The following is a 57,671-nucleotide window of genomic DNA, read 5'->3' as shown; positions in this document are numbered from 1 at the left end:
CGAGTATTGCTGCCCTGTGCGAGGCGGCAACGAACATGAACAAGATGATTGTGTACTCGTCATTGAGCTACTCCAACGTGAATAGATAGTGGTTAGGTAAATGAGTGAAATAAGTTCACCGACCAGTGTAGCGGCTTTTTTGCTGCCACGGGTGTTGGAAGTGTCAGCTAAGCTAAGTGATGTTGTTCAACGCAGGGAAGGAACCCCATTTCTTATGGCCAAACGCATTGTGCTTGCCGATCCGCGTGGTTTTTGCGCTGGTGTTGACCGGGCCATCGTTACCGTGCAAACCATTTTGAAAACCGCCACCACACCTCGTGAACCAGGCTTGCCACCCGTGTATGTGCGCCGTCAGATCGTGCACAACAAGCATGTGGTCCAGGAACTAACCGACCAAGGCGCCGTGTTCGTTGAAGAACTCGACGAGATTCCCGATCAGGCCGCACAAGCCGGCATTCCAATCGTGTTCTCAGCCCATGGCGTATCTCCCGATGTGCAACGCGTGGCCAAAGAACGTGGACTGATGATTGTGGACGCCACCTGCCCGCTCGTAGGCAAAGTGCATCGTGAAGTACAACGCTACGTGGGTCAAGGCTATGAGATTGTCTACATTGGCCACCAAGGCCATGATGAAGCCGTGGGCGTGGTAGGGGAGAGTCCCGAACACGTGCATCTGATTGAACGGGCCGGCGATGTGCAAAGCCTCGACTTTGACGAATCCACAAAGCTCGTGCTGCTCACGCAAACCACGCTCAGCGTGGACGAAACAGCCGACACGATCGCGGCACTCAAAGAACGGTTCCCATGGATCGAAATGCCGCCCAGCTCCGACATCTGCTATGCCACATCGAACCGCCAGGCAGCAGTCAAACTCGTAGCCGAACACGCCGACGCCGTCATCATTGTGGGTTCAGCCAACTCCTCAAACTCGGTGCGACTCATGGAAGTTGCGGCCGAAGCATTGGGCGACGCCACACGTGCCCATCGCGTGGACGATGCGAGCGAATTGGACGACACATGGTTCGACGGCCTGCAATCCGTGGGCGTCTCGTCAGGCGCATCCGTGCCCGACACGCTCGTGCAAGGCGTGATCGACCATCTGCAAGCACTGGGTTTCACTGATCTGGAAAGTGTGCAAGCCGTCAACGAAGACATGCATTTCGTACTGCCCGCACCCGTGCGCGCCATGGCGCGGTAAACCATCCAACAGCCATATCCCACTCGCTGGCGACATTGGAAACCAGCTGAGCGACGAACCATGCAACCATGCGACCTATGATGGGTCGCATGGCAAAGAAGAAACATGTGAAAGGCGCAGGCTCCACACCGGCCACCGTGCAACTCGAACACGCCGGCGTGCCGTTCACCTGCTACGAATACGAGCACTCCAACGACGACATGGACGACGGCTACGGCATTGAAGCCGCACGCAAACTCGGCTTTGACGAAGCGCAAGTATTCAAAACATTGATGGCCGACACGGGCTCGCGCCGCGTGGTTGGCGTCGTGCCCGTCAGCGGCCATATGGACTTGAAAGCGCTGGCCGCCGCCGTTGGCGACAAAAAAGCCGCAATGGCCGACCCCAAAGTCGCCATGCGCGAAAGCGGATACGTCGTGGGCGGTATTTCCCCATTCGGCCAAAAAACGCATCACGCCACCGTGCTCGACGACAGCGCGCTCGCCTTCGACCAGATACTCGTCTCCGGCGGCAAACGCGGGTTCTCCGTGGGTGTCAATCCCCACGACCTGCTGGCTGTGTTGGATGCGACGGCGGCGCCCATAGCGACGTGGTGACCGGAGGCTACGGCACCCTCAGCACCGCAAACAGAAATAAGAAACATCCCGCTGCCAACAGTGCGTTGACAGCGGGATGTTTGTTGCAGTACTGGCCGAAACGACCGCCCGGCACCACCGCTTAGTGCGACGTTACCGGTTCACTGGAGTCCGAAAACCTGCTGAAGGCTCACTCGGAAATCTCAGCGAAGTAGAGCAGCGTACGGATCATGTTCGAGGTGAAGCCGTACTCGTTGTCGTAGAACGACACGGTGCGGGCCAGCGTCACGCCGTCCACTTCGTTCACGTCGGTCTGCGTAGGATCGAACACGCCACCGTGGGTGTCACCCAGGATGTCGGAGGAGACAATGGCGTCCTCGTTGTAGCCGTAGAACTCGCAGTTCTCGAAGGCTTCCTTGAACGCAGCGTTGATCTCGTCAACCGTAGCGTTCTTCTCGAGCACGGTCGTCAGCTCGGTGACCGAGCCATCCGGCACCTGGATACGCTGAGCGTGGCCCTGCAGCTTGCCGTTCACGGAAGGAACGACCTTGCCGATAGCCTTGGCAGCGCCCGTGGAGTGAGCGATCGTGTTGATGGCGGCGGCGCGCAGATCGCGGCCCGTCTTCGTGCCGCGAGGGCCGTCGAGCAGCATCTGGGTGCCCGTGTACGCGTGAATCGTCGTCATGAAGCCGGCCTTGATGCCCCACTTCTCGTCGAGCAGCTTGACCATGGCGGCCATCGAGTTCGTGGTGCAGGAACCAGCGGACACGATCACGTCATCAGCCTTGAGGATATCCTCGTTGACACCGAACACGACGGTCGGCGTGGTCTCGTCCTTGGCAGGAGCGGAGATCAGGACCTTCTTGGCGCCAGCGTTGATGTGGGCCTGCGACTTCTCAGCCGAGGTGTAGAAGCCCGTGCACTCGAGCACATACTCGACACCGTCGTTCTTGACCCACGGAATGTCGTTGGCATCCTTCTCGGCGTAAACCTTGTATTCCTTGCCATCAACGATGATGGAATCCTCGGTGGCCTTCACGTCGACCGGCGTGCCATCGTCGTGACGGAACACACCGTGCGTGCTGTCGTACTTGAGCAGGTAAGCCAGCGTGGCGGGTGTGGTCAAATCGTTGATAGCTGCGACTTCGATGCCAGCAGCCTCACCACCGCGAGCCTGCAGCTCGAAGATGCGGCGGAACGCCAGACGACCGATACGACCAAAGCCGTTGATACCAATCTTCACTGTCATGTAGTTTCTCCCTTGGGGATAAGCTCCCGCACTCTTTCACCCCCGTATTTGCATGCGTGGGGCATAGTCGTGCGGAAACCATGGTTAACCAACGAGTCTTACAGTAGTGGGTTTGTTTGACTATTGGCAACGTGCCGCGCGTGCCATCGGTGCCGTTCATCCGGTGGCGTGAGCCTTGAACGGGACCATGGCGCCAATGCAATCATTTGCATCAGCCAAATGCGTCCGCTGTATCAGCGTGCAGACACGCGCAACGCCGACGTCACCTCGAAACTCAACTCACCCAAGTCGCCCGTAAACTCGCGGTACAGCTCACGTTGTGGCGTGGCGGCTCCGAGCGGATAGGTCACAATCAGCGTGCCGTCATGCACGTCAATGGCCGCGGCCTGACCGTCCACAAACTCGTTGCTCAGCCCGTTCACGTTCGTATTGTGCATCGTCGCGTCGTCCAGCCCGTACTTCAGTCCCGTCTCGTTGATGCCACGCGCTACATCGGAATGCGCGAACACCGACACGTACGGCGCTTCACCGCGACCCTCGGGCGCGTGCCAGGGGGAGAACTTCAGCATGCCGTCACAGATCGCCGTCACCATCTGCCCGTCGCCATGCAGTATCGCGGCACCCCCGTGTTCCGCCACGAGCGCCACGGTCTGCAACGCCGAAATCGTGTGGTCGATTCGGCCTCCCAACGCCCCGTAAATATGGAACGTGCGCAAGCCTTGCGACCACGCGAACTTCAAGGCGGAGAGCAAGTCGGGATCATCTTTTTCCGGAGGCAACACGACCATGTGCGTGGTGTCGGCCAGCGCTCGCGCCGTAGAGGAGTCGCGGTCGCCGACGCAATAGTCGGGTTCGAGCCCGAAACCGCGTGCATGGTCGAGTCCGCCATCGGCCGCAATCAGCACGTCGCCTTCGTGCCGCACAATCGGTTCCGCGTAATACTCGCCGGCCGCCATGATCACTGCCGTATGCGCTGTCTGTTCCACCGTCATCCCCTTGCGTTGCGCTTGTTTGGCTTTCACTATATATATTGATTTTTGCCATGCCCGCCTGGCGTTCCAGTAGCCGAAGTCCCCGCGATGCATGATGCCCATTACAATCAGCCGTATGGAACCCATGCAATTGCCCACATCAATACCGCAAGGCGCCCGGGTGGTGGTGCGTACGGCACTCGGAGTGGACCCTGGTGACGGCCGTATGAAATACCGCGATGTGGTGGGCCATGTGCGCTCATGGGACGGCTCAACGTTGGAAATCACGCGTGATGCGGCGGCCAACGGTTCCAGACCTGAACAGCAGGTCAGCATCGCAGCTGAAACGATTGTGCGACTCAAACCCGTACCAGAACGACCCAAGCGCTGATTGACGCTCGTGGATGGTGTGGTGAGCCGACGACTATCGCGACACGCTGGTCCAGGGCTGTGGTATTATACATGAGGCTTGAGAAATCAAGAAAGCGGGAAACCCACCTGGAGGCCCTTTATGGTCTCGGGTCCAAGGCAAGAGCCTGGCATGCGGTTGCATGCCGTCGGCGCGCATAGCGGCCGGCAACGTGATGATTGACAAGGGTCAGCATCCATACGACTTCAACGCCGCATCATCGTGTGGCGTCTTACTGTCGCGCTCATGTTTGGGACCAATGAGACTTGGTAAGACTTCAGCCGCAAGGTTTTCCGGCTTATAGCACATGTATGAGGATTGGAGTCATCATTAGCGACGAACCACGCATTAACGACGAGATTCGCGTCTCTCAGGTACGCCTTATCGGACCGAATGGCGAACAGGTGGGAGTCATCGCGACTTCCGTCGCTTTGAACCTGGCAAAGGAAGCGAACCTCGATCTCGTCGAGGTGGCTCCGCATGCGAAGCCTCCGGTTGCCAAGCTCATCGACTACGGCAAGTTCAAGTACAACGAGAAAATCAAGCAGCGCGAAGCGCGCCGCAACCAGAGCACGGCCGAGATCAAGGAAATCCGTTTCCGTCTCAAGATTGACGACCATGACTTTGAAGTCAAGAAAGGTCACGTTGAGCGCTTCCTCAATGGCGGCGACAAGGTCAAGGTCACGATCATGCTGCGCGGTCGCGAGCAGTCGCGTCCGATTGGCGGTGTTGAACTGTTGCAGCGTTTGGCTGATGAGGTCTCGGAAGTCGGCACGATTGAGTCCGCGCCGAAGCAGGAAGGCCGCAACATCATCATGACGCTTGCGCCCAAGGGCAAGAAGGTGCACACGCAATCCGAGCAGCGTCGTCGTGGCGCTGAATCGCGCGCCGAACGCCAGGCCCGCCAAGCCGCACGTCTTGCGGCCAAGCAGGAGGCCAAGGCCCAGGCTGTTGCGCAAGCCAAAGAAACCGTCGCTTCCGAGGACTGACGGCACACACAGACTTCAGCAATGAAGGAACACTTCCTTACAACGAAGGAACACACAAGGAGGGCAGCAATGCCGAAGATGAAAACCAATTCCGCAGCACGCAAGCGTGTCCGCGTCACCGGTTCGGGCAAGGTCGTGCACAACGGCAGCGCCATGCGCCACAACCTCGAGCACAAGTCGGCTCGTAAGCGTCGCGCCCTGAAGGCCAACAAGACGCTTTCCACGCCTCAGGCCAAGAAGATGAAGGGCCTGCTCGGCAAGTGAGCCATAAGGCGCACCGGGCAAGCAGATAGACGTTATTAAGAAAGAGGATTATCAATGGCACGTGTCAAGCGTTCAGTGAATGCCAAGAAGAAGCGTCGCGTTGTTCTCGAACGCGCGAAGGGTTACCGCGGTCAGCGTTCCCGCCTGTACCGCAAGGCCAAGGAACAGCTGCTGCACTCCTTTAACTACAACTTCCGCGACCGCAAGGCCCGCAAGGGCGATTTCCGCAAGCTGTGGATCCAGCGTATCAACGCTGCTGTCCGCGCTGAGGGCATCACGTACAACCGCTTCATCCAGGGTCTGCGCCTGGCTGGCATCGAACTTGATCGCCGCGCTCTGGCCGAGCTGGCCGTGTCGGATGCCGACACGTTCAAGGCCATCGTGGAGCAGGCCAAGGCCGCTCTGCCTGAAGACGTCAACGCTCCGGTGAACGCCTGATCGTCTGCAGTGGTTCCACGTTGCGATGTGGCCATGACACAGCAAGTGTCATGGCCACATCGTTGTAATGGAGCCAAAACGGCTACGCATGGTGGCGATGTGAGGCAATGCAATGCCAGGGCCTCATCATCAGAAATATCAAGAAGATGAATCTGACCATAACGGCAGCGGCAGTGACACGGGTGCGCACAGGAAGGGGGAGTGATGGCGAATGCTGATTGGGCCCGCAAGTTCCTCACGTCGATGGACGTGGAGCGCGGACTGTCCCGGGCGACGTTGGACGCGTACCGCACGGACTTGGAACAGTATCTGACGTTCCTTGACGCGCGCGGACTGAACGAACCCACCCGCATCCGCACGGAAGACGTGGAACAGTTTGTGCAGCATCTCGATGCGCAAGGTTTGCAACCGGCCAGCATCGCGCGAAGGCTCGCGTGCGTGCGCATGTTCCACCGGTTCCTGCTGCAGGAACGCGCCGTGGCCGTGGATGTGACGGCCACGATGCACGCGCCGAAAACCGGCGAGCATCTGCCCGATGTGCTTTCAGTGGACGACGTGTTCCAGTTGCTTGACACGGCCCAACAGATGGCCTCGACAGGTGACGTGGTGGCCACGCGCGACTGGGCGTTGCTCGAAATGCTTTACGCTACGGGAGCGCGCGTGTCGGAAGCCGTGGGGCTCAATCTCGACGATATTGACGAAACCGACCGGGTGATGCGCCTGACAGGCAAAGGTTCCAAACAACGGCTCGTACCGTTCGGCAGCACAGCGGCCCAAGCGCTGCAGCAATATCTGGACGCAAGCCGGCCTGTATTGGAAGCCAAGGCCAAAGGCGAGCGTGAACTGCGTGCCGTGTGGTTGAACAAACGCGGCAAGCGCCTTTCACGGCAGTCGGCGTGGGAAGTGCTGCAAACGGCTGCGGGACGGGCCAAACTCACGCGACCGATCCACCCGCATACGTTGCGCCATTCATTTGCCACGCATCTGATCCAGGGCGGCGCCGACGTGCGTAGCGTGCAGGAACTGTTGGGCCACGCGAGTGTGCAAACCACGCAAATCTACACGCATGTGAGCCCTGATTCGTTGATTGAAGCGTATGCCATGGCGCATCCGCGAGCCCGATGAACGTACCATGTGCACAGCAGGGGAGCGTGGCGGCAACGTGGCGCAAGTATGACGGCAGCATGGCATCAATGCCCCCCCGTTGCTGTGCGGACGGTGATTCGTCTACCATGAGATTATGCTGATTGACCAGAACCGAAACTCGAACTGATAGAGTAAACAGTATGCCTACGGATATGCTCGGACGGGAATACCAAACATTCCCTGCACCCATGCCCTTGCAACAGCATGGGCCCGCCAAAGTTATTGCCATGTGCAACCAAAAGGGTGGTGTAGGCAAAACCACAAGTTCAATCAACATTGCCGGAGCGCTCACGCAATACGGGCGCAAGGTGCTCATTGTCGACTTCGATCCGCAGGGCGCGGCCACGGTGGGGCTTGGCATCAACGCGAACGCTGTGGAAAATACCGTGTATACGGCGCTGTTCAACCCGCGTATGGATGTGCACGAGGTCATTCAGCATACCGATTATGACGGCCTTGACGTGATGCCGGCCAACATTGATTTGTCGGCGGCTGAAGTGCAGCTCGTGACCGAAGTGGCGCGCGAACAGGTGCTGGCCAGTGTGCTGCGCCAGGTCAAGAACGAATATGACGTGATTATCATTGACTGCCAGCCGTCGTTGGGCTTGTTGACCGTGAACGCGTTGACGGCGGCCGATGGCGTGATCATTCCCGTGGCGGCCGAGTTTTTCGCGCTGCGCGGCGTGGCGTTGCTGATGCAATCGATTGAAAAAGTACAGATGCGCATCAACCCGTCGCTTGAGGTGTATGGCGTGCTTGTGACGATGTATACGCGCACGTTGCATTGCGATGAAGTGTTGCAACGCATTTATGAAGCGTTCCACGACAACGTGTTCCATTCGGTGATTTCACGTTCGATCAAATTGCCCGACGCGAATGTGGCGGCCGCTCCGATCACGATTTATGCGCCGAACCACAAGACGGCCAAGGAATATCGCGAAGTGGCGCGTGAACTCGTCGCCAAAGGGGTTGTGGCCTGAGCTGGCTGCAGCCTGCCGAGACGGACCTAGCCTGTTGAACAGCTCGTGATCTGCTGCGTTGGTGGCTGCCTGCTGAGCTGGTCGTCCCCTGTTTCAATATGTGGGCTCCGGTCATGAACACCCCCGTCAGTGTTCGTAATCTGTTGGGGATAGAGAGAATCAACCCCCAGGAGTCCTTATGTCTTCCGTGACTTCCGAGCGTTCTTTCGTGCCGGTATCGCAACCTTCCGAACCGGACATGACTGGCGCTGGCGCCCCTCAGGGCAATATGACGCGCAATCAGCGTCTTGACAATCTGACCATCAACAAAGCGCACCGTCGTCTGCTGACGGCTTCGGGCATCGGCTGGGCGTTCGACGCGATGGACGTGGGTCTCGTGTCGTTCGTCGTGACGGCAATCGCCGCAGATCCCGCGTTCAACCTCAACGCCACGCAAAAATCGTGGGTGCTGTCGATCGGTTTCATCGGCATGGCCATCGGCGCGGCGCTCGGCGGCTATTTGGCCGACCGTTTCGGCCGCAAAACGATTTTCACGGCCACGCTGATCGTGTTCGGCATCGCCAACGGCGCGATGGCGTTCTCCTGGACGCTGGCCGCGCTGCTCGTCGCCCGCTTCGTGATCGGTTTGGGTTTGGGCGCCGAACTGCCTGTGGCATCCACATTGGTTTCCGAATTCTCACCGACCAAACAGCGCGGCCGCATGACCGTACTGCTTGAATCGTTCTGGGCCGTCGGCTGGATTGTGGCCGCATTGATCGGCTATCTGGTGATTCCCGCTTCAGGGGACTGGGGTTGGCGTTGGGCGCTGCTGATTGGCGCGTTGCCGTTGCTCTACGCGATTGTGGTGCGCCGTTCGCTGCCTGAATCCGTGCGGTTCCTTGAATCCCAAGGCCGTGAGATTGAAGCCGAACAGGCCGTGCGCTATTTTGAGCAGGCTGGAGCGGTTGCCGCGGGTACCAAGCGTACCGGTTTCGGCTTGCGGGCCAAGTCAGGTGCTGCCGCTGTCAAGACGGTGAAGACGAAGTCCGCCATGCGCACGCGCGACCTGTTCAGCCGCCGTTTCCTGCCGATCACGTTGGCCATTTGGGCCACGTGGTTCTTTGTGAACTTCTCGTATTACGGCGCGTTCACGTGGATGCCGAGCCTGTTGGCTGATCAGTTTGGTTCGTTGACCAAGTCGTTCGGCTACACGCTCGTCATCGCCGTGGCCCAGCTGCCCGGCTACTTCCTGGCCGCGTGGCTTGTGGAACGTTGGGGCCGTCGCCGTACGCTCGCGGTGTTCCTGGCCGTGTCTGCCGTCGCCGCGTTCCTGTTCTCGCAGTCGGTCACCGTGTGGCAGGTGATCACGTTCGGCATGCTGCTGTCGGCGTCGAACTTGGGCGCGTGGGGCGTCATGTATGCCGTGACTCCCGAGATTTATCCGACGCGTCTGCGTGGTGCCGCTGCGGGTGCCGCCGCGGCGTGCGGCCGTGTGGCGGCTATCATCGCGCCGCTGCTCGTGCCGTGGTTCCTCACGCTTTCGGGCGGCAACAAGTCCGTGGCATTCATCGTGTTCGCCGCCGCGTTCGTGCTGGCTTGCGTTGCCGCGCTGTTCCTGCCTGAGAAGATGGGTGAGACGCTCGAGGACTGACGTTCTTGGAGCCACGCGTTTTCCATTATTTTCTATTTCCGCTGCCCGGTGATGCCGTTGAACCGGCAACGTCGGGCAGCGCGCGTACCATGGTGAACGTTTGCGCTTGAAAACAGCGCCTGCAATCCTTAACGCATCATGTTTGTGCCCAACTGCACGCATGCGCGCCATCATCCGATTACCGGAACAACGCAAGGAAACAAAGAGAGGCTTTCAATGGCTGTACGCGGTGATATCCGTAATGTTGCAATCGTGGCCCACGTCGATCATGGCAAGACCACGCTCGTCAACGCCATGCTCCAGCAGTCCAACGTGTTCAACGAACGCGAAGAGGTGCCGGACCGCGTCATGGATTCCAATGATCTGGAACGCGAGAAGGGCATCACGATTCTCGCCAAGAACACGGCCGTGCAGTACACTGGCCCGCTGGCTGAGAAGTATGGCCATCCTGAAGGCATCACGATCAACGTCATTGACACGCCAGGCCACGCCGATTTCGGTGGCGAAGTGGAACGCGGCATCTCGATGGTTGACGGCGTCGTGCTGCTCGTTGACGCTTCCGAAGGCCCGCTGCCACAGACGCGTTTTGTGCTGCGCAAGGCGCTCGAAGCCAAGTTGCCCGTGATCCTGTGCGTGAACAAGGTCGACCGCCCCGACGCGCGTATTGAAGAAGTCGTTGGTGAAGCCTCCGATTTGCTGCTCGGTCTGGCCCAAGACGTGATTGAGGAAGGCATTGACCTTGACCTCGACTCGCTACTCGACCTGCCCGTAATCTATTGCGCGGCCAAGGCCGGCTATGCTTCGGCAGACCAGCCGGAGAATGGCGGATTGCCGAACAATGAGGATCTGGAACCGTTGTTCGAATCGATCATTACGAACATTCCGGCTCCTGAATATGAAGAGGGCGCCCCATTGCAGGCCCATGTGGCCAACATCGACTCCTCGGACTTCCTGGGACGTCTTGGTCTCGTGCGCATTTACAACGGCATGCTCGAAAAGGGCAAGACGTATGGCCTGTCCCGTGTGGACGGTTCGATTGAGAACTTCCGCGTTTCCGAGCTGCTGCGCACGCAGGGCCTCGAGCGCCAGCCCGTGGAATCAGCCGGTCCTGGCGACATTGTCGCCGTGGCTGGTGTCAACGACATCATGATTGGTGAAACGATTGTCGATCCGAACGATCCCCAGCCGCTGCCGTTGATCCATGTGGACGACCCGGCCATTTCGATGACGTTCGGCACGAACGATTCGCCGTTGGCCGGCACGGAGGGCAAGGACCACAAGCTCACCGCCCGCATGATCAAGGACCGTCTTGACCGCGAACTCATCGGCAACGTGTCGATCAAGGTCATCCCGACAGACCGTCCTGACGCATGGGAAGTGCAGGGTCGTGGCGAACTGGCACTGGCCGTGTTGGCCGAGCAGATGCGTCGTGAAGGCTACGAGCTGACTGTGGGTCGCCCGCAGGTGGTCACGAAGACGATTGATGGCGAACTGTGTGAACCTATGGAATCCACAACGATTGACGTGCCTGAAGAGTACATGGGCACCGTCACGCAGCTCATGGCTGACCGCAAGGGCCGTATGGAATCGATGTCGAACCATGGTTCGGGCTGGATTCGTTTGCAGTTCACGGTGCCAAGCCGTGGTCTGATCGGTTTCCGCACAGCACTGCTGTCGGCAACGCGTGGCACCGGTATTGCCGCTTCGATTTCTGCCGGATACGCTCCGTGGGCGGGCCAGATTGTGACGCGCCAGAACGGTTCGATGGTTTCCGACCGTCAGGGCACGGCTACGCCGTACGCCATGCAGCGCTTGCAGGCTCGTGGCAACTTCTTCGTTGAGCCGCAGTCGCAGGTCTACGAAGGCCAGGTCGTTGGCATCAACAACAAGCCCGACGAGCTCGACGTGAACATCACGCAGGCCAAGCACATGACGAACATGCGTTCCGCCACAGCCGACGTGCTCGAAACGCTGACGCCTCCGATCAAGATGAGCCTTGAAGAGTCGCTTGACTTCGCCAACGAAGACGAGTGCGTTGAGGTCACGCCGGAGTCGATTCGCGTGCGCAAGATCATCCTCAACCGTGAGGATTGGTACAAGTGGCGCGCCAAGCAGCGTCGCGCCAACAACGCAGCCGCCAATAAGTGAGCGTGATGCGCCCAGATGTGCAACGTCCGGGCGCGTGAACCAAATCTGACCGACCGCCAGTGGATCATACGATTCGCTGGCGGTTTCGTTATGGTGGCGCCATGCCGATTGGGACGGCATACGCTTGACCAGTCCTGCACGTTCGCTGCCGGAAGCCCTGGCAATGCGCTGTTGGGGGTCAAGCGTTAGACTGATGGACATGACTGGCCAAACACACCATGCTTTCCCTGCGCCCTGGTCCCATCGCATTGGAATCTGGGGCGGCATGCTTATCACTGTGGCGTCCGCCATTGCCACGGGCATCATTGGCACATTGACGCATCGCATTGGTGCCACACAGAATTTGCCGATTGGTTTGGTGCTTGGATTCGTGCTCGTCGGCATGTCGGCATGGTGTGCACGTTCGCGCGGAGGCATCACGGGACTGGCTGTGCATCTGATTTTCAGCTCGGCCATTGTGGGGTTCATGGCCGTGTACGGTCCTGGTGGCGATGTGCTGATTCCAATGGCCATTTCAGGCGCAACATTGCCGTTTTTGTCACGCAATTGCGGCATGATCTGGTTTTTTGGCGTGGTCGTGATGCAAATCGTCATGGCGTTGTTGCCTGCCCGATGGTTCTTCATTCCCAATGGTGACGCTGGCGCGGATGATGGCAATGAAGCACGAGCTGCACACTTCTCGCATGTGACGAAAACGTCGGGCCAAGGATTCGCCGCATACCATGTGCCGCACCGGCCGCGCCGGCAATGATGCATGCAGAATGAACCAGGAGCGTTGCCTATGACGACATTGTATTATTTGGGCCCTGAAGGAACCTTCACACATCAAGCCGCATTGACGGCGGCCCATCGGCTGAACGCAATGCTGCCTGATGATGTGATGCAATTGCAACCATGTGACGAGGTCACACAGATTGCCGACCATGTTGAGCATGGGGATGGTTGGGGAGTCATCGCCTGGGAAAACAATGTGGAAGGCTATGTGGTACCCAATCTGGATTTGCTGATTGACGCGAAGAACATGGCCGGATTCGCACGCATTGGCATTGACATTGCATTCGACGCGTTCGTGACCGAAGACACCTGGCTCCAGGCGCGACGCCAAGAAGTCGACGTGGTGGAACTATGCCATGATATTCGCGCACACAGCCACGGATTGGCCCAGTGCCGCCAATTCATAGCGCGTCATGGTTTGCATGCCGTACCGGCCAGCTCGAATGCGGCCGCCTGCCGAGACCTGGCATTCGGCAGTGTTGCATTGGGCCCGTCGTTGTGCGGCGAACTGTATGGATTGCATCGCATCGGTACAGCGGTGCAGGATTACCGTGAAGGATGCACCGAATTCCTCGTCACAGCGCCACGCGGCGAGGTGCAACGGATATTGAACGGTTTGAGCCACGACAAGCAACGCCAATTCGAATCAATCGTCACGTTTATCCCGCTCGTCACTGGCCCCGGCGTGCTGGCCAATTTGCTTGATGTGCTGCGCGATGCAGGATTGAACATGACCAGTTTCATATCAAGACCCATCAAAGGCCATCAAGGCACCTACAGTTTCATCGCCACATTGGACGCTGCCCCATGGCAGGCGAATTTCCATGCGGCGTTGGACGAGATCCTTGAACATGGGGATTGGGTACGTACTCTGGCCGTGTATCCACATGTGGATCGTCCGACACCCCCCGTTGCACAATGGATGCTGCCACAGGGAGGTGCGCGGTATGATGCCACACAGAACACGAATGCCGCACAGGAATTGTTATGGTGATCGACCATATGACCATGGACGCTTGGTCCAACAGCTGGGAAAGGAGATGATGCCATGACTCACGAAACAGTGGAAGCATGGACGCACGATATGCGGTCAATGGCCCAGGAAGGAGTGGAAGCTCCGCAACGCGTGGGCATTGTGGGTTTGGGCCTGATTGGCGGATCGTTGGCATTGCGTCTCAAATCCTCAGGATGCCAAGTGTTGGCATGGAACCATCGGCAGCATCCATATGCGCATGCGCGCGCGATGGGCATTGAATGCTTCGACAATTTGACTGACTTGGCCGCCGCACGTCCTGATGTGCTCGTGCTGTGCAATCCGCTGGCTGCCATGCCGGCAGTGCTCGAACAGTTGAAACCGGCTCTCGATACGCAGCATACGACGCTGACTGATGTGGGGTCGGTCAAAGGCATTGTGCGCCAGCAAGTCAAACGCGTAGGACTTGATGATTGCTACGTGGGGGCACACCCGATGTGTGGCAATGAACTGTCGGGGTGGCAAGCGGCTGATGAACATTTGTTCCATGACGCGCTATGGGCCATGACATTCTGCGAACATACGGATTACCGGCGCGTGATGGCCGTGGCCGGCATGATCACACGCCAATGCCGCAACCGGCTGATCATTCTTGATGACCAGACCCATGACCGTGCGGCCGCGTTGATTAGCCACATGCCCCATGTAGTGGCCACATCGTTCATCAACATGCTTACCGACAATGCTGATCGCAATATCGCGATGGCGCTGAGTGCAGGCTCTTGGCGTGACATGACGCGTGTGGCATTGACCGATCCCGACCGTACCAAAGCCATGGTGGAAGAAAACGGTGGGGAAGTGGCGCAACTGCTGCGCTCACTGTCTGCACGCATTCTGGCCGTGGCTGATGAACTGGACGCCGAGCAGGCCGGTGGCGCCGAGGCTGCACAAGCCGACCAGCGACTTGACGCGTTCTTCGCCAAAGGTGATGACTACCGTCGGCGCAAAGCCATGATGAAACGGCAAAAAGAACCAGGCGAACAGACGGAAGTGCTGTTCAACACATTGCATGTCAACCCCGACCACTGGCGTGAGGATTTCCTTGCATCAGCCAAACGTGGCGAACATATTGTACGCTTCACGGCTCCATTCCGCGCAATCATTGAGGATGGTCCATCGGTCAAATAGCATCGGCCGCGCTGGGTGACGGCGTGACGCGATGGATGCAAGTGCGGAAATACAACAAACAACAAGAAGACCCCTCTCGCAAACGGGAGGGGTCTTCTGCTTGCTATCTACCTGCAGGTCACTCGCTGCTGACGGCGTCGAGCACGGGCTTCTTGAGCGCTCGGTTCGCTGGGAACACGCTGGCCAGTAAGCCCACGAAGATCGAGACCACAAGGAACCCCACAATCTGGTCCCACGGAATCGACAGCTTAGTCAAACCGTTGTCGGAGAAGACGGCGCGTACGACGACGCCTGCTCCCACACCCACGATGATGCCGAGGATCGTGCCGAACACCGACATGATGACCGACTCAATGCCGAGCATGCCGCGGATCTGCGCACGTGACGTGCCGATGGCACGTAGCAGGCCGATTTCCTTCGTGCGTTCTGACACGTTGAGCGCCAACGTGTTGACGATACCGAAAATCGCGATGATGATCGAGAGCGCGAGCAGCGCGTAGAGGATCGCCATGACTTGGTCGACCATCGAGCTCAACGAGGACTTGAATTCGTCACGGTTGAGCACGCCCACTGTGTAGTAGGGCTTGACAGTCTTCTTGAGGTCGTTTTGCAAACGCTTGAGATCAACGCCGGGCTTGGCCTGCACATAAGCCTGGTTGACCATACGCATGTTTTCTGGCACGAGCTCGTCGGCGAGAGTCTCGTTGATCATGACCTCGTCATTGAACAGCGAATCGTCAGCGATCGCGCCGATGCGGATATCTTTGGTGACCACTTCCTTCTTCGTCTTGACGAGCTTGGCGGGATCAACGTTCTGAGCGTCCTCGATGGCCTTGTGGGCCTCCTCGATCTTGGACTGAGCGCCCGCGGCATCACCCGTAGCGGCCAGCTGCTGGGCTTCAGCCTGCAGTTTGCCGGCCTGCGCCTCAATCCCGGCCTGATAATCGGCCTGGGCCTTGGCTGTGGCTTCCTCGTCAACAACGACGTTCTCGGCCTTGAACTTGAGTGTGTCGCCAACTTTCCAGCCGTTTTCGTCGGCAACCAGATCACCGACCATGGCTTCGCCATCCTTGAGGGCCTGGACTTTGGCATTACCGACGGGATAGATCGATTCAACGAGCGAATAGTCCGAAGCGAACGGCATCGTGTCCCCGCCGTTAATCGAAACACCCAGCAGCATCGTGATCGGGGCGAGACTTTTCACCTCGTCATTCTGCTTGATTTCATCCAGGGCCTTCGTGGGAATCGGGTTCGTCATCGAAGCGCTCATGAGCACGAAATCGGCGTTCAGGCCATCGTCAACAATGTCATGCACAGACGTCTTGACCGAACTGGCCACAACACCCAGGCAGCTGACAATGGCGATGCCGACGAACAATGCGGCCGCAGTGTTGGCCGTACGGCGCTTAGCACGTGCGATATTGCGCGTGGCCAAGCGGCCCGTGACGGGGAACACATGGTCGGGAATCCAACCAAGCACTTTGCCAGCCGGACCAACCAGGGCAGGACCGAGCACGATGACGCCGATAACGAGCAGGCCGGCGCCAATGCCGAGCAGCCATTCGGGCGACCAGTTGTTGATGGCGCTCCACGGCGTGGGCTTGTCGCCGCCGTCACTGAGCACATAGGCCAAAACCCACAGCAGGCAGCCGAACACGACCATGACGAAACCGATCCAACCGCGGCGGCGCACCGGCTTCTCCGGGTTGACGGTCTCGTTCATCGCCTGAATTGGAGGAGCGATCGCGGCCGTACGGGCCGGCAACGAGGCACCGATAATCGTTACGACAATACCGACGATAATGCCGACCAGCACGTCGGACCAGCTTGGAGCCGGCGAACCGGTCAACGGCATGCCCATCTGGCCCATGCCCTTGCCAATCAGTTCAAGCATCCCCCAGCCGAGCAGCACACCAAGCACGGAACCCACAATGCCGAGCACAATGGCTTCCACAATCACGGTTAGGAACACTTGGGCCGGGGAAGCACCGATTGAACGCAGCAACGCGTAGCCGCGCATCGATTCGCGCACAATCATCGTGAACGTGTTCGCGATGATGAACGAACCGACAAACAGTGCGATGATCGCGAAAATCATGATCAACGGCTGGATGAAGCCCAACTGGTCCTGCGTGGACTGCGTTTCCTCATCGCGCACGGAATCGCCAGTAATGGCCACGAGATGGTCGGACTTGGGCAGTTCAGCATTGATGCGGTCGGCCAGCTCCTGCTGCGCTTTGGCATCAAGTGGCGTGTTCAGGTCACCATAGACTTCAAACCCTGAAGTCTGGTCAATCGGTTCGCCCGCAAGCTCACGGTAATGCGTGACGAGCGACGGCTTCAACCCGACAATGATCGCACCCAACTGAGAATTCGGCGTGCTGATTGTGCCAACGACTTTCATGTCGCGCGGACCGTCGGGGAATACGATCTTCGTGGTGTCGCCAACCTTGAGTTTGGACTGCTCAGCCGCACCGGAATGCAACACAATCTCGTCATCAGCTTCAGGCCAATGGCCGTCGGTCAGCGTAGCGCCACGCCATGAGCCCTTTTCCAAAGCCACAGCTAACGTGGGCGGTCCCACCGTGGTGACCGCGTTACCATCGGCACCCACGAGCACGATGTTCGACAACGAATGCGTGTCCGACACATTCTTGACGCCATCAATCTTGCGCACGTCGTCCATGAGGTCCACATTGATGTCCTCATAATCAGCGTGGCCGACCTTTGTGCCTTCCTTATGGTCTTTCTTGACGACGTCGCCGCGGATGTACACGTCGGCGTCGGAATTCGTGGCCATCATCTGGCTGACCTGGTCGTTGAGCATGGCACGGAAACAGAACGATCCCACAACGAACGCCACGCCCAACGCGATGGCGATAATCGACATGATGAATCTGCGGAAATGGACTTTGGCGTCCCTCAAACCAATGCGGATCATGCGCGGGCCTCACCTTCAGCGTTGGCGGAACCCGCCGTGCGTGCCGCGCGGCGTGCGGCATCCTGCACCTCGGCATACTCGGCCAATGCGGCACCGTCAGCGCCGTTGGGGCCCACGGCCAATTCTTCAGCCACGGTTTCGTCATGATGATCGGCGAATACCTCAAGGATTTCGTCGTAAGTCGGGTGATCCATATCGTTTGTGATTGAACCGTCAGCCAACACGAGCACACGGTCGGCGAAACTCGCCGCACGCGGATCATGCGTGACCATGACGATGGACTGGCCGTATTCACGCACCGACTGCTGCAGGAACGTCAGCACTTCACGGCTTGAACGCGAATCGAGATTGCCTGTGGGCTCATCGGCGAAAATGACGCTGGGCTGTTCCATCATCGCGCGGGCGCAGGCCACACGCTGCTGCTGGCCGCCAGACAGCTGGCTTGGACGGTGATCGAGGCGGTTCGCCAAACCGACGACGTCGACAACCTTGTTGAACCAGTCCATGTCGACCGGACGCTTCGCGATCTGCAACGGCAGCAGGATGTTTTCCTTGGCCGTCAGCGTGGGGACCAGGTTGAACGACTGGAAAATGAAGCCGATTTCCTTACGGCGCAGTTTCGTCAGTTCGCGCTGGTTCATTGAGGACACTTCAAGGCCTTCCACGAGCACGGTGCCGCTGGTCGGCACGTCAAGGCCGGCCATGCAGTGCATGAGCGTCGACTTGCCTGACCCCGAAGGGCCCATGATGGCCGTGAGCTGGCCTCGCATGAATTCGACGTTGATGTGGTTGAGTGCCACCACTTCGTTGTCCTCGGAGCCGTAATGCTTATACAGGTCAATGGCGCGAGCCACCACGGGATCAGTGGTATTGCGCCCATCCATGCTGGCGTGTGGCGAGTGGTGGTTGGCTGAACGAGCCATGATTCCTCTTTTCTTTCGATACCAATGTTTCGCGTCCGCATCGTGTGCAGGGGGTTGCTGCGCTGTGATGGTGCTCCATCAGAACTCCACGTGAGTACTTCATGAGCACTTCGTGAGCAGCTCATGAGGAGCTGGGCAGGGCAGTTCATTGCTGTGCACGGGGGCTGCGACCATGTTCAGCTTATAAAACGGGTATGCCGGCATTATGCCGACTCTCAGGAGCCGGACGTAAATGGGGGAAGTCGTGACAAAGTTCAGGGGTAGCCCCTAGGGGGTGTGTGACAGATGTCATGGTGCTCACGGATACGTCGTGCAGACTGCATCGTGCATGATGGGGCGACGACAATGGGGAGGTGATAGCTGCATGAACAGCGGTAGCACATCGGGGACGCGTATTTACAATGGGCGCATGAGTCGCCTGAATGATGACACCGTATGGTTTGCGCCAATGGTGGAGGAGTATGCGCGGTATTTGCGTGCCAACATGGGGTTGAGCGAGAACACGGTGCGCGCATACGCCAAAGACGCGGTACGGTGCTGTACGGCGTTGCATGCCATGGGTATCAGCGGATTCGAGCAAGTCACGACGGACGCCTTGCGTGATTGGATGGCCCAAGAAGCACAAATCACTTCTCGTACGTCGTTGGCGCGGCGCACAGTGGCTGTGCGACGATTCTTTGGATGGATGGCTGAGCATGGTAAAACCGCAACAGACCCGGCGGCCGCGCTGCATATTCCCAAAGCCGCACATTATTTGCCGGACGTGCTCAACGAGCAACAGGCGCAAACATTGATGGAACAAGTCGATGATGAGGCCGGTGCGCGTGGAGCAGTGGCACAGCCCCAAGCAGACGGTGAGCAGCACGATGGCAAAGCACAAACCCCCCAGCAGCATGCGCTCGCCCAACGTGATTGCGCAATGGTGGAACTGCTGTATGCCACAGGCATTCGCGTGGCTGAATTGACGGGGCTCAATATGGCTGATGTCCATGCCGACAATCGCACAATTCGTGTGACGGGCAAAGGCAATAAGCAACGTGTGGTGCCGTATGGTATTCCGGCGCAGCGGGCGCTTGACGCATGGATGGAGCACGGTCGTGCCGTGTTGGCTGCGGTGAGCAGTGGTGACGCATTGTTTTTGGGTAGTCGTGGTGGTCGCATTGACCAGCGTATTGTGCGCGAAGTCGTGCATCGTGAGGCTCAGCGTGCGGGTGTGCCCGACATTTCGCCGCATGCGTTGCGCCATAGTGCCGCAACGCATTTGCTCGATGGCGGTGCGGATTTGCGTGAAGTGCAGGAAATGTTGGGGCATAGCAGTTTGCGTACGACGCAGCGTTACACGCATGTGTCTATCGAACAGCTCAAAGCGCGCTATGCGCAAGCGTTTCCGCGGGCTTAACTGGACAACGGTGTTGGCGCTGTGCGCATCCACCCGTGAAGTCATATGGACGATACATGAGAGAGTACGATTGGTCATCAAGACCGCTGAAGGGAAGTTCATGGCCAAGTCCGGCAATGAACACGTACTGTGCGCCATCATGCTTGGGGGTTTTGACACGCCAACGTTGTGGGCGAAAACTCTTGACATGCGGCACAATGGTGGTCACGCGACCACGGCATGCTTTGCACCATGCTGTGTGCGCATCACTCGATGTGCATGCGGCAGGGGAAAAGTTGATGCTGTGGCCATCGATTAGACAGGAGACAATATGAAGAAGAAGGCAATCGCGCTTACAGCGATCGCATGCTCATTGGGCATGATGCTTTCGGGCTGCGGCGGTTCGGGAGACTCGAGCTCTTCGAACGCTTCGAGCAGCATCATCACGGCTTACAACTCCGAGCCGCAGAATGCGCTGATTCCTGGTGATACCAATGAGACGGGTGGCGGCCGCGTCGGTCAGATGCTGTTCTCCAACCTCGTGTCGTTCAATGCCAAGGGTGATGCGGAGATGGAAGTCGCCGAGTCGATTACTCCAAACGATGACGCTTCGCAATACACGGTCAAGATCAAGGATGGCTGGAAGTTCACTGATGGCACGCCTGTGACGGCCGAGTCGTTCACGAAGGCTTGGAGCTACGTGTCCAACGCCAAGAACGCCCAGAAGTGCTCGTCGTTCTTCTCGATGATCAAGGGTTATGACGAGCTGCAGGACGCCGACAACCTCAAGGGCGACGAGCAGCTTTCGGGCCTGACCGTCAAGGACGACAAGACGTTCACGGTTGACTTGAACACGCCTGATTCGGTGTTCCCGATCAAGGCCGGCTACTTGGCATTCGCTCCGCTGCCGGAATCCTTCTACAAGGATCCGAAGGCCTTCGGCGAGAAGCCGGTCGGCAACGGCATGTACAAGCTCGACAAGTGGGATCACAACTCGCAGATCGCGCTCGTGAAGAACGATGATTACAAGGGCGTTCAACAAGTCAAGAACGATGGCGTGACGTTCAAGATCTACACCTCGGTGGATTCGGCGTTTGCCGACGTGCAGTCGGGCAACCTTGATGTGATGGATACGGTGCCTGCATCGGCCACGAAGACGTTCGAGAAGGATGATTCCATCGAGTCCTATAACAAGGCCGGCTCCGTCATCCAGACGTTTACGATTCCTGCAGAACTCGATCACTGGAAGACGAACACTGAGGAAGGCCAGCTGCGCCGCCAGGCCCTGTCGATGGCTATCGACCGTCAGTCGATTGTCGACAAGGTGCTCAACGGTGTCGGTACGGTGGCTACTGACTTTAGCTCGCCTGTGGTGCCGGGCTACTCGAAGGACCTCGATCACTCCGACAACCTTCAGTACAACCCTGATAAGGCCAAGGAACTGTGGAAGAAGGCCAACGCCATCTCGAGTTACGACGGCAACCTCACGTTCTCGTTCAACGCTGATGGCAGCGCACAGCCCGTGTATGAAGCTATTGTCAACTCGGTGAACAACGTGCTTGGTAGCGAAGGCCTCAAGGCCACCACGAACCCGATGCCAACGCTCCAGGAGTTCCGCAACGCGATTTCCGACCGTCAGATGACCGGTGCATTCCGTACCGGTTGGCAGCCGGATTATCCGTCGATTGAAAACTACCTCTACCAGCTCTACGATTCTGCAGCGGCTGACGGCAAGGGCTCGAACGATGGCGATTACAAGAACGCCGACGTGGACAAGCTGTTCACCGAAGCCATGGCTTGCACGAACAGCGATGAGCAGATCAAGCTCTATCAGGATGCCGAAGTGATTCTGCTCCAGCAGCTTCCTGCCATCCCGCTGTACTACAGCAACGCTGATGGTGTGGCAGCCAAGGGCGTGCAGGGCTTCGCAATGGATTGGCAGAACCAGCCGATTTACAACGAAATAACGAAGAGCTGATGACTCGACCACCATCACCACCGCGCTTGCGCCAATACATGGGTAATGCACGGGGGTGAGGCGAGAGGGGCCGCAAGGCCCCTCTTTTTGTTCGCATATGGTGACGGAACGGGGGTGTTTTTCCATGCTTGCGGTAGTCTATAGAGGAATTGAGAGACCGGCAGCGCCTTCTAAGGTTCTGGCAATGCGAACTTGTCAGCCGGTCCAGGCATAAGGAGCTATCGATGGGAAAATATCTTCTGCGACGTATTCTGCAGATGATCCCCGTGGTTCTCGGCACGACATTGTTGGTGTATGCGCTTGTATTCGCACTTCCGGGCGACCCGGTCAAGGCGATGTTCGGAGACAAGCCCGTCAATGAAGCGGTCGCAGCCCAGATCCGCGCAGAATATAATCTCGACAAGCCGTTCTTCATTCAGTATCTGCTGTTCTTGAAGAACGCCCTCTCGCTCAATTTCGGCCAGACCTTCTCCGGTCAGCCCGTTATTGAAGAGATCGGACGCGCGTTCCCGGTTACCATCAGGCTCGCGCTGATGGCCTTCGTGTTCGAGGCCCTTTTCGGCGTGGTCTTCGGCGTCATCTCCGGTCTGAAAAAAGGCAAGTGGTATGACTCGGTCATCCTCATTGTCTCACTGCTGCTCATTTCAGTGCCAACCTTCGTCACGGGTTTCGTGGGCCAGTATGTCTTTGGTGTCAAGCTGCGTTGGCTGCCCGTGACTGCCGGTTCGAATCCGGGGTTCTTTGAGCTGTTGATGCCGGCAATGGTGCTTGGCTCAGTTTCGATGGCATACATCATCCGTTTGGCACGTTCCGAAGTCTCATCGAATGTGGCACTTGACTACGTGCGTACCGCGCGTGCCAAGGGCATGTCGAACACGTCGGTGACGTTCCGCCATATTTTGCGCAACTCGATGATTCCTGTGGTGACCTATTTGGGCCAGGACCTTGGTGCGTTGATGGGTGGCGCCATGATTACCGAACAAATCTTCAACATTCATGGCATCGGCTACCTCACCTACCAGAGCATCCTCAAGGGTGAGGCGAACATGGTCGTGTCCATCGTCACGTTGCTCACACTCGTCTTCGTGATCTGCAACCTGCTCGTCGATATGCTGTACGCGGCTCTTGATCCGCGCATCCGCTACGCGTGATGAGGGAGAATGCTTATGTCTGCTGTTGACAAACTTAAACCAGTTGAAACCCTGCCAGGGCAGGAACGTTATGTGGCGCCACTCGAAGAGACGCCGCTGCGCGACATTGACACGCTCGACGACTCGTCGCCGGCCACCAGCATGTGGGCGGACGCATGGCGAACACTGCGCAAGAACCCGTTGTTCATCATTTCGGGTATCCTGATCATCTTCATTGTGTTTGTGGCGTTGTTCCCTTCGGTATTCACGAAGGAAAACCCCAACTATTGCACATTGGAGCGTTCGCTTGAAGGCAGCATGCCAGGCCATCCGTTCGGCTTCAACATGCAGGGCTGCGATGTGTATGCACGCGTGATTTATGGCACACGCACCTCGATTTCGGTCGGCATCCTGACCACGATCATTGTGGTGGCCATTGGTGCACTCGTTGGCGCCATCGCCGGTTTCTTTGGCGGTTGGGTCGATGCGGTGCTGAGCCGTATCGTCGATATCTTCATGGCCATCCCGATGCTGCTCGGTGCCATCGTCGTGCTGCAGATGTTCCGTTCCACGGGATCGATCTGGAAGGTCGTGCTCGTGTTGGCCTTGTTCGGCTGGGTATCGGTCGCACGTATTGCGCGTGGCGCCGTGCTGTCGTCAAAGAACCTCGAGTTCAACACGGCTTCCACGGCATTGGGTTCCACACCTATGCGCAACCTGTTCCGCCATATCATCCCGAACTCGCTGGCCCCGATTATTGTGATCGCCACAACCTCGTTGGGCTCATACATCGTGTCCGAAGCGACGTTGAGCTTCCTGGGCATCGGTTTGCCCACGACCACGGTCAGCTGGGGCGGTGACATTTCGAGCGCGCAGACGATTTTGCGCACGGACCCCATGGTGTTGTTCTATCCTTCCGCGGCTCTTGCCATCACCGTATTGGCATTCATCATGCTTGGTGACGCTGTGAAGGATGCACTTGATCCGAAGAGCCGTACGGCGTGAGTGTGGAGGAAGTGAACACCGTGACTGAAGCAACCAAGAATACTGCGAATACTGCGGCCACCGCGTCCAATGTGGAGGCGGCAGCTCAATCCCAAGCCTCCCCAGCGTCCAACGCGACCACCGCAACGAATGCCACTCTGCAGCCGCTGCTCGAAGTCAAGGACCTGCAGGTTGACTTTACGGCTGATGACGGCCATGCTGTGCACGCTGTGCGTGACTCGTCTTTCAGCGTGTATCCGGGCCAGTGGGTCGCCATTGTAGGTGAGTCAGGTTCAGGCAAGTCGACGTCGGCTATGGCTGTGCTGGGTCTGCTGCCCGGCACCGGCCATGTGGTTGGCGGATCGATCAAGCTCAATGGCCAGGAGATTGCCCATTACACACCCAAGGAATTCGTGCCGTTGCGCGGCTCGAAGATGGGTTTGGTGCCACAGGACCCCATGTCCAACCTCAATCCTGTGTGGCGCATTGGTACGCAGGTCAAAGAGGCGTTGGTCGCCAACAACATGGACATCGCCCATGAGAAGCGTTCGAGCCTGTCCAAAGCATTGGCCAGCGCCGATGTCAAGATCAACAATGAAGGTGATGAGACATTCCTCGGCTCCGACAAGCTTGCCCAACTGCTCGAAGAGGCCGAGAAAGCGCTCATTGAAGTCGGCGTGGAAGGTGATAAGCTCGGCCGGCGCATGGCGTACTTCAAGGACGAGTGGGTCCCAGGTTCGGAAACGCGTTGGCGTGTGGCCGATGACCTGATTAAGTCTGGCGTTGAAGACGACAAGGCTTGGTATATCGCCAAGAAATATGTGACTGGCTCCACCATGGACGACCGTATCGCAGGTTTGCTTGACGAAGCCGGTTTGCCTGATGCCGCCACGCGTGCGCGTCAGTTCCCGCACGAGTTCTCTGGTGGCATGCGCCAGCGCGCGCTGATCGCAATCGGTTTGGCATGCCGTCCTGAGCTGCTGATTGCCGATGAGCCGACCTCGGCATTGGACGTGACCGTGCAGAAGAAGATTCTGGACCACTTGCAGATGCTGACCGATTCGTTGGGCACCGCCGTGCTGTTCATCACACACGATTTGGGACTGGCTGCTGAACGCGCCCAGCACATCGTGGTGATGTACAAAGGTCAGGTCGTCGAATCAGGCCCGTCACTCGAAGTGTTGCAGCATCCGCAGCATCCGTACACGAAGCGTCTCGTGGCGGCAGCTCCATCGTTGGCTTCGCAACGCATCATCTCGGCCAAGGAACATGGCCAGGATGCGACGGCCATCATGGAACACGCTGTGAATGAAGACAAGCTGCAAAAGAGCGAAGTCATCATCAAGGTGGACCACCTGTGCAAGGAATTCAAGCTGCCAGGGCGCAAAGAGCTGTTCAAGGCCGTGGATGATGTGAGTTTGGAGCTCAAACGCGGCACCACACTGGCTATTGTGGGTGAATCGGGCTCAGGCAAGTCCACTGTGGCGAACATGGTGCTCAAGCTGCTGGAACCCACGAGCGGCACCGTGACCTATGAAGGCACGGACATCTCCACGTTCAAAGGCAAGGAACTGTTGGACTTCCGCCGTCATGTGCAGCCAGTGTTCCAAAACCCGTACGGTTCGCTCGACCCGATGTATTCGATTTACCGTTCGATTGAAGAACCGTTGCGCATCCATGGCATCGGCGACAAGGCCAGCCGTCGCGCCCGCGTGGCCGAACTGCTTGACATGGTCAAGTTGCCGGCAACGGTGATGCAGCGTTACCCCAACGAATTGTCTGGTGGACAGCGTCAGCGTATTGCCATTGCACGCGCCATGGCGTTGAATCCCGACGTGATCGTGTGTGATGAGGCCGTTTCCGCATTGGATGTGCTCGTGCAGGACCAGGTACTGCAGCTGCTCAACGATTTGCAAGCCGAGAAAGGCTTGAGCTACTTGTTCATCACGCATGATTTGGCCGTAGTTCGTCAGATCGCCGATGACGTGGTCGTGATGCAGCATGGCAAGCTGGTGGAGCATGGCACCACCGACCAGGTGTTCAACGACCCCAAGCAGCAGTACACGCGCAACCTGCTCGACGCCATTCCTGGCGGCAAATTGGAACTCGGCTTGGATCTGTGAACCGGCAAGTCGTTTGGGCTGCCTCAGCCTAAGTGAAACAAGCCCTGAACGATGGCTCCCAGCAAGCTGACATGAAATCCCGAGGGGATTTGCATGGAATTTCCATACAAATTTCTTCGGGATTTTTCGTAGCGCACAAACACTCGCCCGCACCGCCTCCACGACGGTTCGGGGGTGTAGTGTCTTGAGTCATGACGATTACAGTTACGACAGCCAACCTCAACGGTATCCGTGCCGCCGAGCGTAAAGGCTTTGAAAAGTGGGTGCAGAAGCATACCCCTGATGTCTTGTGTCTGCAGGAGCTTCGCGCCCCTCAAGACGCCATCGATTCGATTTTCGAGCAGTATGCCGAGGATTATAAGAATGCCGGCAAAATTGCGCAGCCCGAAGGGCTTTCGACAATCGACCAGGTCAGCGTGTTCAAAGGGCGTGCAGGCGTGGGCGAGCTGTCCAGTCTCGAAGTGCTCGACAAGCGTGTGGGCCTGCCAGGCGATGGCGAAGACGCCGACACGGGCCGTTGGACCGAGATGGATGTCAAGACACCGCAAGGCTATGTGATTACCGTATGCAATCTGTATAACCATGCGGGCAACATGGACGATCCCACGAAGATGGAACAGAAGTACCACATGCTCGACGCGATCATGGAGCGTGCGGCGCAGCTGCGTGACGAAGCGGCCCACGGCGGCAAGCAAAGCCTCATTGTTGGCGACTTCAACATTGCCCACACCGATCTGGACATCAAAGACGCCACTACAAACGAGACGCATTCGGGATTCTCACCCAAGGAACGCGCTTACATCACGAAGCTCATCGACGAATATGAGTTTGTCGACGTGGTCAGGGATTTGGCAGGCGATATCCAAGGACCGTATACCTGGTGGAGCAATCGCGGTCGCGCGTTTGAAAACAACGTGGGTTGGCGTATCGACTACCAGTTCGCCACACCGGAAATCGCCCAGACAGCACGTGGCTTTGAAATCAGCCGTGCCAAAGCCTGGTATGCGCGTTGGTCCGACCATGCACCGCTCACGGTGACCTACGACGTGTGATCATTGAGATCATTACAGCGTCCGCCCGGTGAAACCCATGGGGCGGACGCTTGTTATTAGCATGATGCAGGCTGGCTCCGGTTGTGTTAGAGATGGGCATCAGGGCATTCATTGAGGAGAATTGATGATGACCCCTAAAAGTTCGGGAAATCAATGGTAGCCTTGAGACTGGTTTACGATTGATGCAGTTGCGGCCCGACGCAGCGCTGCACGCATAGCCACACCCACACGGGTACACACGAGGAAACGAGGACTTATGGGATTGTTCGGATTCGGCAAGAAGAAGCGCGCCAAGGAAGCCGAGGAAATCGCTCAAGAGACTGCTGAGGAAGCCAAGGCGGCCGTCGAAGACAACGCCGACGAACAGGAGTTTGACAACACCACCGAAGCGTCCTATGACTATCCAACCGAAGCGGTCAGTGAGTATGAAGGCCGTGGCGAGAAGTACGGTCCGTGGGATATCGAGGATGATCACGTGCCTGATTACGACAGCTATCTGTCGTTTGGCTCGTACTATCTGCCGTTCATGCAGGGCATCCAGTTGCGTGTCAAGGTGAACCGCAACACGCACAATGTGTCGGGCTCTACGGTCACGTTCAAGAAGTCAAGCATTGAAATGGAAGCGTTTGCCGCTCCCAAGACGATGGGCTTGTGGGATGACGTGCGTGCCGACCTGCTTGAAGCCAACCCGGACGCCAAGGAAGTTGAAGGCGTGTTCGGCATGGAAGTCATGCTGCCTGTCAAGGTGTCGTCGGGCAAGACCGTGATGACGCGCATTGTGGGCGTGGACGGTCCACGCTGGATGATGCGTGCGATTTTCTCGGGTACGGCCGCGACCGACCCAGATTCGCTGGAAGCCCACGCGCTCAACAAGTTCTTCTCGCTCGTCGTCGTGGATCGTGGTGAGGAACCGTTGGCTCCGCGTGACCTGCTGCCGATGCATCCGCCACTGACTCCGGCCGAACGCCGTGCCGCGGCGAACGGGGACGGCGACGCTGAAAACACGCCGTCGATTGACCGCCCGGATGAGCCGACTGATTCCGATCACGAGGTCGAAGTCAAGACCACATTGTCTCGCGGTCCCATGTTCTCTGAACTGCGTTGATATCTTTCACGCGTCGGCCCGCACGGGTCGGCGCGTTTTGCTGTCGCCGCTGAGTCATTGTGCCGCTGTGCCGCTGTGCCCATCGGTAGTGCACTGTCAGGGCATTGCGATTTGTTTTTCCGTTTGATCCAAGGACACCATGAGCACTTCACCACAGCCTTCTTCCTCCAAGCCGCGCACGGGTTTGGGATCTCTCGCATCGGTGGGAGACAATGACGATTTCTCAATCCTTATGGCCATTGGTGGCCCACGCGGCGTCGTCGAATCCATGCTGCCCGGCGTGGTGTTCGTGGTCATGTTCATCGTGACGAACAATCTGGAAGCCACAGTCATCGCATCGGCTGCACTGGCCGGCGTGCAGATCGTCATCCGTTTGCTGCAACGCCAGTCCATCATGGGCGCTGTTTCTGGAATCCTGGCGGTCGGTATCTGCCTGATTTGGGCTTGGCGCAGCCATGAAGCGCGCAATTATTACATGTTCGGGTTTCTGACCAATGCGTTTTACATTGTGTTACTTGGTATTTCGCAAGCAGTGCGCATACCTGGCTTGGGATTCGTCATTGAATTCATCCGTTCCCTGCCGACCGAACATTTCCGCGCCTGGTTGCGTTCATGGCGTGACGACCGTGCGCTCTACCGTGCATATCGCACAATCACTTGGCTCTGGATTGGCGTGTTTTCGTTGCGCCTGATTGTGCAAGTGCCACTCTATTTGGCCAACCAGGTCGCTTGGCTTGGTACCACGCGCCTGCTCATGGGCATTCCGTTCTGGGCTTTGGCAATCTGGATATCGTATCTGATTGTCGCCGACCCGATGCACCGTCACAAGCAACTTGAACTGGAGCAGGCTGAGAAGATTGGTGAGCAAGAAGGCGAAGAAATTGAACGAGACCGCCTTAACCATTCAATACACGAATCCTGAATAGTATGGTGAAATAAATGTCCTTTTGATGTATTCTCGCATCAGAAGGACATTTATTTTACCGAATGGCTGGTATCTGATTCTGTGCCGGTTGATTTAAAATAACCGTCATAGAATGGGTGTCAACCATTTGGCGCCATACAAGAAGGGGTTCGCATACCAAAACGATTCTTTCAGCTGCGTAGACACCGTTGTTGGACGCGCCGGTCAGTGCGATCTGCATGATCGCGGTAATGGGCGATTGCTCATCGAATACTGGGGAGAACGGGTAGGCGCAGTCATCTTCCGTACAAACATCCCAATCGGCTCAACAGGGGGGTAAGAGGGCGAATTCATTCAATGATCGTATCAATTTCCTCTTGGATTATGCTTCCACCCATCCTGATCATGCAATATCGCAACGGCAACGTGACATTTTGGAACGTTCACTGGCCAATGATGGCGTCATCACCAAAGCTGATCATGAACAAGCATGGAGCGATTTTTCCCAATGCCTGACCGATAAGGGATACAACCCACCCGTTTCCGTCCAGTACCAGGGTGGTATCCATGGCAACACCTTCATGGTTGACACGGGGGACCGCGGTGACGAAGTTTGGAACAAAGCGCAAAGTGATCTTTCGCATTGCCTGGATTTGGAGTTCCTCAACGTGGACGAGCTGTATCGCGCCGCCATTGGCAATCCACAGTTGTTGCAAGACAATAGTGCGGCGCTTGCGCAATGCCTACGCAGCAAGAACCTTGTGGCTCCGTCCTATACGTCCTCATGCTATCGGGAGGAAGAGCAGAGCGCGTTGGACTTGTATGCGCAAGAGATCACGGTCAGCAATAACATCGCGTCCGCCTGGGAAGCATCCAGGAAAGCATATACGTTCGATATTGATGCGCCAGACGTTCAGTTGTGTTTTATCACGAGCGGTATTGACATCCGTGCGCAAGATTCCACGAAAGAAGACGAGAACATATGGAAAGTATTTGACTGATCTTACGTGAGCTGCCCGAGGCTGGCGCGCTCGCTTGCGTTGTGCGGATGGTGCGGTTTGGGGCAGTTTCGTTGCGTTCAGAGGCGTTTGACCGTCAAAACTGCCCAGTGGCTTGCCGTTGATACGTTACGGAAAGCTGGTGGAGCTTCTTGGTGGCCATCGTGCGGTGGTGCGGAAATCATATAATAGATTGTTGTATTTCTGTACTTGCGATGAAGGACGGCAGCCGTGGAGAAAACATTGTGGATTGAACGATACGCGGACCAGGGTAGGTGCGTGGGCCACATTGAGGGGCGTGTGGTGTTCGTTCGATTCGCGCTGCCGGGGGAGCTCGTCAACGTGACGCTCGATGAACCGTACAACCGTGACGACCGGTTCTGGACGGGCGAAGTGACGCAAGTGCTCGAAACGAGCCCCGACCGCGTGACTCCTCAGTGGAAACTTGCCGGACCACTCAACGATGGTGGGGGATTGGGCGGCGCCGACCTGATCCATGTGAGTCGTGATGGGCAACTCAAGTGGAAAGCCGATGTGGTCAAGCAACAGATGCACCGACTCGGTCATCTGGACGTGGACGTGCCGATTGAAGCGCTGCCCGGCGACGACGAAACGGGCGGTTTGCACTGGCGTACGCGCATTGAACTGATTGCCGATGACCAAGGCAAGCCTTCAATGCGCCGACGCGGCAGTCACGTGCGAGTGCCAATTGACGACATGCCGCTGGCAAGCCAAGCGCTGCTGTCTGTGGCGCGCAACGAGCGCGTCTGGGACGGCGGGTTTGAACCGAACCAGCAGATCCGAATCGCAGTTCCTGAACCGCGTGACGTCTACGTGCCGCCCCAGCCCGACCTTGACTGGCTGGCGCAGGTAGTCGGCGACAACTATGCGATTCTTGTGGACGGGCAGGTCAAGGCCGGAAAACGCAACTTGACCGAAACTATTGATGTGCAAGGCCGAACGTTTACCTTCACGGTGGATGCGAACGGTTTCTGGCAAATGCATCGCATGGCTCCGCAGCGTCTGCCCGAGCATGTGCTGTATCTGGTACGTCTGGCATTGCAAGGCAAAACAGACCCGGTGATCTGGGACCTGTACTCGGGCTCGGGCCTGTTCACGCTGCCGTTGGCGGCACTGGCGGGAGCTGTGAACGGGGCGGATGGTACGGGCGCGCGCGTGCTGAGCGTGGAAGGCGCGCCGCAAGCCGTGAAGAATGCCCGTCTCAATATCAAGGCGGCTGGGCTGTCCAATGTGACGGCGCTGTGCGGTGACGTGGCCAAAACGTTGCACCATGTGCCAGCCGAGCTGGCCCATCCTGATGTTGTTGTGCTCGATCCGCCGCGCGCTGGCGCCAAAGCTCAGGTGTGCCGGCAGATTGCGGCGTCGGGAGCGCAAGCCGTCGTCTATATCGCCTGCGATCCCGCGAGCCTGGCACGCGACACGGCCACGTTGACCGAGGAAGGCTACGAACTGCGCGACATCCGCGCCTTCGACCTGTACCCGATGACCCATCACGTTGAGACGGTGGCGCTGCTGACGCGGGTGAACGAGCCATGATCAGCATCTTCGCAACAGTGCTGTCATATAAATAAGAATTGTAAAAGGCTACATTGATGCGATGAGAAATAAACTTGGCTAGATAGGTTCCGTTGTAAATGGGATAACAGTAATTGCATTTGCAGTGTGCATGCTGATTTCATATGATTTTGGGAGGTAATGTGTTTGTATATTTCTGGCAATCAGTTATGTGGTGATGACAGCGGCGTTTGTTGATAAATGTAACGAAAGCAGAAAGGCGGCAGGTCTTGCCGCCGCAATATTTGCGGGAATGTACGGTGTGAACTGCGCGACATCCGCGCCTTCGGCCTGTACCCGATGGCCCGCCATATGGAAACGGTGGTGTTGCCGTCAAAGAATAAGTGATAGAAGAGAGTGACGGTTGTGATGCTCCTCTTTCTGTAATCCAGCATTTCGGTAGCCCTGGAATGTATTGCGATTATGCGTACGATTTTGTGTGTGGCGGGTGCAGTGATCAGCGTGCAGCTTGTGAAGGGAGTTTGATATGGCTAAGATAACGAATCTTTGTGCGCGGATGGATCCCGATGTTAAGGAACGGGAGGAGTCCATCCTTGCTGCTCGGGGCATTCCTGCTTGATAAACAGATTATTCTTCAGAAGGGGCTGCCGTTTGATGTCAAGTTGCCGGAGCATCCCTTGGATGTCAAGCGCATGACACCCGCACAGTTTGATGCCGAAATGGAGCAAGGATATACGGATATGCAGTCAGGGGCCACGATATCGGCAAGCGAGGCATTTGCGGATATCCGCAAAGAATTCGGCGTATGAATTATGCAATCAACCTGACTGGCTGCCCAAGGTCGATGTTGAGAAGCACAAAATGATATCCCAATAAATATTATCGATTTAACTATGTGAACCAATGCAACATAGTAAAAATGGAAATGTGGATATGGATTACATCGGCAGTGAAGGAGGGGGGATCCATGGTTGGATTATGTATTAGAAAAATAAAGAGTAGCGAAATCCCTGTTTTGTCCAACTTTCTGTATGAGGCAATATTTATTCCTGATGGTGTCGAGCCGCCGCCAAGGGAGATTATCAATCAACCGGAACTTCAGATTTATATATCAAATTTTGGGGAATTCGATAATGATATTTGTTTTGTTGCGGAAGCTGACGACAGGATTGTCGGAGCGTGCTGGGTACGCATCATGAACGATTATGGGCATATCAATGATGAAACCCCGTCTTTTGCAATCGCTCTTTATAAGGAATACAGAAATCAGGGTATCGGTACGGCATTGATGGAAACCATGCTGAGGGAACTTCGGGAAAGGGATTATAAACAAGTGTCCTTATCGGTCCAAAAAGCAAACTATGCCGTGAAAATGTATGAGAATGTCGGATTTCAGATAATCGATGAAAACGAAGAAGAATACATCATGTCATGCGATTTATGAGGGGGAGCTGCCTTTATTCAATGGCTTGAATAGTTGCAGCTTGTCTATATGCTCCCTACGGCACCAAAATCGTGGATATATTTCCACATGCGCGGAGATTGGTTGATATGTTTTCCACTACAACCCGCGTCAATCCTATTGCCTTCTAGCATGCGGGGACTGTGGTGTTTATGATGAGGAAATGAGACATGCAGAAAGGTGTGCTGGATGGGGATTGGGTTGCGTATTGCATTGTTGCAGTTGCTGCCGGAGGCAACAATCGACAAGAACCGGCGCAAGGCATAAAGGAGGCAGCGGCAATGTTTGACAAGTTGCGTCTGAAGGACGTGCTCGTTTATTACAAGCTGGACTTTGTATCAAACGAGTGGGTAAATGAAAAATACAAATGGGAAGCCATCAAGGGCTTTCAGGATAATTGGGATGTGAACGCGGAGGATTTTGCAGGGATGTTGCATCGTTCTCTGGATAAGACGTTCAATCTGCTTGCGTCCATGAATAATTTCCCCCGCCGGATGATTGAGGGATTTGCCAAGACTGCTCCGGAGGAAGTCCGCGCCATGTTCATCGCTCTTTATGACGAGAGCAAGGATGTATATGACCGTATCAAGGGCTTTAAGGATCAGGCTTCCATCATGCTCGAAAAGTACGGTAATGGAGCAGCGCAGCATTATCAGTACGAGAATGCCATCAGCGTTTATTTGTGGCTTCGCTATCCGGACAAGCATTACATCTACAAATACGGTGAGGTCAAGACTGCTGCTGATGAACTGGGCAGCGATTACGCCTTTAAGAAGGGCGCTTACGCAGAGAACATTCGAAATGCCATCAAGCTTTACGATGAGATTTGTGATGAGCTGAAGCTGGATACAGAACTTGTGAATCTGTTCCGTTCGCAGCTGACAGATACCTGTTATCCGGATCCGGCACTCAAAACACTGGCGCTGGATGTCGGCTTCTACATCAGCCGGTACTACTCCCAGAAAAGCAGCGATGAGACACCTGTACTTCCCGGAGAATGGTTCCCGGAAGATTACGAGCCCGGCCTGACAGTAGATGACTGGATTGCCCTTCTCGGCGACAAGGATGTGTTCACAGAGAACAGTCTGGAGATTGTCCACCGGATGAAGGATTACGGTGGACAGGCTACATGCACACAGCTTGCCATTAAATATGGCAAGACAATGAACTTCTATAATAGCGGTTCTGTGGCTCTTGCGAGAAGAATCGTTGAGAAGACCGGATGCCCGGTCATGAAGTGGAACAATGGAAATGCCTGCTGGTGGCCTGTTCTATATGTTGGCAAGAATGCCGGAAAGGATGAGGAAGGCAGCTATATCTGGAAGTTAAGAGATGAGCTTTCAGAGGCTCTTGATAAGGTTGATCTCTCGCGGGTTCAGCTCTTTGTGGTTCCCGAAGGTGGAGACGACGACCATCATTATTGGTGGCTTAATGCCAATCCGAAAATCTGGAGCTTCTCCGGCATCGCTGTTGGTGAAGTCCAGGATTACACACTTTACAACGAGAACGGAAATAAACGCAGAATATTCCAGAACTTCCTTGATGCCAGACCGGGAGACATGGTAATCGGGTATGAATCCTATCCGGTTAAACAGATTGTAGCACTTGCCAAAATAAGCGCAGAACAGGACGGCGATAAGCTGTACTTTGAGAAAACGGAAGGTCTCACATCGCCGATTGATTATCAGACGCTCAAGGCCTGCCCGGAGCTGGAGAAGATGGAATACTTCGTCAATCCACATGGCAGTCTGTTCAAGCTGACAAAGGGCGAGTTCGATTTCATTATGGATATGATCCGTGAAGAGAATCCTCTCGCACCGGAGAAAGCTATTGATACGTACACGAGGAATGACTTCCTTGAAGAAGTGTATATGACCGAAGGCCGGTATGACCAGCTTGTGGCTGTTTTGAGAAACAAGAAGAATATCATTCTTCAGGGCGCTCCCGGTGTTGGTAAGACCTTTGCTGCAAAGCGCCTCGCATATTCCATGATGGGAGAAAAAGACGAGAACCGCATTGAGTTCGTTCAGTTCCATCAGAACTATTCCTACGAGGACTTCATGATGGGTTACAAACCGGTCGAGGATGGATTTGAACTGAAGAACGGCATCTTCTATCGTTTCTGCCAGAAGGCCGCAAATCAGCCGGACAAGGATTACTTCTTCATTATCGATGAAATCAACCGTGGAAACATGAGTAAGATTTTTGGTGAGCTTCTTATGCTCATCGAGAAAGATTACCGTGGGGTGAAAGCGACGCTGGCATATAACGGGCTTCCGTTTGCTGTTCCGGAGAATCTTTACATCATCGGCATGATGAACACGGCAGACCGCAGCCTTGCGATGATCGACTATGCCCTGCGTCGTAGATTCAGTTTCTTGGAAATGGAGCCGGGATTTGATTCTGACGGATTTATCCAGTATCAGAAGAGCTTGAACAATGAGACATTTAATGAGCTGGTCGAGAAGGTCAAGGAACTGAATAAGAAGATCGCATCGGATAAGTCTCTCGGTAAGGGATTCTGCATCGGACACAGCTATTTCTGCGGACACGACACCTGCACAGACGAATGGCTGCATTCTATCGTGGATTTCGATATTCTTCCGATGCTCAGTGAATACTGGTTTGACGACACGGCGGAGCTGCAGCGCTGGGAAAATATTCTTCACGGAGTATTTCAATGACAAAGGATAAGAGCATATTCATCAAGAATGTTTACTACATGCTCTCTTATGCCTTCACCACATTGCAGCAGTCGGATGACGATAAGATCGCCACGGAGAAATTTGAGAACATGCATAATCTGTTCGCGGCGATTCTCTCAAAAGGAATCGGGCGGCAGCTGAAGCAGGGACTTTACCGGGAGTACATGAACCGGAAAGAAGACCTGCCGGTGATGCGTGGCAAAATCGATATGCCGGGCACCATCAAAAATAAAATCGAGAAGAAGCAGCGTCTGACCTGTGAGTTTGATGAGCTTTCCGAGAATAATCTTCTGAATCAAATCCTGAAGACCACGGTCATGCTGCTTCTGCGACACACCGAGGTGGATGCGGATTACAAGAATGACCTGAAGAAGGAAATGCTATTCTTCTCCAATGTTGACGAGATTGAGCCGGTAGGAATCAAGTGGTCGTCCATTCGGTTTCAGAGGAATAATCAAACGTACCGAGTGCTTCTTGGCATTTGTCAGCTGGTGATTGAGGGAATGCTCCTGACAACAGACGACGGAGAATACAAGCTGGCGTCTTTCGTTGACGACCAGAGGATGAACCGCCTGTACGAGAAATTCATTCTGGAATACTACATCAAGGAACATCCGGAGCTGAAAGCCAGCGCCTCTCAGATACCGTGGGCGCTTGATGATGGAGCGGGCACACTCCTCCCGGTTATGCAGACCGACATCATGCTTGAGAACCAGTCGGGAGATACGGTGCTCATCATTGATGCGAAGTACTATACACATACGCTGGCCGAGAACCGCTTTAATGCCAGAATGCTTCACTCGGCAAATCTGTACCAGATTTTTACCTATGTGAAGAACAAAGATGCAGACATGGGCGATGATGAGCATTCGGTATCCGGCATGCTTCTCTACGCTAAGACAGAAGAAGAACTGCAGCCGGACTACATCTATCAGATGAGCGGCAATAAAATCAGCGTCCGGACACTGGACTTGAATAAAGAGTTCCCGGAAATTGCAAAGCAGCTCGACGACATTGCAACAGAACATTTTGGAGGTGTGTTATGAAGGTGTTTATTAATCGAACAAGATCAGGAGTAGATGCGACTGGCGAGTATGATCCAGATACGAAAGAATGTATCGTTAAAAAGGATCCAAAGTATCTGCGGAGGTTGCACATTCCGAGAAATTTAGAGGAGCGAATACTATAGAGAAGTACCGTGCTGAATATGTGAAGGGTGGCGTGGTATCAAAAGACGTTCATTTCAAGAGTGCATCGACGGCGGCAAACTTCGTCACCGGTGCAAGTACCAATGGAATGGCAGCATGGAAGACTAAGGATGGCAAAAGCATAAAGGATGCTCTTGTCGATTAAACATTTTAAGGTTTCCTACACAATTTAAGGATACCTGTACATTTTAAGGATTGCCATTTAGGGGTTTCGGGAAGGAGGCACAGCCGGAATGAGTACAGCGACAGCAAGAGCGTATCTGCCGTATTTCGCAGGCCGGTTTATGCCTTTTGAAATGCGGAAAAGCCCTCAGAATAAGGCTTTCTACGGGCATAAGACTACATATTCGGGAGAAGCACATTGTATTAAAGACAGAGTCTTGTTAGACCCGACGTGCGGAACGGCCGGTTTCCTGATTTCGGCGATGCATCGCATGTTGACCCTTGCCGATACGGACGCCCAGAAGAAGAACATCAAGAAAAAGCAGTTGCACGGGTTCGAGTTGCAGAGCAACATGTTCGCTGTCGCCGCTGCGAATATGATTCTGCGCAAGGACGGCAACAGCAATTTGGAATGCTGCGATTTTCTTCGCAAGAATCCCGCTCAGGTACAGCTCAAGGGCGCGACGGTCGGACTGATGAATCCGCCGTACTCTCAAGGCACGAAGGCGGACCCCGAGCAGTACGAGATTTCCTTCATCGAGCACATGCTGGACTCGCTGGCAATCGACGCACGAGCCGCTGTCATCGTGCCGCAGTCTTCCATGACGGGTAAGTCGAAGGCCGAGTAGGCATATAAGGCGAGCATCATGAAGAAGCATACGCTGGAGGGTGTTATCACGTGCAACACCGATACATTCTACGGGGTCGGCACGAACCCTGTTATCGCGGTCTTCACGGCGCATGAACTGCATGATGAGGACAAGGTGTGTAAGTTCATCGACTTCCGTGATGACGGTTACGATGTTCGCGCTCACGTCGGCTTGGTCGAGGGCGATTCGGCGAAAGACAAGAGACAGCACTTGCTGATGTGTGGTTCGGGAACGCCGAGGCTCCGTCGAAGTTCTGCGTGGAATCCACGGTGAAGGCCGATGACGAGTGGCTGCATTCGTTCTACTACTTCAACGATGAGATTCCGACGGATGCAGATTTCGAGAAAGCTATCGGCGATTACCTGACTTTCGAGTTCTCGATGGTCATGCAGAACCGTGAGTACCTGTTTGAAGGGGGTGACGGTGATACAGAGTCTTGATGCGAAGACGTGGGCACAACTGTCTGCTTTTGGCGACGACGCCCCGTTGTGTATCAAAACGACTGATAGCAGCATTGACGGTGTTCGTCTAATAGATGATGACGAGAAATCTGTTCCGTATGTTACTCATTCTGATTCAAATAACGGTTTGGCTCGTTTTGTAAGCCCAAAGAACTATGAGTTCGGTAGCGATGATGGCGGATGTATCACTGTCGGTCTGGATACGCAGACGGCGTTCTATCAGCCTCACAAGTTTGTTACTGGGCGAAACATACAAGTTATTACTGGTGAAAGCCTGAATGAAGATGTTGCCCAGTTTATGGTGCCAATTTTACGTCAGCAGATGACGGCAAAATTTAACTGGGGAGGCAATGGCGCAACGCTTGGTCGAATGAAATGCCTGACCGTTATGCTTCCCGTCACTGATTCCGGCGAGCCTGATTACGCGTATATGGCGGAGTATGCACAGCAGAAGCGTGACGCGATGTTGGATAAATATCGCAAGTATGTCGAAGCACACGTTGCAGAGCTGGGAGAGCTTGTAGAGATTCCGACGTTAGATGAAAAGGAATGGGCCGAGTTTCCATTGAATGATATTTTTACGGTCGGAGCAGGTAAGCGTTTGGAAACACGAAATAAAATTCCCGGAACACGTCCGTTCATTGGTGCGACAGACAACGGTAACGGAGTGACAGGTTTTGTTGGCAATGATAACGCGTCAAAGGACAGCAATGTTTTGGACGTTAATTATAATGGCGCACCTTGTATCGCGTTTTATCATCCATATGAGTGTATTTTTACGGATGATGTGAAGCAACTATCTCTTCGCAATTATAAAAACAATAAGTTTGTTCTGCTGTTTTTTGCATCGTTTTTTGCTCAACAACGCTCGAAATATAGTTATGGCTACAAGTTTAAGGAGAAGCGTATGCTAAGGCAAAAGCTGATGCTTCCCGTCGATGATGCAGGTGAGCCTGATTATGTGTATATGGAGCAATATGCAAAGAACATGATGCTCCGTAAGTACAGGCAATATCTCGCGTTCTTGGAGCGAGATGCCGAAGAATAATTACAACGTGGGCCGCCGACGTTCCTATGGGCGACGGGCTTTATAATTAAATGCGTATTTTCGCAATTTATCAATCAAAGGAGATTGTTATGAGCACAAATCAGAAATCATGGGAGGGGTTGGCACACAAGGCCAAGACCTGCTTCCTGTACGTTCGCGTCTCCACGAAGATGCAAGTGGAGAATGGCGAGTCAATCGAAGCGTAGCTCTACGACCTGCGCGCGTATGCGAAGCGTGAGAACCTGCGCATATTGCACGAGTACATAGATGATGGCTACTCGGGCAAGAACATCACGGGACGTCTTCACTTCCAAGAGATGATGGAAGAGATAAAATCCGGCGTCCGCGTTGATTATGTCCTTGTGTTCAAGCTGAGCCGTTTTGGGCGTAACGCGGCAGATGCCCTCTCGTCGCTTCAGCTCATGCAGGACTTTGGCACGAACCTCGTCTGCGTCAAGGACGGCATCAACAGCGAAGCCCAGATGGGCAAGATGATGATTGCGTTCATGTCGGCGTTCGCCGGGATGGAGCGCGAGAACATTCTCGTTCAGACAATAGCGGGGCGTGAGCAGAAGGCCCGCGAGGGCAAGTGGAACGGCGGTCAGGCGCCTTTCGGCTACAAGCTCGTCAAGGACGAGAAGGGCAAGGGGCATCTGGAAATCGACGAATCCGAGGCGGAAAGCGTCCACATCATATTCCACGAGTACACCGAGAACGGCAAGGGCGTTATGGCGCTGGCGTCTTGGCTCAACGCGCAGGGGTACCGCAAGGCGGTGCGCGTGTACGAGATGCTGGACGAGTTCCGCGAGCATTTCGACGAGTACGACCCCGCGCAGCAGAAGGAGATTCTGCGACAGGTGGTTGAGAGCGCAGAGATAAATCCCGATGCGAACCCGAAGAAGAGCGATACGATTGTGACCAGAGTGCGCTTCAAGTGTCCCGTGTCCTTCTATCCCACGTTGCCCGAAGAGGCTTATGATTTGCTCGGCATCAAGGAGTTCAACCGTCTGGAAACAACGGAGTATGTGCCTGATGACAATTCTCGGGTTGAGGAAGATACCGTTGAGGCGGTGGCGCTGCTGACGCGAGTGAACGAGCTATGATCAGCATCTTCGCAACAGTGCTGTCATATAAATAAGAATTGTAAAAGGCTACATTGATGCGATGAGAAATAAACTTGGTTAGATAGGTTCCGTTGTAAAAGGGATAACAGTAATTGCATTTGCAGTGTGCATGCTGATTTCATATGATTTTGGGAGGTAATGTGTTTGTATATTTCTGGCAATCAGTTATGTGGTGATGACAGCGGCGTTTGTTGATAAATGTAACGAAAGCAGAAAGGCGGCAGGTCTTGCCGCCGCAATATTTGCGGGAATGTACGGTGTACTCGTCCTGATTGTTTACTATACGCAGTGCACTACCGTTATCAACAAACAATTGAATCAGCAGGAAGCAAAAATATTGAATTATAAAATATGGGAATGCTGTTTAATCTTGACCTTCTCAGTTATGGTATGCTGGTTCTCTCGACTTTTTATCAGTTTGACAATCGTGACAAAGAACGGCAGAAATTAAGCGCTTAAAATACTTCTTCTGATTCACGGAGTATTGTTCATAAGCTGTCTGATTATGCCTATGACAGGTATGTTCAGTGTTTCTGATCAAAAAGACACTATGGGCGGTATGATTGCTCTGGGGTTTTGGCGTGTTGTATTATCTATCGATAAGCATTTTATCGTTTTTCCATGTTGAGCATGCAAAGTAATTGTTGCGCATTCTCGTGATATGTTCCCTGCACCGGTAAAACGTGGATATGTTTTACGCGTGAGTCAGCAAGGGCAATAGGTGCTGACCGAGATTGGCGGCGCCGTCGGCTCCGTGCACGAGGACGATGATGTTGAAAAGGCGTATCAAAACATTGTAAATACCATTTATGTGCGGTACAGATTGGATAGAGGCGCTCAATGAAAAGAATTATAAAAAGTATGGAAGATGCATATTGGCTCCATCATTAGATCTTGTGGAACGGGTGTTCGCGGATTACGACTCCGAGGAGGAGGCAAAGGTGGTCCGTAGTTTGGTTGAAGAAATACGCTCAAAACAATATTACATTCCTGCACTGGAGCTTATTATGGTGGATGATACTGATTCTGTTGTTGGATATGCAATGTTTTCGCGTTTTCAACTCGAAGGTAAATTTGATGAGGAATTGTTGATACTTACTCCTGTTGCAGTAAAAACGGAATTGCAACGGCGGCATATTTCTAAAGATCTCATTGAAGCTGGATTTGAGAAAGCAAAAGAGATGGGCTTTAAGGCCGTGCTTGTGGAAGGAAACCCGCAAAACTATAATGCGCGAGGATTTGTTACAAGTGCTGATTATGGAATTGTGGCAGGTCCTGATATTCATCTTCCAGATATCAATTGTTTGATGATCAAAGAGCTGGAGGAGCATGCCCTGGAACACATCAAGGGAGTTGTGGATTATTCGTTCTATAGTATGTTGCGTTAGTTGCAGCCTCGTATTTTACTAATACATTACTTGATTAATATTGTGATTCATCTCATGGATACGTTTGTAGGTGCAACAAAGTCGGTTGATAAGTGTTCAACTGCAGACGCCATCAATCCCATGCCTTCAAAGCGTGTGATTCTTATGACATTCATTATGTACATAACCTGTGGATCCCAGTATTGTAAGGCTTCATATTGGATTGTAACCGAAGTCTCACCACGTGGGTCACGAGGTTGTGTCGATTGTCACGCAAAGTGTACCGCGATGTTTGCTGCATGAAAACACATAAGGCATATAACATATAAAGGGAGCGGCTCCGATTGGGGCCGCTCCAATAATTATTCTTTGAAGATATCTGAATGTGAACCGGTATCAACTAAAGTTAATGTTAATATATCGTTTTCAATCAGATAGACGAGAAGCCAGTCAGGCTTGATGTGGCACTCTCTGAATGTGGAGAGATTGCCAGACAGGTTATGGTCGTGGTACTTTTTTGTCCAGCTGCTTACCTTGGCGCAACTGATCGATGACATCGTCTAACAGCGAGATATCAAGACCGCGCTTCTTCATAAGCTTGTAGCTCTTCTTAAAAGTTGCAGTGAACTTGACCTTATACATCATGATTCCAATGCTGACTTAAGGTCTTTCATACTGGTGTAACCGGGCGCATCGGGGTCATGCGATACCCGCACAGCTTCAGCCATTGCGTCGAGAGTTTGTTGGCTATATTGAGGCATCTCAATGGGGAAGGGAAGCCCTCCACGAAGGACACACTGATGAAGAAATAGATTCACCGCGCCAGACATGTCGAGACCAAGGTTCTTGAATAAGGCGGCAGCTTCTTTCTTAATATCTGCATCAATGCGGATTTGTGTAGGTGCTGTAACCATGGTATCAACTCCTTACCTTTGAAGTTGCCCTCATTGTATTCACTAATGTTTACAACGTCAATCGATTTAGCAATTCTTTGTAAGATACTGAGACGTGCGTATTCATCGTCACATGCGATGCCGCAGTCCTGGCGCGAGATGCGGCTACCTTGATTAAGGGAGGGTATCGGTACGGCATTGATGGAAACCATGCTGAGGGAACTCGGGAAAGGGATTATAAACAAGTGTCCCTATCGGTACAAAAAGCAAACTATGCCGTGAAAATGTATGAGAATGTCGGATTTCAAATAATCGATGAAAATGAAGAAGAATACATCATGTCATGCGATTTATGAGAGGAGTGCGGTGCAGGCAACACGTTCCGACGTCCGGCCATGTACGGCAAACTCTTGGATGAGGAAGTAAACGCTCCGTTCATCAGGCCTTGCGCAAGAAGATGAACGCTAGCCACAGCGGAGATTCTCAAGAGTAGCCGGCAAACTGCTGAGCTGGGCACAGGCGCTGAGCGCAATGGGGATGTCGGGCGGTCGAAACTGGCTAAAGTGGGGAGCATGAAGGCACATCGTAACAAGCGCAACGCACGTAACAAGCGGAACAGTCATGGTTTGGTCGCGGCTCTGGCCGCTCTGTCGTTGACGGTAGCCGGGGCCATGATGTTGGCTTCCTGCTCGCCGTCCGGGCATGCGGTGGGCGATACACAATCGGTCAAGGCGTCGCCAACGCATGACCAGATTCAAGGATCCACAGTGACGGTCGGGTTCATTGGCAGTGCGCAGGGCGGTGCCGACGAGTTGGTGCTCGATGCTTGCAAGCGCGCCGACATTAATGCCGCGTATGTATCCATGGAAGGCAAAAGCGGCGCGGACCTGGTCAAAGCCCAGGTTGCCGGTATTGACGACATAGTGCATCGTCACATGAATATCGTCATGATCAGCGCACTGGATATGGCCGGGGATGATGCCCACGAGTTGACACAAGCGCTTGAGAACGCACGCAACGCCGGAGTAGCGGTGGTGCTGCTCAACCCTGTGGATGAACCACAGGACTCCAATCTCTATGCGGCCGCGCTGCGCATCAATGACCGTATGATGGACGCTCAGCCCATTGGCGACGTGCTGATGACAATCGCCAAAGACGATCCCCACGAGAAGGACATCACCGTCTCCACACTGCAATAACAGCCGCTTTCAGCTGCGTTTCCTGTATGTCTATTATGTCTTCCGGTCATTCGGCATGAGGAAACTCAGTTGTTGGTTCATGTCGGCGAATGAAATCGCCCATGCCGGGAACAGTGAATGCTGCGCGGCCAAATGATGGTGAATAGATGAGGCCATGTGCCATGAGAATCTGGCGAGTGTTGCTGATTTGCGTTGTGGTTTTCCCTAAGGCGGCCGCCCCATACGCTTGAATGAAATACGGATATCCTTTGGTTTGCTCCCACAGCACACCCAAGGCGTCAGTGGTGAATGTGCGTCCATTCTTGGCTGCAGTCTGCATAAACACTTCGTCGGTCTGCTCACGTGTGAGATTGGCCAGCGTCTGATAATGGAACAACCGTTCCGCATATGACTTTGATTTAGTGAGCACTCCGGGCAAATTGGGCAATCCGCTACCCACAATGAAGAACGGCAACTTATACAAAGTTATAACGAGTTATACGCAGATTGCAGACTTTCTTGGTAGGTATACATACTTATACAGAAATATCAACACTGGATTTGTCTGGCTACAGTTTGCGTTGCCTCCTAGTGCCGCTGCAATCCCCGCATGAGGGAGCGCGGCTCACTTCGCATAATTTGAATCCTTCGTGAGGATGATGGGCAGCGGCCGCCCATTTGCGGTAGGGTAAACAACCATGACCACTTCGCCGAACGCCCCCGAGACAGGTTCGTCCGCAACACCATCCGCAGTAGCAGGAGCATCAGGACCATCTGCGACGCCAGCAACCTCCAATAACGGCGACGTATCGCTGCCGGCCGTCACTGAGGACGGCTTGAGCCAAGCGCAAGTTGACCAGTGCCGCGAAGCAGGACAAACCAACTTTGTCAAGGACGAAACGTCGCGCTCGCTCGCAGACATTGTGCGCGCCAATGTGTTCACGTTGTTCAACGGCATCATCCTGACGGCCATGGTGCTCGTGCTGATCACAGGCTCCTGGAAAGACGCCGTGTTCGGTTTCGTCATCATCATCAACACAGGCATCGGCATCGTCACCGAATTGCGGGCCAAACACACGCTTGACAGACTCTCGATCCTCGTCGCATCCGACTACATGGTGCGTCGCGCGGGGCACAACATCGCCGTCTCGCACAACGACATCGTGCTCGGCGACCTGCTATGGCTGCGTTCGGGCGAACAAGTTCCAGCCGACGCCAAAGTGGTGGACAACTGGGGGCTCGAGCTAGATGAATCGATGATCACCGGCGAGTCGCGCACGGTGCGCAAAACAGTGGGAGACAAGGTGTTCTCGGGATCCACGGCCGTGTCCGGCATGGCACTCGTACGCGTTACGGCCGTCGGCGCGCACAGTTACGCCGCGGAGTTGACAGCACAAGCCAAGGTCTACAAAAAGAACATTTCCGACCTCAACCGCGGCATCAACACAATTTTGAAGTTCATGACGTTCCTCGTCGTGCCGCTGTGCGTGCTACTGATCTGCACACAGATGAACACGGTCGGCGGTTGGGGACACGCGTTCGCCACGGGGGCCTGGCGGCAGGCTGTTGTCTCATCCGTCGCGGGCGTGGTGGGCATGGTGCCGGAAGGCCTCGTGCTGTTGACATCGCTGAATTTTGCGCTCGCGGCCATCCGTTTGGCGCGCAAGTCTACGCTTGTGCAAGACCTTGATTCCGTGGAGACGCTCGCCCGCGTCGACGCGCTCAATTTGGACAAGACCGGCACGGTTACTGACGGCGGCATCGAGTTCGACAACATTGTTGCGTTGACGCCCTCTCAGGATTCTTCTGATTCCCGCCAACCCACCATGGGCGCCGTGCGCCAGGCATTGGCTGACCTCGCGAATGAGGAAAACCCCAACGGCACAGGCAAAGCCGTGCTCGAAGGCTTAGGCGTACAAGGCGTCAAGCCCGGCTCGGTCGATGCTCGCGTGCCATTCTCGAGCGCACGCAAATGGAGCGCCGTGGCCTACGCCACGCCCACGATGGGCCTTGATGACAGCCAAGGCGTGTGGTATATGGGTGCTCCCGAAGTGCTGCTCACCGCTATCGGTGGCGACCACGACGATGTGTTGGACACCGTCAACCAGTATGCAAACCAAGGCAACCGTGTATTGCTGATCATGCATGTGCGTCAAACGGTGGCCGATAGTGTGCCTGATGGGTTTGAAACAAATCCAGCTGTGGACGCCCAAGCGCAACCCGTGGCACTCGTGCTGTGTTCGGAGCGCATCCGTTCCGATGCGCAGCCCACGCTGGCATGGTTCCGTGAACAAGGCGTGCGATGCCGCATCATTTCCGGAGACAATCCTGTTACGGTGGGAGCCATTGCCGCCAAGGTGAAACTCACAGGGGAGCGCGAACCGGTTTCGATGGACGCACGCAAGCTGCCAGAAGACATCAACGAGCTGGCTGAAGTACTGGAAGGCGTTGATGTGTTGGGCCGTGTGTTGCCTGAACAGAAGAAAGCCATTGTGCAAGCGTTGCATGCGGGCAACCATGTGGTGGCCATGACGGGCGATGGTGTCAACGATGCGCTGGCCATCAAGGAAGCCGATCTGGGTATCGCGATGGGCAATGCGGCGCCGGCCACCAAAGCCGTGGCTGAAGTGGTGCTTGTGGATTCGAAGTTCTCGCATTTGCCCGATGTGGTGGCGCGCGGCCGTCAGGTCATGGCCAACATGGAACGTGTGGCGAGTTTGTTCCTCGTCAAGACTGTGTATTCGGCGCTAATCTCGTTTGGCGTGGTGCTTACGGCCATTCCATACCCGTACCTGCCACGCCATATTTCATATATTGGCGCATTGACGATTGGCGCCCCGGCTTTCTTGCTGGCATTGGCCCCCAACACGAGGCGCTACATCCCAGGGTTCTTGCGACGCGTCTTTGCGTTCGCGTTGCCGTGCGGTATCGCCACGGCATTGGCTGTGCTGGTTGCCGCATGGGGCATTCCAGCGTGGCTGGGATGGAATGTGGACACGGACAATGCCGATTTGTTGCGGTTGCGTTCGATTTGCGCGTTGGTGTTGTTGCTGATGGGTGTTCTTGTGTTGGCGCGTGTAGCACGGCCGTTGCGTTCGTGGCGAGGCGGCCTTGTTGCCGCGTTTGCTGCGGTGGCCTGTTTGGGCATCAGCATTCCGTTTGTTTCTGCATTCTTTGAGCTACACTGGCCGACGGGGGTGGCTGTCTTGCCGGCATTGGCCGCACTGGCGCTGGCCGTAGTGCTATTTGCATTGAGTGTGTGGTTGATTCCAAAGATTTTGCCCCAGCTGTTTGCGCTCGTCTCATATGTCAAGCGCCGGTTCAGTCGTGCGCGAACATGATAGGTACGCTGAAGCGAGCAGGGCGGCATGGCTGACCACCCGCAGAACGGAGCAGAACATATGACGTTGCGCGAAAGCCAACTAGATACGCTTACCGTGGGTTCGACCACGTTTGACTACTATCGCATCGCTGATTTGGCGGGTATTGACCATCTGCCGTATTCGCTCAAGGTGCTCGTGGAAAACCTTGTGCGCAATGAGGATGGCGCCAATATCACTGACCAGCATGTGCAGGCGCTGTTGGATTGGGATCCGGCTGCCGACCCGAGCCATGAGATCCAGTTCACGCCGTCCCGCGTGGTCATGCAGGACTTCACAGGTGTGCCTTGCGTGGTGGATTTGGCCACGATGCGTGACGCCGTCAAGAAGCTCGGTGGCAACCCTGAGGTCATCAATCCGCAGGTACAGTCCGACATGATCATTGATCATTCGGTGCAGATTGACAAGTATGGTGTTGCCGACGCCGTCGAAGTCAACATGGACATCGAATACCAGCGCAACGGCGAGCGCTACCAGTTCCTACGTTGGGGCCAGCAGGCATTTGAGAACTTCCGTGTTGTGCCGCCGGGAACAGGCATCATCCACCAGGTCAATATTGAGTATTTGGCTCGCGTGGTCATGACGAAGGCTCAGCAGGACGGCAATACGCTGGCCTATTTGGATTCGTGTGTAGGTACTGATTCGCATACGACAACGGTCAACGGCTTGGGCGTGCTCGGCTGGGGTGTTGGCGGCATTGAGGCTGAGGCCGCTATGCTCGGACAGCCGATTTCGATGCTTGTGCCGCGCGTGGTGGGCTTCAAGCTCAAAGGTTCAATTCCTGAGGGTGTGACGGCCACGGATGTGGTGTTGACCATCACCGACATGCTGCGTCAGCATGGTGTGGTCGGCAAGTTTGTGGAGTTCTATGGTGAGGGCATCGCTTCTGTGCCGCTGGCCAACCGTGCGACGATTGGCAACATGAGCCCTGAGTTTGGTTCGACGTGTGGCATTTTCCCGATTGACGATGTCACGTTGGATTATTTGCGTTTGACGGGCCGCTCCGATGAGCAGGTTGAACTCGTCAAGGCGTATGCGAAGGCGAACAAGCTGTGGCATGATGTCAACGATCCGGATTATGTGGAGCCGCGCTATTCGGAATACTTGGAGCTGGATTTGTCGACGGTCGTGCCGTCGATTGCTGGTCCGAAGCGTCCGCAGGACCGTATTGCGTTGAGCGAGTCGAAGCGTGTGTTTGAAGAAACGTTGCCGGGTTATGTCACTGACAAGACGACGCGTGAACCTGTGGCTGTCAGCACGGATTTCCGTGGTGATTTCGAACTGACGAATGGTGATGTGGCCATCGCATCGATCACATCGTGCACGAACACGTCGAACCCGTCGGTCATGATTGCCGCCGGTTTGTTGGCGCGCAATGCGGTGGCTCGTGGTTTGAAGCCCAAGCCGTGGGTCAAGACGTCGCTGGCTCCGGGTTCGCAGGTTGTCGCTGATTATTTGCAACAGGCCGGTTTGCAGGATGATTTGGACGCGTTGGGCTACCAGCTCGTCGGCTTCGGCTGCGCCACTTGCATTGGCAATTCGGGTCCGCTGCTGCCGGAGATTTCCGAAGCGATCAACACGAACGACATGACGGTCACGGCGGTGCTGTCGGGCAACCGTAACTTTGAGGGCCGTATCAGCCCTGATGTCAAGATGAACTATCTGGCTTCTCCGCCACTCGTTATCGCCTATGCGTTGGCTGGTACGATGGCGTTCGATTTTGAAACCGAACCGTTGGGCCAGGATGGTGAAGGCAAGCCGGTGTTCTTGAAGGACATTTGGCCTACGAATGAGCAGGTCGAACAGGTTGTGGCTGACAATGTCAACCGCGAGATGTTCCTCAAGGATTACGCTTCGGTATTCGATGGCGATGCGCGTTGGAAGGGCCTCGACGTGCCTGAAGGCGAGCTGTTCGCTTGGGATCCGGATTCGACGTATGTGCGTCAGCAGACGTTCTTTGATGGCATGACGGCACAGCCGGCTCCTGTGGAAGATGTGCGTGATGCGCGCGTGCTGGCTTTCCTCGGCGATTCGGTGACGACCGACCATATTTCGCCGGCTGGCGCGTTCAAGGCGTCGAGTCCTGCTGGCCAGTATCTGGTGGAGCATGGTGTGCAGCAGAAGGATTTCAACTCCTACGGTTCGCGCCGTGGCAACCATGAGGTGATGGTACGTGGCACGTTCGGCAACATCCGTTTGCGCAACCTGCTGCTGGGCGCCGTTGGTGAAGAGATCACACCAGGCGGTTACACCTATGACTTCCTGGAGATGAAACCGACGACCATTTATGAGGCGTCCCGCAATTACATCGCCAATGATGTGCCACTCGTCGTGATTGGCGGCAAGGAATACGGCACAGGCTCCTCGCGTGACTGGGCGGCCAAGGGTACGGCCATGCTTGGTGTCAAGGCTGTGATTGTGGAAAGCTTCGAACGAATCCACCGTTCCAACCTGATCGGCATGGGCGTGCTGCCGTTGCAGTTCCCCGAAGGCGAATCAGCCACGTCGCTGGGACTGGACGGCACTGAAACTTACAGCATCACTGGCATCACTGAGCTTAACGAAGGTGTGACACCGAAGACTGTGCATGTTGACGCTACGCACGCTGATGGATCGCATACCGAGTTTGAAGCTGTGGTGCGTATCGATACTCCAGGTGAAGCCGACTACTACCGTAACGGCGGCATCCTGCAGTATGTGCTGCGCAACCTGATGAAGGGCTAAGTTGACCTAAGCCCACGGATATTCCTGTATGGCAGCCCGGACCTTTACGGTCCGGGCTGCTGTGCATTGGAACGACACTACATGGGTTTGGCAACGTATGGGATGCGTGGATTGAATCGTCATGCAACGCAATGAGGCAATAGCTGAACATGTAAGTACTGTGCGCATGCGTTGACGGTTAAGATGGGCGCATGACTGAATTGAAACGTGCTTTGCTTGTTGTTGATGTGCAACCGACATTCTGTGAAGGGGGAGAGCTCGGTGTGGAGGGTGGCAACGCCGTAGCTGAAGCGATCGGGACGTTCGTGCAACAGTATGGTGACCAGTATGCGCTGATTGTGACGACGCAGGATTGGCATATTGAACCGGGGCCGCATTGGTCTGAACAGCCGGATTATGTGGACACCTGGCCGGTGCATGGCAAGGCTGGCACACCAAACGCGCAGCTGCATCCGGCGATTGCCGCGCTCGGGTTAGATCACCATATCAAAAAAGGCCAGTATTGCGCGGCGTATTCTGGTTTTGAAGGCATTGAAGACAACACTGATGATGTCCCTACACGCGAACAGGTTCAGGCACATGCCTCGCAGACGTTGGAACAGTTGCTGCGTGACCATGACATCACCAGTGTGGATATTATGGGCATCGCGTTGTCGCATTGTGTGCGTGACACGGCATTGGATGCGCAACGCTTGGGATTCGAGACGCGGGTCTATACGGATTTGAGCGTGCCGGTAAGCGTGGAACTGGGCGAGCAGGCTGTGCAACGCATGGCGCAATCCGGTATCACGCTGCTTGAAGGAGACGAGTATGTCGATTAGCGCGAGTGAACAGCCGCTGGCCAAAGTATTTACAGCCGACTACCGATTCGTGGTGCCATCATTCCAGCGCGCCTACCAGTGGCGTCGCACGCAAATGAGCCAACTCATTGATGATGTCATCGACGCATGCAGCGCCAAGCTGAGCCAATACTTCCTCGGGTCGTTGATCCTCGTGCGTGAGGACGGCGCCCGCTATCAGGTCATTGATGGTCAACAGCGGCTGGTGTCGCTGACAATCCTGTTCGCTGTGCTGCGCTATCTGGAAGACGACCCACAGTTGGAAGAAAGCCTGGCGGGACTCATGGTCGAAACCGGCGACAAGTTGCGCGGCATCACGCCTGAACCGCGTGTGCATTTGCGTGAACGTGATGAAGAGTTCTTCCGCGAGTATGTGCAGCAAGGCAATCTGGAAGCGCTGTTCGATTTGCATGACACGGATTGTGCGACACAAGCCCAACGCAACATCATGGATAATGTGCGCTACGCCTATGATGAGCTGGCCAAAATGAGCGATGAGGAACGTCGCGTTGTCGCATCGTTCCTTGTCAATAACGTGATGCTCGTGATTGTGGTCACCGATGATTTGTCGGGCGCCTACCGCATTTTTGATGTGATGAACATGCGCGGCATGCCATTGACGGCATCGGACGTGTTCAAAGCCAAAGTCATTGCGCATATTCCACAATCGATTCGTGAAGCTTATGCGTCGCGCTGGGATGACATCATGGAACCGTTCGGTGATGATGCCGCCCGCATTGAACGCTTCTTTGAAGACATGCATCTGATTATCACGCATCAGCCGATGTGTGAACAGCCGATTGCTGATTTTTCCGATGCGGTGCTCGTACCATGCTTTGACCATGGCGAAGCCATGAACTTTGTGGATGCGACATTACGGCCGTATGTGGCGGCGTGGGAAATGCTGGAACATCCGACCAGCACCGTATTGCCAACGAATGTGCAAAACCTGTTGGCCGGTCTTAACGATTATCCGACGCAGGATTGGCGCCCTGTGGCCATGTGGGCGCTCAACCACACAATCACGAACCTTGACGACCCCGACACTCAATTGTTTGCCGATGACGCCAAGCGTGACCGTGCCGTACCCGCACAACTGCATGACATGCCGTGGCTGTCGGAAGTCTTGGAAGCGCTTGACCGTGTCACCGGCATCGATGCGCTCAATGGTGAGGCCACATTGCGTCGCCGTCAACGCGCATGCATGGTAGTGCGTGACTTGGAACGTCATCTGCCGGTACGCCGTATTGTAGGGTTTTCCGTTTCCCCCGATGAGCAGCGTTCCGCAATGATGCATTTGCGTGGCGAGCTGACAATCAGTGATGACATGAAACGGTTGCTGCTGGTCCGGGCCAACGAGCAGCTAGCCGGCCATGCGATTGACCGACCGCGCAGTCTCAATGTGATTCGTTTGTTGCCCGAACGGTTGGGCACAACCTCATCGTTCTCATCATGGACGCCAAGCCAATACGATTATTGGGTGGACCGCATTGGCAATTACGTGCTGACCCAGGCTGGCGAGCGCAGTTTCACCTCACTCAATGATTTTGGTGCGCGACGCGATCGCATGGTGCAAAGTGTCAGTTCACGCCGTTTCCCGCTGACCGAGCAGCTGACACAGTTGGTGCAGTTGACTCCCGATGCGTTGCAGCAGCGCCAGCATGAGACGTTGCAACTCATTGCGCAAGCGTGGAATATTCGCTATGACGCCCCGGCTGGTACCGGAACGAATAGTGATGATGCTGATGATGCCCATAATGCCGGCACGCATCGTGCACGCCCGAATTCCAAACGTGTCACTGTCGCCCAAGCTGTACGCGCCGGCCTGTTGACCGTGGGGGAGACGCTCGTGTGGGATCGGCCGCGTAAACATGAGCATTGGGAAGTGACGGTGACCGCTGACGGTTTGCGGTTGCCTGACGGCCGTGAATTCTCAAGCCCCACTTCGGCTGCGAAAGCGGTCAGTGATGGTGGTTCAGCCAAAATCGATGTGTGGAAGCGTCCTGCTACCGGTCAATCATTGGCTGATATTTGGAAGACCTATCGCCGTCACCATGCGTGACATGCGGCGAACGCGTTGATGATGTTGGCTGCAGTGTAAGGCCGAACAACCAATCTTCATATGCCGGCGAGTTTTCCGGCATTGTTGTTGGATGTCATATATACAGAAGGGGCTGGAAGCGCTAGGCTTCCAGCCCCAACTGTGCGTGCCATGCAAGACGGGAAAGGCACGCACATTTATTCGGTCAGGCTTCGATGAGTTGGGTCACCCCTGAAGCCTCGAGTGATGGCCGTGTGCGCCGCAGTTTGGACACGGCCAAGCCGATCAGGATGAATGTGGCGCCGAACAAGGCGACGAGCAGGCAGTTCTGGGCCCATGCCCCGATATCCAAGCGCCCGTTTTCGCCACTGATCGCATCGATGGACTGGCAGAGCCACCAGCCTGGTGTGAGTTTGCCGATGGCAATCATGAAATCAGGCATCATGCTAATCGGGAAAGCGACGCCCGATGTGAACATGACGAGCAAACCATACACATTGCCTGCGGCGTTGACGACCACGTCGTTGCTCGACAGCATGCTGACCATGAATCCGCATGCCACGCCCACCACGGCATAGAGGAATGATGAGAGCAACGTGAACACCAGCGTCAAAACCGGTATGCCGGTAATGGGCAATCCTGCCAGCGCGGGCAACGCCAATGAGATGCCGAAGAACAGCAATCCGATGGCAAGTCCGAATGTGGCGCATCCCAGAAACTCTGCGAGTACCATCGGACCCGTATGCTGTGGGGACGCATACAAGCGACGGCGCACGTTCGGCAATGAGAATGAACTCATCGTCAACGCCGTGGTCACCATCATGGCCACGAGCAGCGGGTACACACCCATTTTCACGGTGTTGATGAACGTGATGCGTGCGGCTTCCTCCATATCCTCATTGGCATGAGGATCCTTGGCTACGGCGATTTCAGGGAACGCTTCGCGCTGATCACCGGTGGCTGTGAGCACACGATCTGCCGCATCGGTGAGCGTGGCTGCGGTGATTGCTGCGTGACCATGCTGCTGACTGGCGTGTTGTGCCAGCGCATCAATACGCGTCAACGTCAGGAAATCGTCAAGCTGCAAACGGGCCAATGAACCGTAGGCCGACGTGTAACTCGTCACCACTTCCAGTTGCGGAACCGTGGTGCCTTGGTCAAGCGCCTTGGCCAGGTCGGAGGTGTAGCCGTCAGGAATGATGATGATCAAATCCACATAGTTGGACGCCACAGCCGTTTGCATTTGTTCAGCCGTGCTGCCGATATCGATGATGTCGCTATCATGGCTCAAAAATGCGCGCATATCTTCGGCAAACCGCCCATGTTCGGCATCCTGGTTGATGATGGCCACATCGGCATGCGTCGGCTCATATGTGTCGCTTGAACCCAATGAGGCGGTTTGGCTGGCGAACATCCAGCTCAATCCGAACATCATGAGACATAAAAAGCCTACATAAATCAGGATTATCAGTCGTTTCGACAGCAGCACGCGTATCGCGGTTTTATAGGTGTGCATAACGTTGCCTCCTGAGCAGTGCTGTCGCCGCCGCCAAACAGATGACAGTCATGGCCATAAGGATGCCGACTGTGCGCCAGAACGGGGCATAGGAATCGTAATAAAGAATGTCGTAGAACAAATTGGTCACTTGCTGGGTGGGATTGATTAACGACAACACCGGGGTATTGCGTTGAATCGTGTCACTGAGCAGCATGGCAGGTTCGCCATAGAGGCCTGAGAACAGTGAGCAGACACAGGCGATTGCTGTGGACAGACCGATTTTGGCGCCGTTGCTCAACCGTGGCAATGCCCCGAGCAGCGTGCCGATCGCGTTGGAAGCCAACGATGCTATAAAGATGGCCAGGATGACTGCCGCCCAACGGCCTCCAAGCCCCACACCGCACACAAAATGGATGTACAGCAATGCCACCAGCAATGCGGCAATCGTGCATAACCAGCTGGCGAGAAACCCTCCAAGCAGCTGTTTGGAACGCGCCAACGGGGCCAGGGAACGGCGCATGCCCAACGCCGACAAATTGGCCTGGGTCGTGCATACGGTGGTTACGGCGAATGTCGTGGCCATCAACGCCGTCATGGCCAGCAGCGCATAGTAATAGCGGGCATTCTGGTCCGGTTTGAAATGCGTCAAGGTGATTTCCTTGGAAAATTGCGGGTCTTGCGCAATCTGCCGCAAGAACGTGTCGTCATGCAGCGCGTTTGGATCACGTTTGGCCACGTTGGCCATTTCCAGTTGCTGACGATTGAACACACCAATCGTTTCGTTAAGGATGCTCAACGTGACAGGCAAACTTGTGGCTTGGGTGGCATCACTGGCATGTGACACGGCTGAACGGCTGATTGTGGCACTGAGCATGCCTTCGTCATCAACACTCAAAAAGCCTCGGATATCCGGGTTGTCATTAATCAGGTCAGTGGCCGATGCCACATCATCAACAGGCTGCAACTTGAGCAAATTGCGCAAATCCACACCTTCAACAGGAATCGTTTCCACTTCCACCGCGTTCTTGCAGTTGGGCGTATCCACGGGATCTTGCTGCAAGGCGCCAATCAGCGTCCGGGCCGCAGTGGCATCGCAAAACGCTTGGTCGGTGACTACGACGAACCGCATGGTGTTGATGCGGTACGCCTCACCCAAATTGCTGAACATGCCAAGAAACATTGTCGACAGCACAATCGGGAAGCAAAACAGCCAGAACACGGCTGATTTGGCACGCAAATTGACCTTCAACATGGTCACAAACGTGGTCCACATGACTCTCTCCTCTTCTCCCGCACCGGCCTAATCACGCAAGGTCGTGCCGGTCAATGCCAAGAACACATCGTTGAGGGTGGGGGAGTGGGAACTGATATGGCCAACCGCCACCTGATGCGCACGCAACAACTGCAACACGTCAAGAAGGTTGTGTGCGTCTTGCTCGCACATGATGTGCAACTGCCCGTCGTCAAATGAGGCTTCCTGTACGCCTTCCAACGCGTCGAGCGCTTGCAGCACGCTGGCGCGCGCCAATGCGTCGCCCAACAGCGCGGGCGTCTCGATACTGATGCGCTCGCCTAAGGAAATCATGCGTTTAAGCTCGTCAGCCGTGCCCAACGCAATCTGGCGGCCATGGTCAATGATTTGGATGCGGTCGCAAATCTGTTCCACTTCTTCCATGTAATGGCTCGTGTACACAATCGTGGAACCGCGGCCATTGAGTTTTTGGATGCCTTCAAGAATCGCGTTGCGGCTTTGCGGATCCACCGCCACGGTCGGCTCATCAAAGAAAATCAGTTCCGGCTGGTGCACAATGCCGCATGCGATGTTCAAACGGCGCAGCAGACCGCCCGACAGTTTGCGCGGACGGAACTTGCGATGGTCTTCGAGCCCCACAAAATCAATGGCCTCTTGCACCAGATGCTTCCGGTGCGATCTGTCGGGGACATACAACGAACAAAAATAGTTGATGTTTTCCTCAACAGTCAGCTCATTGAACACGGCCACATCCTGTGGCACGATGCCAATGCGGCGTTTGAGATCGTAGCTCGTCGGTCCCATCGGCTCACCAAAAATGCGGATAGTACCCGAATCAAAGGTCAGCAATCCCAAAATGCAGTTGATCGCCGTGGTCTTGCCTGATCCATTGGGACCCAACAACCCGTAGATTTCGCCGCGACGCACGGTCATAGACAGATAATCCAACGCCAGCGTATCGTCATACCTCTTGACAAGGTCCTTGACGGCGATGGCGGCCGTAGACTGGGCGACGTTGCTCGGAGCCTGACCCATATGCTGTTCATGTGTGTTCATGGTGTCTATCATGCACCCCCCGTATAGTGGCCACACAGTGTTTCCCATCACCATTTGTAAGGAACATGGTGAGGAATGTCACCATAGGGATGACAGCCACCATGGTTTGCTGGATGATGGAAACATTCGCAGTCCAGCACCAAGGAGGTGGCATTCCGATGAATGTAATCATGCACATTCCAGCGTTTGCCGCTGCCTGGCTGCTGGCCACCATGTCTGGCATTCCGATGAACCTGACCTTCGTATGCGGACTCTTGTTGAGTATTTGCGTGGGCGCTCTGGGCATGCTCATTAACAGCCCGAAACGCCAAATCGGTTATGCGGCACTCAGCGCGCTATGCCTGTGGATGCCCCAATGGAGCGTGTTCATTCCGGTGCTGGCCGCTGACGCCACTTATGCGTCGGGACTGTCTGAAGCACAGCCGCGTTGGCGCAGGTACGTTGGAGCGACGCCACTGATTATTCTGGTGTTGCTTATGGCGCTGCAACCCACGGCACAATGGCACGAGATGATGCATGATCCCACGTTGCTGGACATGATATGGCTCGTGCTGCTCTGGGGGTTGGCGGCCGGTATGGTCAGTTACGCGTTGGCGCGCCGGACATCCCAAGGCGACCGTATGCGCATGACAGCTGACG

Annotated in this window: 52 protein-coding genes (2 of these 52 only partly in view); 40 read left to right on the top strand and 12 right to left on the bottom strand. The window is 55.3% G+C overall.

The features are described 5' to 3' along the window. Nucleotides 1-63 carry the beginning of an aldose 1-epimerase family protein gene (locus tag BGLCM_RS04020; protein ID WP_044084805.1) on the bottom strand. Its footprint begins 915 nt before the window's first position, so only the first 63 of its 978 coding nucleotides appear in the window; its start codon is at nt 61-63; the stop codon falls past the left edge of the window. Between the two features lie 151 nt (nt 64-214). Here BGLCM_RS04020 and BGLCM_RS04015 point away from each other — a divergent pair, with 151 nt between their 5' ends. Both BGLCM_RS04015 and ybaK read left to right on the top strand, forming a co-directional pair. Continuing rightward, the gene (locus tag BGLCM_RS04015; protein ID WP_006294311.1) at nt 215-1,198 is read left to right on the top strand and encodes a 4-hydroxy-3-methylbut-2-enyl diphosphate reductase; all 984 of its coding nucleotides are present in this window, start codon (nt 215-217) and stop codon (nt 1,196-1,198) included. 89 nt (nt 1,199-1,287) lie between these two features. Then, a complete protein-coding gene (gene ybaK / locus BGLCM_RS04010) occupies nt 1,288-1,794 on the top strand; it encodes a Cys-tRNA(Pro) deacylase (RefSeq protein ID WP_044084909.1) in 507 nt (168 codons plus the stop codon). 169 nt (nt 1,795-1,963) lie between these two features. On the opposite strand, the gene gap is transcribed toward ybaK, so the two are convergent. Both gap and BGLCM_RS04000 read right to left on the bottom strand, forming a co-directional pair. Further along, entirely contained in the window at nt 1,964-3,022 is a 1,059-nt protein-coding gene (gap, locus tag BGLCM_RS04005) for a type I glyceraldehyde-3-phosphate dehydrogenase (protein WP_006294313.1), read from the bottom strand. 233 nt (nt 3,023-3,255) lie between these two features. Next, the gene (locus BGLCM_RS04000) at nt 3,256-4,014 is read right to left on the bottom strand and encodes a thiamine diphosphokinase (protein ID WP_044084908.1); all 759 of its coding nucleotides are present in this window, start codon (nt 4,012-4,014) and stop codon (nt 3,256-3,258) included. Nucleotides 4,015-4,138: 124 nt separating this feature from the next. Between BGLCM_RS04000 and BGLCM_RS03995 the strand changes: the two genes are divergently transcribed. The 11 genes from BGLCM_RS03995 (at nt 4,139) to BGLCM_RS03945 (ending at nt 14,932) form a co-directional block, all read left to right on the top strand. Then, entirely contained in the window at nt 4,139-4,384 is a 246-nt protein-coding gene (locus BGLCM_RS03995) for a DUF6725 family protein (RefSeq protein ID WP_044084907.1), read from the top strand. A 329-nt stretch (nt 4,385-4,713) separates the two neighbouring features. Further along, nucleotides 4,714-5,391: a translation initiation factor IF-3 gene (gene infC, locus BGLCM_RS03990; RefSeq protein WP_006294318.1), complete on the top strand. Its 678-nt coding sequence runs from the start codon at nt 4,714-4,716 to the stop codon at nt 5,389-5,391. A 69-nt stretch (nt 5,392-5,460) separates the two neighbouring features. Beyond that, nucleotides 5,461-5,655 carry a 50S ribosomal protein L35 gene (gene rpmI, locus BGLCM_RS03985; RefSeq protein ID WP_044084802.1) on the top strand — a complete coding sequence of 65 codons (195 nt, stop codon included), beginning with the start codon at nt 5,461-5,463 and terminating at the stop codon, nt 5,653-5,655. A gap of 54 nt (nt 5,656-5,709) precedes the next feature. Then, on the top strand, nt 5,710-6,093 hold the full coding sequence (gene rplT / locus BGLCM_RS03980; RefSeq protein WP_006294320.1) for a 50S ribosomal protein L20: 384 nt from the start codon (nt 5,710-5,712) through the stop codon (nt 6,091-6,093). Nucleotides 6,094-6,297: 204 nt separating this feature from the next. After that, nucleotides 6,298-7,218 (top strand): site-specific tyrosine recombinase XerD, encoded by a 921-nt coding sequence (gene xerD, locus BGLCM_RS03975; RefSeq protein WP_006294322.1) that lies wholly within the window; start codon nt 6,298-6,300, stop codon nt 7,216-7,218. A gap of 161 nt (nt 7,219-7,379) precedes the next feature. Next, the gene (locus BGLCM_RS03970; RefSeq protein WP_006294323.1) at nt 7,380-8,219 is read left to right on the top strand and encodes a ParA family protein; all 840 of its coding nucleotides are present in this window, start codon (nt 7,380-7,382) and stop codon (nt 8,217-8,219) included. A 238-nt stretch (nt 8,220-8,457) separates the two neighbouring features. After that, the gene (locus tag BGLCM_RS03965) at nt 8,458-9,849 is read left to right on the top strand and encodes an MFS transporter (RefSeq protein WP_006294324.1); all 1,392 of its coding nucleotides are present in this window, start codon (nt 8,458-8,460) and stop codon (nt 9,847-9,849) included. 216 nt (nt 9,850-10,065) lie between these two features. Then, nucleotides 10,066-11,997: a translational GTPase TypA gene (typA, locus tag BGLCM_RS03960; RefSeq protein ID WP_006294325.1), complete on the top strand. Its 1,932-nt coding sequence runs from the start codon at nt 10,066-10,068 to the stop codon at nt 11,995-11,997. 265 nt (nt 11,998-12,262) lie between these two features. Next, nucleotides 12,263-12,748 carry a hypothetical protein gene (locus tag BGLCM_RS03955; RefSeq protein ID WP_069187322.1) on the top strand — a complete coding sequence of 162 codons (486 nt, stop codon included), beginning with the start codon at nt 12,263-12,265 and terminating at the stop codon, nt 12,746-12,748. A 3-nt stretch (nt 12,749-12,751) separates the two neighbouring features. Beyond that, the gene (locus tag BGLCM_RS03950; protein ID WP_006294328.1) at nt 12,752-13,765 is read left to right on the top strand and encodes a prephenate dehydratase domain-containing protein; all 1,014 of its coding nucleotides are present in this window, start codon (nt 12,752-12,754) and stop codon (nt 13,763-13,765) included. A gap of 54 nt (nt 13,766-13,819) precedes the next feature. Further along, nucleotides 13,820-14,932 carry a prephenate dehydrogenase gene (locus BGLCM_RS03945; protein WP_006294329.1) on the top strand — a complete coding sequence of 371 codons (1,113 nt, stop codon included), beginning with the start codon at nt 13,820-13,822 and terminating at the stop codon, nt 14,930-14,932. 118 nt (nt 14,933-15,050) lie between these two features. On the opposite strand, the gene BGLCM_RS03940 is transcribed toward BGLCM_RS03945, so the two are convergent. After that, the gene (locus BGLCM_RS03940; RefSeq protein WP_006294330.1) at nt 15,051-17,873 is read right to left on the bottom strand and encodes an ABC transporter permease; all 2,823 of its coding nucleotides are present in this window, start codon (nt 17,871-17,873) and stop codon (nt 15,051-15,053) included. Beyond that, complete coding sequence (locus BGLCM_RS03935) at nt 17,870-18,757, bottom strand: ABC transporter ATP-binding protein (RefSeq protein ID WP_006294332.1); 888 nt, start codon at nt 18,755-18,757, stop codon at nt 17,870-17,872. Before BGLCM_RS03935 ends, BGLCM_RS03940 begins: the two co-directional genes overlap by 4 nt. Nucleotides 18,758-19,205: 448 nt before the next feature. Between BGLCM_RS03935 and BGLCM_RS03930 the strand changes: the two genes are divergently transcribed. From BGLCM_RS03930 to BGLCM_RS03835, 21 genes are all read left to right on the top strand, one after another. Continuing rightward, entirely contained in the window at nt 19,206-20,195 is a 990-nt protein-coding gene (locus BGLCM_RS03930) for a tyrosine recombinase XerC (protein WP_006294334.1), read from the top strand. Nucleotides 20,196-20,505: 310 nt separating this feature from the next. Further along, nucleotides 20,506-22,152: a peptide ABC transporter substrate-binding protein gene (locus BGLCM_RS03920; RefSeq protein ID WP_006294336.1), complete on the top strand. Its 1,647-nt coding sequence runs from the start codon at nt 20,506-20,508 to the stop codon at nt 22,150-22,152. Between the two features lie 224 nt (nt 22,153-22,376). Beyond that, a complete protein-coding gene (locus BGLCM_RS03915) occupies nt 22,377-23,303 on the top strand; it encodes an ABC transporter permease (protein ID WP_006294337.1) in 927 nt (308 codons plus the stop codon). 9 nt (nt 23,304-23,312) lie between these two features. Continuing rightward, on the top strand, nt 23,313-24,287 hold the full coding sequence (locus tag BGLCM_RS03910; protein ID WP_006294339.1) for an ABC transporter permease: 975 nt from the start codon (nt 23,313-23,315) through the stop codon (nt 24,285-24,287). A gap of 20 nt (nt 24,288-24,307) precedes the next feature. Then, a complete protein-coding gene (locus BGLCM_RS03905) occupies nt 24,308-26,389 on the top strand; it encodes a dipeptide ABC transporter ATP-binding protein (protein ID WP_420796147.1) in 2,082 nt (693 codons plus the stop codon). A gap of 191 nt (nt 26,390-26,580) precedes the next feature. Continuing rightward, nucleotides 26,581-27,441 (top strand): exodeoxyribonuclease III, encoded by an 861-nt coding sequence (locus BGLCM_RS03900; protein ID WP_006294341.1) that lies wholly within the window; start codon nt 26,581-26,583, stop codon nt 27,439-27,441. Nucleotides 27,442-27,697: 256 nt separating this feature from the next. Beyond that, on the top strand, nt 27,698-28,546 hold the full coding sequence (locus BGLCM_RS03895) for a DUF3710 domain-containing protein (protein ID WP_006294342.1): 849 nt from the start codon (nt 27,698-27,700) through the stop codon (nt 28,544-28,546). A 139-nt stretch (nt 28,547-28,685) separates the two neighbouring features. Beyond that, nucleotides 28,686-29,468, top strand: a complete 783-nt coding sequence (locus tag BGLCM_RS03890) for a DUF3159 domain-containing protein (protein ID WP_044084797.1) — start codon at nt 28,686-28,688, stop codon at nt 29,466-29,468. 416 nt (nt 29,469-29,884) lie between these two features. Beyond that, the gene (locus BGLCM_RS03885; RefSeq protein ID WP_148401493.1) at nt 29,885-30,451 is read left to right on the top strand and encodes a hypothetical protein; all 567 of its coding nucleotides are present in this window, start codon (nt 29,885-29,887) and stop codon (nt 30,449-30,451) included. A gap of 228 nt (nt 30,452-30,679) precedes the next feature. Next, nucleotides 30,680-32,005: a class I SAM-dependent RNA methyltransferase gene (locus BGLCM_RS03880; protein ID WP_006294349.1), complete on the top strand. Its 1,326-nt coding sequence runs from the start codon at nt 30,680-30,682 to the stop codon at nt 32,003-32,005. 572 nt (nt 32,006-32,577) lie between these two features. Beyond that, entirely contained in the window at nt 32,578-32,793 is a 216-nt protein-coding gene (locus tag BGLCM_RS03875) for a hypothetical protein (RefSeq protein WP_238548627.1), read from the top strand. Between the two features lie 158 nt (nt 32,794-32,951). Further along, nucleotides 32,952-33,428 (top strand): GNAT family N-acetyltransferase, encoded by a 477-nt coding sequence (locus BGLCM_RS03870; protein ID WP_044084795.1) that lies wholly within the window; start codon nt 32,952-32,954, stop codon nt 33,426-33,428. Between the two features lie 188 nt (nt 33,429-33,616). Continuing rightward, on the top strand, nt 33,617-36,130 hold the full coding sequence (locus BGLCM_RS03865; RefSeq protein ID WP_006294353.1) for an AAA family ATPase: 2,514 nt from the start codon (nt 33,617-33,619) through the stop codon (nt 36,128-36,130). Then, nucleotides 36,127-37,197, top strand: a complete 1,071-nt coding sequence (mcrC, locus tag BGLCM_RS03860) for a 5-methylcytosine-specific restriction endonuclease system specificity protein McrC (protein ID WP_006294354.1) — start codon at nt 36,127-36,129, stop codon at nt 37,195-37,197. The genes BGLCM_RS03865 and mcrC overlap by 4 nt, the downstream gene beginning before the upstream one ends. A 163-nt stretch (nt 37,198-37,360) precedes the next feature. Continuing rightward, on the top strand, nt 37,361-37,504 hold the full coding sequence (locus BGLCM_RS08760; RefSeq protein ID WP_420796146.1) for a DUF4357 domain-containing protein: 144 nt from the start codon (nt 37,361-37,363) through the stop codon (nt 37,502-37,504). Between the two features lie 235 nt (nt 37,505-37,739). After that, the gene (locus BGLCM_RS08650; protein ID WP_238548626.1) at nt 37,740-38,150 is read left to right on the top strand and encodes an HsdM family class I SAM-dependent methyltransferase; all 411 of its coding nucleotides are present in this window, start codon (nt 37,740-37,742) and stop codon (nt 38,148-38,150) included. Nucleotides 38,151-38,168: 18 nt separating this feature from the next. Further along, nucleotides 38,169-38,444, top strand: a complete 276-nt coding sequence (locus BGLCM_RS08645) for a hypothetical protein (RefSeq protein WP_006294357.1) — start codon at nt 38,169-38,171, stop codon at nt 38,442-38,444. Then, nucleotides 38,429-38,611: a hypothetical protein gene (locus tag BGLCM_RS08640; protein WP_238548625.1), complete on the top strand. Its 183-nt coding sequence runs from the start codon at nt 38,429-38,431 to the stop codon at nt 38,609-38,611. Before BGLCM_RS08645 ends, BGLCM_RS08640 begins: the two co-directional genes overlap by 16 nt. Next, nucleotides 38,595-39,680 (top strand): restriction endonuclease subunit S, encoded by a 1,086-nt coding sequence (locus tag BGLCM_RS03850; RefSeq protein WP_006294359.1) that lies wholly within the window; start codon nt 38,595-38,597, stop codon nt 39,678-39,680. Before BGLCM_RS08640 ends, BGLCM_RS03850 begins: the two co-directional genes overlap by 17 nt. A gap of 215 nt (nt 39,681-39,895) precedes the next feature. After that, a complete protein-coding gene (locus tag BGLCM_RS08035) occupies nt 39,896-40,783 on the top strand; it encodes a recombinase family protein (protein WP_274518191.1) in 888 nt (295 codons plus the stop codon). Between the two features lie 830 nt (nt 40,784-41,613). Continuing rightward, complete coding sequence (locus tag BGLCM_RS03835) at nt 41,614-42,192, top strand: GNAT family N-acetyltransferase (protein WP_006294364.1); 579 nt, start codon at nt 41,614-41,616, stop codon at nt 42,190-42,192. Nucleotides 42,193-42,533: 341 nt separating this feature from the next. On the opposite strand, the gene BGLCM_RS03830 is transcribed toward BGLCM_RS03835, so the two are convergent. From BGLCM_RS03830 to BGLCM_RS03825, 3 genes are read right to left on the bottom strand one after another with little or no spacing between them, the layout of a single operon-like run. Further along, nucleotides 42,534-42,728 carry a type II toxin-antitoxin system YafQ family toxin gene (locus BGLCM_RS03830; protein WP_338010457.1) on the bottom strand — a complete coding sequence of 65 codons (195 nt, stop codon included), beginning with the start codon at nt 42,726-42,728 and terminating at the stop codon, nt 42,534-42,536. Then, nucleotides 42,670-42,813, bottom strand: coding sequence for a type II toxin-antitoxin system YafQ family toxin (locus BGLCM_RS08785; protein WP_338010458.1), 144 nt, complete (start codon nt 42,811-42,813; stop codon nt 42,670-42,672). The genes BGLCM_RS03830 and BGLCM_RS08785 overlap by 59 nt, the downstream gene beginning before the upstream one ends. After that, nucleotides 42,813-43,085: a type II toxin-antitoxin system RelB/DinJ family antitoxin gene (locus tag BGLCM_RS03825; protein ID WP_006294366.1), complete on the bottom strand. Its 273-nt coding sequence runs from the start codon at nt 43,083-43,085 to the stop codon at nt 42,813-42,815. Before BGLCM_RS03825 ends, BGLCM_RS08785 begins: the two co-directional genes overlap by 1 nt. Before the next feature lie 551 nt (nt 43,086-43,636). On the opposite strand from BGLCM_RS03825, the gene BGLCM_RS03820 reads away from it, so the two are divergent. Beyond that, entirely contained in the window at nt 43,637-44,263 is a 627-nt protein-coding gene (locus BGLCM_RS03820) for a hypothetical protein (protein WP_006294367.1), read from the top strand. Nucleotides 44,264-44,309: 46 nt separating this feature from the next. Here the strand turns inward: BGLCM_RS03820 and BGLCM_RS03815 are convergent, their stop codons facing one another. Beyond that, nucleotides 44,310-44,672, bottom strand: coding sequence for a hypothetical protein (locus tag BGLCM_RS03815; protein WP_148401492.1), 363 nt, complete (start codon nt 44,670-44,672; stop codon nt 44,310-44,312). Between the two features lie 268 nt (nt 44,673-44,940). Between BGLCM_RS03815 and BGLCM_RS03810 the strand changes: the two genes are divergently transcribed. The 4 genes from BGLCM_RS03810 to BGLCM_RS03795 all read left to right on the top strand — a co-directional run bounded on the left by BGLCM_RS03810 (nt 44,941) and on the right by BGLCM_RS03795 (nt 53,247). Then, nucleotides 44,941-47,583 (top strand): HAD-IC family P-type ATPase, encoded by a 2,643-nt coding sequence (locus BGLCM_RS03810; protein WP_148401491.1) that lies wholly within the window; start codon nt 44,941-44,943, stop codon nt 47,581-47,583. Nucleotides 47,584-47,643: 60 nt separating this feature from the next. Then, nucleotides 47,644-50,346 (top strand): aconitate hydratase AcnA, encoded by a 2,703-nt coding sequence (gene acnA / locus BGLCM_RS03805; RefSeq protein ID WP_044084794.1) that lies wholly within the window; start codon nt 47,644-47,646, stop codon nt 50,344-50,346. Nucleotides 50,347-50,546: 200 nt separating this feature from the next. Continuing rightward, nucleotides 50,547-51,167 (top strand): isochorismatase family protein, encoded by a 621-nt coding sequence (locus BGLCM_RS03800; RefSeq protein WP_044084892.1) that lies wholly within the window; start codon nt 50,547-50,549, stop codon nt 51,165-51,167. Beyond that, nucleotides 51,157-53,247, top strand: coding sequence for a GmrSD restriction endonuclease domain-containing protein (locus BGLCM_RS03795; RefSeq protein ID WP_006294374.1), 2,091 nt, complete (start codon nt 51,157-51,159; stop codon nt 53,245-53,247). Before BGLCM_RS03800 ends, BGLCM_RS03795 begins: the two co-directional genes overlap by 11 nt. Nucleotides 53,248-53,431: 184 nt before the next feature. On the opposite strand, the gene BGLCM_RS03790 is transcribed toward BGLCM_RS03795, so the two are convergent. Genes BGLCM_RS03790 through BGLCM_RS03780 form a run of 3 tightly spaced genes read right to left on the bottom strand, consistent with a single transcriptional unit; the run spans nt 53,432 to nt 57,011 of the window. Continuing rightward, nucleotides 53,432-54,742, bottom strand: coding sequence for an ABC transporter permease (locus tag BGLCM_RS03790; protein ID WP_006294377.1), 1,311 nt, complete (start codon nt 54,740-54,742; stop codon nt 53,432-53,434). Next, nucleotides 54,729-55,997: an ABC transporter permease gene (locus tag BGLCM_RS03785; RefSeq protein ID WP_006294378.1), complete on the bottom strand. Its 1,269-nt coding sequence runs from the start codon at nt 55,995-55,997 to the stop codon at nt 54,729-54,731. Before BGLCM_RS03785 ends, BGLCM_RS03790 begins: the two co-directional genes overlap by 14 nt. Before the next feature lie 27 nt (nt 55,998-56,024). Continuing rightward, the gene (locus BGLCM_RS03780; RefSeq protein ID WP_044084891.1) at nt 56,025-57,011 is read right to left on the bottom strand and encodes an ABC transporter ATP-binding protein; all 987 of its coding nucleotides are present in this window, start codon (nt 57,009-57,011) and stop codon (nt 56,025-56,027) included. A 134-nt stretch (nt 57,012-57,145) separates the two neighbouring features. On the opposite strand from BGLCM_RS03780, the gene BGLCM_RS03775 reads away from it, so the two are divergent. Beyond that, on the top strand, nt 57,146-57,671 hold the 5' end (the start) of the coding sequence (locus BGLCM_RS03775) for a sensor histidine kinase (protein ID WP_160268335.1). It continues 683 nt past the right edge of the window; 526 of the gene's 1,209 nt are visible here — the first part of the coding sequence; it begins with the start codon at nt 57,146-57,148; its stop codon lies off the right edge, out of view.

This window comes from Bifidobacterium gallicum DSM 20093 = LMG 11596 (assembly GCF_000741205.1).
Lineage (GTDB): Bacteria > Actinomycetota > Actinomycetes > Actinomycetales > Bifidobacteriaceae > Bifidobacterium > Bifidobacterium gallicum.
Note: the sequence above shows the minus strand (reverse complement) of the source record. Positions and strands in the feature narration are given on the sequence as shown.

Bases quoted from the DNA above. Each gene is read 5' to 3' on its own strand.
- BGLCM_RS03935 (WP_006294332.1), bottom strand. From the start codon at position 18,757: ATGGATGGGCGCAATACCACTGATCCCGTGGTGGCTCGCGCCATTGAC.
- BGLCM_RS03995 (WP_044084907.1), top strand. From the start codon at position 4,139: ATGCAATTGCCCACATCAATACCGCAAGGCGCCCGGGTGGTGGTGCGT.
- BGLCM_RS03930 (WP_006294334.1), top strand. From the start codon at position 19,206: ATGAGTCGCCTGAATGATGACACCGTATGGTTTGCGCCAATGGTGGAG.
- BGLCM_RS03945 (WP_006294329.1), top strand. From the start codon at position 13,820: ATGACTCACGAAACAGTGGAAGCATGGACGCACGATATGCGGTCAATG.
- BGLCM_RS04000 (WP_044084908.1), bottom strand. From the start codon at position 4,014: ATGACGGTGGAACAGACAGCGCATACGGCAGTGATCATGGCGGCCGGC.
- BGLCM_RS08645 (WP_006294357.1), top strand. From the start codon at position 38,169: ATGAAGAAGCATACGCTGGAGGGTGTTATCACGTGCAACACCGATACA.
- rplT (WP_006294320.1), top strand. From the start codon at position 5,710: ATGGCACGTGTCAAGCGTTCAGTGAATGCCAAGAAGAAGCGTCGCGTT.
- acnA (WP_044084794.1), top strand. From the start codon at position 47,644: ATGACGTTGCGCGAAAGCCAACTAGATACGCTTACCGTGGGTTCGACC.
- BGLCM_RS03820 (WP_006294367.1), top strand. From the start codon at position 43,637: ATGAAGGCACATCGTAACAAGCGCAACGCACGTAACAAGCGGAACAGT.
- BGLCM_RS03940 (WP_006294330.1), bottom strand. From the start codon at position 17,873: ATGATCCGCATTGGTTTGAGGGACGCCAAAGTCCATTTCCGCAGATTC.
- BGLCM_RS03835 (WP_006294364.1), top strand. From the start codon at position 41,614: ATGTGCGGTACAGATTGGATAGAGGCGCTCAATGAAAAGAATTATAAA.
- BGLCM_RS03920 (WP_006294336.1), top strand. From the start codon at position 20,506: ATGAAGAAGAAGGCAATCGCGCTTACAGCGATCGCATGCTCATTGGGC.
- BGLCM_RS03790 (WP_006294377.1), bottom strand. From the start codon at position 54,742: ATGCACACCTATAAAACCGCGATACGCGTGCTGCTGTCGAAACGACTG.
- mcrC (WP_006294354.1), top strand. From the start codon at position 36,127: ATGACAAAGGATAAGAGCATATTCATCAAGAATGTTTACTACATGCTC.
- BGLCM_RS03870 (WP_044084795.1), top strand. From the start codon at position 32,952: ATGGTTGGATTATGTATTAGAAAAATAAAGAGTAGCGAAATCCCTGTT.
- BGLCM_RS03865 (WP_006294353.1), top strand. From the start codon at position 33,617: ATGCAGAAAGGTGTGCTGGATGGGGATTGGGTTGCGTATTGCATTGTT.
- BGLCM_RS03795 (WP_006294374.1), top strand. From the start codon at position 51,157: ATGTCGATTAGCGCGAGTGAACAGCCGCTGGCCAAAGTATTTACAGCC.
- BGLCM_RS03825 (WP_006294366.1), bottom strand. From the start codon at position 43,085: ATGGTTACAGCACCTACACAAATCCGCATTGATGCAGATATTAAGAAA.
- BGLCM_RS03810 (WP_148401491.1), top strand. From the start codon at position 44,941: ATGACCACTTCGCCGAACGCCCCCGAGACAGGTTCGTCCGCAACACCA.
- infC (WP_006294318.1), top strand. From the start codon at position 4,714: ATGAGGATTGGAGTCATCATTAGCGACGAACCACGCATTAACGACGAG.
- BGLCM_RS03965 (WP_006294324.1), top strand. From the start codon at position 8,458: ATGACTGGCGCTGGCGCCCCTCAGGGCAATATGACGCGCAATCAGCGT.
- ybaK (WP_044084909.1), top strand. From the start codon at position 1,288: ATGGCAAAGAAGAAACATGTGAAAGGCGCAGGCTCCACACCGGCCACC.
- gap (WP_006294313.1), bottom strand. From the start codon at position 3,022: ATGACAGTGAAGATTGGTATCAACGGCTTTGGTCGTATCGGTCGTCTG.
- BGLCM_RS03785 (WP_006294378.1), bottom strand. From the start codon at position 55,997: ATGTGGACCACGTTTGTGACCATGTTGAAGGTCAATTTGCGTGCCAAA.
- BGLCM_RS04015 (WP_006294311.1), top strand. From the start codon at position 215: ATGGCCAAACGCATTGTGCTTGCCGATCCGCGTGGTTTTTGCGCTGGT.
- BGLCM_RS03890 (WP_044084797.1), top strand. From the start codon at position 28,686: ATGAGCACTTCACCACAGCCTTCTTCCTCCAAGCCGCGCACGGGTTTG.
- BGLCM_RS08785 (WP_338010458.1), bottom strand. From the start codon at position 42,813: ATGTATAAGGTCAAGTTCACTGCAACTTTTAAGAAGAGCTACAAGCTT.
- BGLCM_RS03910 (WP_006294339.1), top strand. From the start codon at position 23,313: ATGCTTATGTCTGCTGTTGACAAACTTAAACCAGTTGAAACCCTGCCA.
- BGLCM_RS03900 (WP_006294341.1), top strand. From the start codon at position 26,581: ATGACGATTACAGTTACGACAGCCAACCTCAACGGTATCCGTGCCGCC.
- BGLCM_RS03955 (WP_069187322.1), top strand. From the start codon at position 12,263: ATGCTTATCACTGTGGCGTCCGCCATTGCCACGGGCATCATTGGCACA.
- rpmI (WP_044084802.1), top strand. From the start codon at position 5,461: ATGCCGAAGATGAAAACCAATTCCGCAGCACGCAAGCGTGTCCGCGTC.
- BGLCM_RS03970 (WP_006294323.1), top strand. From the start codon at position 7,380: ATGCCTACGGATATGCTCGGACGGGAATACCAAACATTCCCTGCACCC.
- BGLCM_RS03895 (WP_006294342.1), top strand. From the start codon at position 27,698: ATGGGATTGTTCGGATTCGGCAAGAAGAAGCGCGCCAAGGAAGCCGAG.
- BGLCM_RS03950 (WP_006294328.1), top strand. From the start codon at position 12,752: ATGCAGAATGAACCAGGAGCGTTGCCTATGACGACATTGTATTATTTG.
- typA (WP_006294325.1), top strand. From the start codon at position 10,066: ATGGCTGTACGCGGTGATATCCGTAATGTTGCAATCGTGGCCCACGTC.
- BGLCM_RS03780 (WP_044084891.1), bottom strand. From the start codon at position 57,011: ATGGGTCAGGCTCCGAGCAACGTCGCCCAGTCTACGGCCGCCATCGCC.
- BGLCM_RS03915 (WP_006294337.1), top strand. From the start codon at position 22,377: ATGGGAAAATATCTTCTGCGACGTATTCTGCAGATGATCCCCGTGGTT.
- xerD (WP_006294322.1), top strand. From the start codon at position 6,298: ATGGCGAATGCTGATTGGGCCCGCAAGTTCCTCACGTCGATGGACGTG.
- BGLCM_RS03830 (WP_338010457.1), bottom strand. From the start codon at position 42,728: ATGTCATCGATCAGTTGCGCCAAGGTAAGCAGCTGGACAAAAAAGTAC.